We start from the raw sequence: 51,984 nt of genomic DNA, 5'->3' as shown, positions 1-51,984 counted from the left end.
GCCCCGGGCGCCGCGGACGCGCTCGGGGTGGGCGTCGCCGACCCGGCCGGCGCGGACCGGTCCGGCGCGGGCAGCGGCGTCTCGGGCGCAGCGGCCGACGGGGTCGAGGTCGCCTCGGTCGACGAGGTGGCCGCCTGGTCGGAGTCCGGCGTCGGCTCGAAGGCGACCCAGCCGGCGCCGTCGATGTACAGCTCGGGCCAGGAGTGCAGCTGCCGGTTCGAGACCGTGTACTCGCCGTCCGCCTGGGTCGCGCCCGCGCGGTAGCCGACGGCGATGCGGGACGGGATGCCGAGCGTGCGGGCCATCACCGCCATCGCCGAGGAGAAGTGCACGCAGTACCCCTCGCGCACCTGCAGGAACTTCGCGATGACGTCCATGCTGTCGCCGTCGTAGCCCTGCTCGACGGGTGCGGTCTCCGAGTAGGTGAACAGGTCGCTGCGGAACCACTGCTCGAGCGCACGGGCCTCCTGGTAGTCGGTGCCCGCGGTCCCGGCGACACGTTGCGCCGTCCTCGCGATGCTGTTCGGCAGGTTGTCGGGCAGCGCCAGGTCGGTGCGGATCTGGGCCGCCGAGGGGGTCGCGAAGCCACGGCCGTCCGCCCGCCCGAGCAACCCGGAGGCGGCGATCGCGTCGAGGTACTCACCCGACCAGGTCGACGCGCCGTACACCTCGTACGTGGCACCGCGCGGCGTCGCCGGGCCGGTGGAGCGGACCGTGCTCGAGTCGCCCATCCACCGCCACTGGGACAGGTCGAGGTTCGTCGACCGGGACTCGATCGAGACCGCTCCGGACGGGACCGGCAGGTAGTTGCTGGACAGGCCGGTGACGCGGATCGTGACGTCGCCCCGCGCGGACAGCCGCGGGTTGATGCCGACGGCCCACTGCTGCTGGTCGGCGGTCTGGGACTTGCTCGCGTCGGTCGTGGTCGGCACCCAGTCCCCCGTGCCGAACTCGTCGAGGTCGGCGAGCTTGAGGTACTCGGGCTGCCCGTCCGACGAGCGGTACCGGAACACCTCGAGTTCGTTCGGCTGCCGGAGGTCCTGCCCGAGGTTGAGCAGCGTGCCCGGACGTCCGGGCTGCACGGGCGACTGGATCGCCCCGGTGACCCCGGACAGCCAGCCGGCGTTGAGCGGCACGATCGCCGGCAGTCCCACGGCGACGACGAGTCCGATCGCGCCGACGACCGCGGCCGGCAGCGCACGCTGGACCGGCCTGACCGAGAGCCAGAGCAGCGCGAGGAACGCGACCGCCGTGGCGATGACGAGTCCGGGTGCCGCCGGGGAACCGGTGACGATGCCCGGGACGATGAGGATCACGAGGGCCGGGGCGGCGGCGAGCGCGGCGGTCGGGGCCACGGCCGCGAGGAACAGGGACACGCCCGCCACCCACCCGATCGCGACCGTGACGATGAGCCGGATCGCGTCGGACTGCGGCAACGGCGCGGGGTTCAGCCGGATCGCGGCGAGGGTCTCCCCGAGGGCGCCGTCCCGGTCGAGCCAGCCGAGCGGCTGGACGTCGTTCACGACCGCGGCCGCGCACGAGCAGACGACGAGCGCCGCCACGAGGGCGACGAAGCGGATGCCAGGGGCGCGGCGCCGGACGGCCAGCATCGTGCCGACGAGGAGGGCGGCGACGAGCACACCGGACACCCACCACGCGATGCCCTGCACGAGCGGGCGCATGGCGAGCGCGGCGATGAGGACGGGCACGGGGGCGACCGCCACCACCCAGGGGTTCGACGCATCCGGGCGGTCGACGGTCCGACCGGGGCCCCGGCGGGCCTCGGCACGTGACGGCGCCGCCGGTCGGGTCTGGACGCCGCTCACCGGATGCTCCCGGGCGCGTGGGCACCGGCGACCGGCACCACGAGGACGCGCCACCCGCCGCGGTCGAGGATCCCCCGCACCACCGGGTCCGGCGGGACGATGGTCGCCAGGATCCCGCGGCTCGAACCGGTCGTGGAGGAGACGAGCTCGGCGGCCTGCTCGGCGGTGCAGTTCCCGGTGACGACGGCGGTCATGCCGTGCACGTCCCGGCCGCGGACGTCCGGCAGGACCTCGGTGACCTCGCGGGCGTCGGAGCGCACCCGGACGTCCGCGAGTCCCACGAGCACGTCGGTCAGACCGCCGGCGTCCCCCGCGTGCCGGGTGCTGCCGGACGGGCCGTCGCTGACGAGCAGCACGCGGGACGTCCGCGCGGCCAGGGCGCGCGCCACGCTCGCGGCCACCACCACCGCGTGCTCGAAGGCCGCGTCGCCGCCGAGGTCGGACAGCTCGGCGAGGTCGTCGCGCCCGAGCCGCTGGTACGACTCACGACGGACGTCGAGCGCGATGACGGCCTCGGGCGGCTGCGCCTGCGTGGTCTGCCGGACGTGGAGTTCCCCGCGGCGGGCGCTCTGGGCCCAGTGCACGCGGCGGATCGGGTCGCCCGGGCGGTAGGGACGCAGCTCGCTGTCGTCCGCCGAACCGCCCTGCCCGACCCGGCCCTCGTCGGCGGAGACGGCACCGGCGAGTGCGCCGGTGTCGATCGCGGCGAGGGGTGTCGTCGCCGGGACGACCACGACCTCTTCCGCCGCGACCACCGGCCGGTCGACGCGGAGCAGGCCGAACGGGTCCTCGACGCGGATCGTGACCGGGCCGACGAGGCTCCGACCGCGGTGCACCGCCAGGGCCTCGACGTCGAGCACCGCCGGCGGGACGTTCGGGCCGACGGCGGCGTAGGTCTCGGCGTCGGACACGCTGACGAGGGCGTCGTCGAGCTGTTCACGGACGAGCAGCGTCGACCGTGGCCCGATCGGCAGACTCGTCCCGCCCAGCGTGATGCGCTCCCGGTAGACCTCGCCGACCTGGACGATCGCGCGTGCCGTACTACGGCTGCCGCGCAGCGGAGCGGCAACGACGAACGCCATCACGACGCCGAGCACGACGAGCACGAGCAGCAGGAGCCCGGCGGACACGGCGACGCTCGTCGTGCCGACCAGGCCCCCGCCGACCAGCCCGATGCCGACCGCGATGACCGTCCACCCCCGGATCGTCGGACGTGGGAAGGGTGTCCGGCGCAGGAGCGACAGTCCCCGGCGCCCGGAGCGGAGGACCCCGGAGCGCACGGAGCCGACGCGCAACGCGAACGACGACGGCGCCGAGGACCCGGACATCAGGAGCGGACGGGGGTGGCCGTGAAGGGCACGACGGTGTCGGACACGATGCGGACCACGATCTCGCGGACGGTGTCGTCGCCGGTCCCGCCGAGGCCGCGGGCGACCGGGACGAGTCGGTGGGCCAGGATCACCGGCGCGAGCGTCGCGACGTCGTCCGGGGTGACGAAGGGACGGCCGAGGAGCGCGGCGTGTGCGCGGGCTGCCTGGGCGAGGTGCAGCGTGGCGCGCGGGCTCGCACCGAGGACGATGTCCGGGTGGGTGCGGGTGGCCCGGACGATCGCGACGATGTACGCCTCGACGTCGGGCGCGACGTGCACCGTGCGGACCGACTGGATCAGGTCGCGCAGCGTGTTCACGTCGACGATCGCGCGGAGGTGCCCGAGCGGGTCTCCGCCGCCGCGGTTCGTGAGCATCTGCCGCTCGGCGTCGGCGCTCGGGTACCCCATCGTCAGACGTGCCATGAAGCGGTCGCGCTGGGCCTCGGGCAGCGGGTAGGTGCCCTCCATGTCGATCGGGTTCTGCGTGGCGACGATCATGAACGGGCTGTCCAGCTTCCGCGTCACGCCGTCGACCGTCACCTGCGCCTCGGCCATCGCCTCGAGCAGCGCCGACTGGGTCTTCGGGCTCGTGCGGTTGATCTCGTCGCCGATCACGACGTTCGCGAACACCGGCCCGGGCGAGAACCGGAAGGTGCCCGAGGACTGGTCGAAGATGTTCACACCGGTCACGTCCGACGGCAGCATGTCCGAGGTGAACTGGATGCGGTTCACCGAGCCGCCGACCGATGCGCCGAGCGCCTTCGCCAGGACCGTCTTGCCGACGCCGGGGACGTCCTCGACGAGCAGGTGCCCCTCGGCCAGCATCACCGTGAGCGCGGTGCGGATGGCCTCCGTCTTGCCGTCGATCACGGTCGAGACGGCAGCGATGACGTCGTCGCCGACGTCGCGGATGCGGTCGATCGGGAAGGCGGGGTCGGTCGGCTCCGGCACGCAGGCCTCCTCGGCTCGGGACAGGTGTCGTGCATGCTACAACGGCGCGGTGACAGGACCCGGAAGATGCGTCACCGACTGGGCCGGCGGACACACCGGAGGCGCGGTGCGGGTGAGCCGGTCGACCCACCCGCACCGCGCCTCCAGTCCGGCCCGCGTCCGACGGACGAGCCGCGCCGACGGTTCAGGCCCGTGCTGCCAGCGCTGCGTCCGCGGCGCGCAGGACCTCGGCGGCGACCGCGACGCCCTCGTCACGACCGAGCTCGGTGTCCTCGTGCTCGATGTTCACCCACATCTCCGGGTCGACCTCGTGCAGCGCCTCGAGGAACTGCGACCAGTACGCCTCGTCGTGGCCCTTGCCGAGCGCGACGAAGTCCCACGCGGACGGCTTCGGCCACTCGTTGGCCCACTCGTCGCCGCCGAGGTTCGTGCGCGGCTCGTCCGGCGAGAGGCGACGGAACGAGTTGTCGAGCACTCCGTTGATCGCCGCGTGCGGGTTGACCCGGACGTCCTTGGCGGCGGCGTGGAACACGAGCGGCCCGAGGTCCCGGACGACCGCCACCGGGTCCATCTGCTGCCAGAACAGGTGACTCGCGTCGAGCTCGACGCCGATGTTCGTCAGACCACCACGCTCCACAAGCTCACGGATCGTCGCCGGGTTGAAGACGACGTTCTGCGGGTGCAGCTCGAGCGCGACCTTGACGCCGTGCTCGCGGGCGAGGGCGTCGATCTCCTGCCAGAACGGCACGGCGACGCTCCACTGGTACTCCAGGACGTCGAGGGCGGCGGAGTTCCAGGCGTTCACGATCCAGTTCGGCCGGACACCGCCGGGCTCGCCGGCGGGGAGCCCGGACATCGTGACGACCCGGTCCTGCCCGAGCCGCGCGGCGAGCCGGATGCTGCGGCGGACGTCCTCCGCGTGCTCCGGCCCGATCTCCGGGTTCGGGTGCAGCGGGTTGCCGTTGCAGTTGAGGCCGGCGATCCGGACGCCCGTGCCCTCGAACTGCGCGAGGAACGCGTCGCGCGCACCGTCGTCGACGAGGATCTCGTCGACGTTCGGCACGTGCACCGGCGGCAGGAACCCACCGGTGTTGAGCTCGATGCCGGTGAGTCCGTTGCCGGCGATCGCCTCGATGGCCGAGGCCAGCGGTCGGTCGTGGAAGATGGCGTTGTACAGGCCGAGCTTCATGCGTTCGCTCCTTCGGTGGTTCGGACGTCGAGGGATGCTCCGCCGGACGCGGCGGACCGTGCCACCGCGTCGAGGACCTCCATGTTGTGCACACCGTCGTCGAACGTCGCGTTCGCCGGCAGCGGGTCGGTCGTGTTGCCCGTCACCTCGTCGAGGAAGGCCCGTGCCTGGTACTCGAACATCTGGTTCTGCCCCCAGCCGACACCGGGCGCGTCCATCGCCATACCCCCGGCGACGTAGGGGTGCTCCGGACCGAGCACGACCTGGCGGTACCCGCCGAGCCGGGAGCCGTCGGACCGGAGCGCGAGGCCGATCTCGGAGGGGCGTTCCTGGTCCCACCGCGCGGCGCCGTTCTCGCAGAACACCTCGATCACGAGCCCGTTCGGGTGCGCTGCGGCGACGCGCGAGACCTCGAGCGAGCCGACCGCCGTGCCGCCGCCGAACCGGGCGTTGAAGGTGGCGTAGTCGTCGTTATCGACCGTGGCGACCTCGCCGGTGAACTGCGCCTGCTGTCCGCGCAGCACGTGGCCGGCGGCGACCGGGCGTTCGGTGATCGTGGTGGTGAAGAGGCCGCCGTTGACGCTCCGGACCTCCCCGGCGAGGAACTCCGCGACGTACGTCAGGTGCGAGCCGACGTCGGCGAGGGCGCCCGTGCCGGGAGCCCCGGCGAAACGCCACGAGAAGGGCACCTCGGGCGACGAGCCGTAGTCGGTCCAGTACCGGCCCGACACGTGCAGGACACGGCCGAGCGTGCTGTCCTCGACGAACTGCTTGATCGCGGCGAGGCCGGGGGCGCGACGGTAGGTGAAGCCGACGCGCGCCGTCTGGCCCCGGGCGGCGGCCGCGTCGGCGGCGGAGGCCATCGCGCGGGCGTCCTCGAGCGAGTCGGCGAGCGGCTTCTCGCAGAGGACGTGCTTGCCGGCGGCCAGGAGCCCCTCGACGATCTCGCGGTGGAGCGTGTTCGCCACGACGACGCTCACCACGTCGATGTCGTCCGCGGCGGCGATCGCCCGCCAGTCGGTGTCGTGCCGGGCGTACCCGAAGCGTCGCGCGGCCTGGGCGGCGAGCGGTTCGTACACGTCGCCGATCGAGACGAGCCGCACCGGCGGGAGCGTCGATCCGAACAGGGACGGGGCGTTCCGCCAGGCGGCCATGTGGGCTTTGCCCGCCATGCCCGCGCCGATGACGGCGACGCCGATGCTGTCGCTCATGTTCTCTCCTTCGAGAAGGTGTGCTGCGTGTTCTGGAACGTTCCAGACGCTATCGCTAGACTGTAGCTCCGCCAGCCCATGTCCTGTCAAGGAGCCGCGTGTCCCGACCGCCGACGATCATCGACGTCGCGACCCGCGCCGGCGTCTCGAAGTCGCTCGTCTCGATGGTCATGCGGGACGATCCCGGCGTGTCCGAGGTCCGCCGCTCCGCCGTCCTCGCCGCAGCCGCGGAGCTCGGGTACCGCCCGAACCGCGCCGCCGCGATCCTCGCCGGCACACGGACCCGGACGATCGGCGTCGTCGTCGACGACTTCCGCAACCCCTGGTACGTCCCCATGCTCGACGGCGTGCGCGAGGCCCTCGCCCCGCACGGACTCCGGCTCACCCTGGCGGACACGCGCGCCAACGCGCACCTCGACTCCTCGCCGTTCGACGACCTCGTGTCGCTCCGGGTCGACGGCGTCATCCTCGCCGCCGAGGGGTTCCCCGATCTCGTCGTACCCGCCAGCACCCCCGTCGTCGTCGCCGGCGAACGCGACGACGTCCCGAGCGGACTCGACGTGGTCGCTTCCGACGAGGCCGCCGGCGCCCGGTTGGCAGCGGAACACCTCATCGACCTGGGCCACCGGCGGCTCGTCCACATCACCGGTTCGGGAGGCCCGGCTCGCGTCCGCCGCGAGGCCACCGTCGCCCGGATGGCCGCGTCCGGCATCGAGCCGCTGGTGTACGGCGCGGGCCCGACGTCGGACCAGACCGGGTACGAGGGCACCCGCCGCGCGCTCGCCGCCCACCCGGACCTGACCGCCGTGTTCGCCGCGAACGACGTCATGGCGATGGGTGCGATCGCCGCCGTTCAGGAGGCCGGCCTCCGAGTACCGGAGGACGTCTCGGTGATCGGCCACGACGAGACCCCGCTCGCCGCATCGCCCCTGCTCCGCCTGACGACCGTCGACCCGCACAACGACGAGGTCGGGCGACTCGCAGCGGCGCGGCTCGTCGAACGCATCGGCGCGGACGCTCCGGCCGAGCCGACGCGGACGCTCGTGCCGCCGTCCCTCGTGGTGCGTGCCACCACCGCTCCCCCGCGGGCCTGACCGCCGCACCGGCACGTGGTCCGGGAAGCGTCCACTCGACCCGGAACGACGAAACCCCGGTCCGACGGGACCGGGGTTTCGTGTGGTGCGGAGACGGAGGGATTTGAACCCTCGGTCCCCTCAAAGGGGACTCCACCTTAGCAGGGTGGTGCACTCGGCCGGACTATGCGACGTCTCCAGGCGCTCTCGCGAGCACTGCCACCACCATACAGGAGGTCGAGCGTGGTCTCGACCTCGGCCATCGCGGACCGCTCGGTCCGGTCCCCCGAAGTGGGGACAGCCGGGGGTTGTCCCGCCGTACCCCGGTCAATAGCATCGTCGAGACGCGGCCATCACATTCCGGGGTCCTGCCCCGTCGTCGCGACACAGCACCGACGTCGCTCCCTGCTGCCGAGCCCGTGGCGCCCGATCGTGCGGCGCTCGGCCGGGGAGCGACCTCGTGGCGCCGCTCATCACGCCCCCGGTTCTCGGTGCCCGCGGTCTCTCCGCAAGAGCGACACTCTGGCGGGACATGTCCCCGCACTGCCCCTCCGCCGAAGCGACACTCTCGCGGCACGAGTCCCGGACCGCTGCGCCGAAGCGACACTCTCGCGGCACGAGTCCCGGACCGTTGCGCCGAAGCGACAGATGCACGCGGTTGTACGGCGGCAATCTGTCGCTTTCGCGCGACGGGCCGGGGCCGGGCCGGGGCCGGGCCGCACGCCGGACGGGCGGCGTCAGGAACCGAAGGCCTTCGAGCAGGTCTGCTCGTCGGCGGACTGGCCCTGCAGGCCGTCGATCGTCTCGGACGGGGCCGTCGCGGCGGGGGTGTCCGCGGACGATGCCGGCGCCGACGCGGACCCGGACCCGGACGCCGCGGTGTCGCCGGCGGACCCGGTCGAACCGGTCGTTCCGGCAGCGCCGGACGCCGCAGTGCCGGACGCCGCAGCGCCGGAACCGGCAGCGCCGGACGCCGCCGCGGACGAACCCGTGGCGGTCGATGCCGCGCCCGACGAACCGGACCCGTCCGCCGCACCCTGCCCGGCCGACGCCGCACTCTCCGACCCGATCCCGGTGCTGTCCGCCCCGAGCGAGAACGACTGGTCGGCCTTGATCTTCGTGAACAACTGCGTCGCGAGCTCGGTCGACGGCTGCACCTTGCCCGAGTACACCCCCGTGCCGCCGGTCGTCCCCGGGTACTGCACGAAGTTGACCTGCGAGAGCGGGAGGTCCTGCAGCGCCCTGCCCATCTGCACCATCGTGCCGATGTCGTTGAGGCTCTGCGACAGCTGCATGTTCGACGCCGCGGCTCGGGCGAGCTTGTAGAGCGTGGTCGGCGAGGTCAGGGTGTCGTTCGACTTCACCGTGCGCAGGAGCGACGACAGGAACACCTGCTGGCTCGAGATCCGCCCGAGGTCGGAACCGTCGCCGACCCCGTGCCGGGAGCGCAGGAACGCGAGCGCCTGGTCACCCTGCAGCGTCGAGGTGCCCTGCGGCAGGTCGAGCCCCGTGTAGCGGTCGTGGATCGGCTGCGCGACGCACACCGGGACGCCGCCGATCGCGTTCGACATCTCGATGACACCCTTGAACGACACCGCCGCCGAGTACTGCACGTCGAGCCCGGTCAGCCCCTGCACGGTCTGCACGACGCAGTTGAGACCACCTTCGCCCCACGCGTCGTTGATCGGCTGCGCCGCCATCGCGGGCGTCGTCCCGGACCCGTCGGTCTTCTCACAGCCGGGGATGGGCGTCACGAGGTCGCGGGGGATGCTCACCGCGGTGGCGTTCGTGTGGTCGGCGGAGACGTGCAGCAGGATGTTGACGTCGTTCAGGGTGGCATCACGCTCGCCGTACGCGGTGCCCTGCTCCGGGTCGTTGTCCGTCCCGACCACGAGCATGTTGAAGCCACCCTTGTACGAGCTGAGCGCGGTGGAGCCCTTGACCTCGGGCGACGACTGCCCCTGGATCTGCACGCCGTCACCGAGGTCGTCCGTGACCTGCTTCGCGGCGATCGCGGCGACGGATGCCGAGCTGACGAGGGCGACCGCGGCGACGCCGGACAGCACCTTCACGACGGCACCGACGGGGTGGTGGTGGCGGAGGCGTCCGTGCCGTGCGATCCCGGTCGCTCGGTTGAGTCGGTGGGATCGGTCGCGGACGTCGTTCACGGGCACTCCTGTCGTGTGCGGACACGGTGCGGGCCCGACCGGTCGGGCACGCGGGCAGCGCCCACCCTGTCGGGCGCCGGGGCGTTCCGCGCGAGTCCGGTCCGTGCCGGGCCGCGGGGACGACAACCGGACCACCCTGCCATGGTCGGACCTGGCGATTCAGTGCGAGCACCCCCCGAATCCCCGCTGAGTCCTCATGCCGCGGACCGGAACCGTTCGGGCAGTGCGATCAGTGCGTCCGCGAGTTCGACCAGCGCCGCCGCGCACTCGTCGAGCGCGTCCCGCTCGGCGGCGACGGTCGCTCGTTCGGCGATCAGCCGCCGTTGCCGTCGAGCCACGACCGCGTCGATGCCGTTCGCGAGCGCCACGTCGTCCGTGAAGAACGCGTCGAGGACGGCCCGCTGCGACAGGAGCCAGTCGGCACTGACGGCTGCTCCGCTCCGACGGAGCCACCACGCCCCGAGCTCCACGAACGCCCCACCCTCGGTCGCGCACTCGCGGAGCCACGCGACGTCGAACCGGTCCGCGCACGAGGCCGAACCGGACGAGGGCTCGGTGATCATCGTCCGAGCGATCCGGACCCGCTCGATCATGTGATCGACGGTCCAGTGCGCGACGACCACGCCCACGTAGCGCTGCACGGTCACCAGGCGCAGTGTCTCGAGGGGGACGAGCGCCTCGCGCACCGGCGTCCGCGACACCCGCATGTCGGCCGCGATCGTGTCGAGTCGGATGCGCTGCCCACGGCGGTAGACGCCACGCAGGACGTTGTCGAGCAGCCGCGCGAAGACGGCGTCGCGCAACAGGCTCCGCCGGATGCCGTTCGGGTCGTCGTCGCTGCCACCCGGACGGTTCAGTGGTCGCTCCATGTCGCCAGGATCACGCACGGCCCACGCCGCCGCTTCCGGAGGTGGACGGACCGTGGACCGTGCGGGCTGCTGTCGCCCTGTGGAGGAGTGCCATGCGAGCACGATGACAGGCAGGAGACGGCCGCGCTAAACACTTCGTATACGGAATACTATTTCCGCGCCCGATCCGCTTCCTTGGTCAGGACGGAAAGCGGTTGGGTGACGTCCTCGAGCCCCTTGCGCGCGGCATCCACCCCGAAGATCAACGCCACGACGCCGCCGCCGATCATCACCGCCGACCCGAGCAGGTACCCCCAGAACAGCGGTTCCCGGGACGACCCGTCACCGATGAACGCGCCGTAGATCGCCGGAGCGATCGCCCCGAAGATCTGCGCGAGGGCGAAGAAGTACGAGATCGCCTGCGACCGCAGTTCGAGCGGGAAGATCTCGCTGACCGTGAGGTACGCACTGGAGGCGCCGGCAGAGGCGAAGAAGAAGGACACGCACCAGAACACGACCTGCACGCCGGCGCTGATCGCATCGGCGCGGAACAGGAACGCGGAGGTCGCGAGCACGATCCCGGAGACCAGGTACGTGGAGAAGATCATCTGCCGACGACCCCAGGTGTCGAAGAGGCGCCCGAGGATGAGGGGTCCGAGCAGGTTGCCGATCGCGAACGGGAAGAAGTAGATCGATGTCTGCGCGGTCTTCAGTCCGAAGAAGTTCGTGAGCACGAGTGCATAGGTGAAGAAGATCGCGTTGTAGAGGAACGCCTGCGTGATCATCATCGTCGCGCCGACGAGGGTACGGGTCGGGTACTGCCGGAACAGCACGCGCACGATGGTCAGGAAGCCGACGCGGTCGAGCGGCGTCACCGTCATCGCCTTGGAGTCATCGACGTCCGGCAGACGCGAGCCGGTCGACCTCTCCACCGCTTCCTCGATCGAGGAGACCGTGGCCTCGGCTTCCTCCTCGCGCCCGTGCGTCATCAGCCACCGCGGACTCTCCGGGATGTGCCGCCGCAGGAAGATGATCACGATGCCGAGCACCGGGCCCAGGAAGAACCCGATGCGCCATCCGATGTCCTCGGCGAAGTACGCCGTGTCGAGCAGGTAGATGTTGGCGAAGGCGCCGAGCGCCGCGCCGCCCCAGTAGGTGCCGTTGATCGCGATGTCGACGTGCCCGCGGTACTTCGACGGGATGAGCTCGTCGATCGCGGAGTTGATCGCCGCGTACTCACCGCCGATGCCGAGCCCCGCGACGAACCGGAAGGCCGCCAGGAACCAGAAGTCCTGGGCGAGGCCCGCGATGCCGGAGCCGATCAGGTAGATCGCCAGCGTGAGGATGAAGAGCTTCCGTCGGCCCAACCGGTCGGACATGCGCCCGAACACCAGCGCGCCGATGACCTGCCCGAACAGGTAGATCGTCCCGAGCGACGCCACCTGCTGCGTGGACAGGTCGAGGTCGGCCTGGAACCCGGCGTTCGAGACGATCTGGATCTCGAGCCCGTCGAGGACCCACGAGACCCCGAGGCCCACCACCACGCTCCAGTGGAACTTCGTCCACGGCAGTCTGTCCATCCTGGCGGGGACCAGGCTCTTGATCGCCCCGTTCGTCGCACTGCTCACGAAAGGGGACCGTACGCCGACGACCCCGCGACGGTTCCCGGCCGGAACGAGCGATCCGGGCGCGGAGCCGGATCCCCCTAGACCGATCCGGCTCCGACGCCGGGACCCCAATCATTGCAATTGCTATGAAAACCCACAAGCGGACTGGAGGCGCGGGTCGGGAGCGCGCCGCGCCTCCAGTCCGCCCCCTGGTCGCGTCCACAGCACGGGCGTACCCTCGAAGAGGTGACCCGACCTGCCATCAGAACGGTCGGCGAGCTCCGCGCCTCTGGTCACGTCCAGAAGTCGGTCCGCGCCGAGATCCGCGACAACCTCCTCCGCGCCCTCCGCGAGGGCCGCGACCCGTGGCCCGGCCTCCACGGCTTCGCCACCACCGTCGTCCCCCAGCTCGAACGCGCCCTCATCGCGGGCCACGACGTCGTCCTGCTCGGCGAACGCGGGCAGGGCAAGACCCGCCTGCTCCGCACCCTGCAGGGCCTGCTCGACGAGTGGACGCCGGTGATCGCCGGTTCCGAACTCGGCGAGCACCCGTACGAACCGATCACGACCGCGAGCATCCGACGTGCCGAGGACCTCGGTGACGCGATGCCGATCGACTGGCGGCACCGCGACGACCGCTACGTCGAGAAGCTCGCGACGCCGGACACGAGCGTCGCGGACCTCATCGGCGACGTCGACCCGATGAAGGTCGCCGAGGGTCGGAGCCTCGGCGACCCCGAGACCATCCACTTCGGACTCGTCCCGCGGGGCCACCGCGGCATCGTCGCCATCAACGAGCTGCCGGACCTCGCCGAACGCATCCAGGTCGCGATGCTCAACGTGATGGAGGAACGCGACGTCCAGATCCGCGGCTACGTGCTGCGCCTGCCGCTCGACGTCCTCGTGGTCGCCAGCGCGAACCCGGAGGACTACACGAACCGCGGCCGGATCATCACGCCGCTGAAGGACCGGTTCGGGGCCGAGATCCGCACCCACTACCCGATCGAGCTCGAGGACGAGATCGCCGTCATCCGCCAGGAGGCGCAGCTCGCCGCCGACGTGCCGGGTGCGCTCATCGAGATCCTCGCCAGGTTCACCAGGGCGCTGCGCGCATCGAGTGCCGTCGACCAGCGCAGCGGCGTCAGCGCCCGCTTCGCGATCGCCGGCGCCGAGACGGTCTCCGCCGCGGCCGTGCACCGTGCGGCTCGGCAGGGCGAGGAGCACGCGGTCGCGCGCCCGATCGACCTCGAGACGGCGGTCGACGTGCTCGGCGGCAAGATCGAGTTCGAGAACGGTGAGGAGGACCGCGCCGACGAGGTGCTCGAGCACCTGCTCCGGACGGCCACTGCCGAGACGGTGCGCTCCCGGTTCCGCGGGCTCGACTTCGCCGTCCTGGTCGAGGCGCTCGACGGCGGCACGATGGTGACCACCGGCGAGCAGGTCAGCGCCCGGGCCTTCCTCGAGGGACTGCCCTCGATCGGGGAGTCCGACCTCTACGACCAGGTCTGCGACCGGCTCGGGGCGACCGACGACGGCGAGCGTGCCGGCGCGATCGAGCTCGCACTCGAAGGGCTCTACCTGGCTCGGCGGATCAGCAAGGAGTCCGGCGGGGGCGAAGCCGTCTATGGCTAGGCAGAACCGGCGGCTCTCGCGCGACGCCCGGTACGGCAGGTACGAGGACGGCCCGGATCCCCTCGCTCCCCCGGTCGACCTGTCCGAGGCGCTCGACGCGATCGGCGAGGACGTCATGGGCGGGACCTCTCCCGAGCGGGCGATCCGGGAGTTCCTCCGCCGCGGAGGACGAGACCAGCGCGGCCTCGACGACCTCGCTCGCCGCGTGGCCGAACGTCGCCGGGAGCTCACGAGCCGCAACAACCTCGACGGCACCCTGCAGCAGGTCAAGCAGCTGCTCGACGAGGCCGTGCTCGCCGAACGCGGCCAGCTGGCCCGCGACACCGACCTCGACGACGGCGATCGCGCCCTCGCCGAGATGCAGCTCGACAGCCTGTCCCCCTCGCCGGCGTCCGCGGTGCAGGAGCTCAGCGGCTACGACTGGAAGAGCCCCACCGCCCGGCAGAAGTACGAGGAGATCAAGGACCTGCTCGGCCGGGAGATGCTCGACCAGCGCTTCGCGGGCATGAAGCAGGCGCTCGAGGGCGCCACCGACGCGGACCGTGCCGCCGTCGGCGAGATGATGCGCGACCTCAACGCCCTGCTCGAGGCGCATCGGGCCGGTTCGGACACGCAAGAGCAGTTCGATGCGTTCATGGCGAAGCACGGCGAGTACTTCCCGTCGAACCCGCAGAACGTCGAGGAACTGCTCGACGACCTCGCCGCGAGGGCGGCGGCGGCGCAGCGGATGCGGAACTCGATGACCGAGGAGCAGCGGGACGAGCTCGACGCCTTGGCCCAGCAGGCGTTCGGCTCCCCGGACCTGATGGGACAGCTGGCGCAGCTCGACGGCAACCTCCGATCGCTCCGGCCCGGCGAGGACTGGGGCGGCTCCGAGCGGATGGAGGGCGACCAGGGGCTCGGTCTCGGCGACGGGACCGGCGTCTTCCAGGACATCGCCGACCTCGACGCCCTCGCTGACCAGATCGCCCAGTCCGGCCCGGGCTCCGACCTCGACGACCTCGACCTGGACGCACTCGCCCGCCAGCTCGGCGCCGAGGCGGCGGTCGACGCGCGGACGCTGCAGCAGCTCGAGAAGGCGCTCCGGAACTCTGGGGCGATGCGTCGCGGAGCCGACGGACAGCTGCGGCTCACCCCGAAGGCGATGCGGCAGCTCGGCAAGAGCCTGCTCAAGGACGTCGCGCAGCGGATGTCCGGCCGGCAGGGCGCCCGGGACCTCCGACGGTCCGGCGCTGCCGGTGAGCCCTCCGGGTCGACGCGGCAGTGGCAGTACGGCGACACCGAGCCGTGGGACGTCACCCGGTCGATCACGAACGCCCTCACGCGCACCGCGGCGTCGGGACGGATGGGCCCGGGCGTGCGGCTCGAGATCGACGACGTCGAGGTCCAGGAGACCGAGGCGCGGACGCAGGCCTGCGTGGCGCTGCTCGTCGACACCTCGTTCTCGATGGCGATGGAGGACCGCTGGGTCCCGATGAAACGCACCGCCCTCGCGCTCCACACCCTCGTGTCGACCCGGTTCCGCGGCGACGACCTGCAGCTCATCGCCTTCGGCCGCGAGGCCGAGGTGATGGACATCGAGCAGCTCGTCGGCCTCGACGCCATGTGGGACAAGGGCACGAACCTGCACCACGCGCTGCTGCTCGCCAACCGGCACTTCCGGAAGCACCCGACCGCGCAGCCGGTGCTGCTCATCGTCACCGACGGCGAGCCCACGTCGCACCTCGAGCCGAACGGGCAGGTGTGGTTCGGCTACCCGCCGGACCCGGTGACGATCGCGCTGTCCGTCCGCGAGCTCGAGAACGCCGGCCGGCTCGGTGCGCAGACGACGTTCTTCCGGCTCGGCGACGACCCGGGGCTCGCACGGTTCGTGGACGCGATGGCGAAGCGGGTCGACGGAACCGTGGTCGCTCCGGAGAACGACGACCTCGGTGTCGCGGTCGTCGGCTCCTACCTCGGGTCGCGCCGCGGCACCACGCTGTTCCGGGACGACTGGTCCCTCTGACCGTCCCCGCAGGGCTGTACCGCTGCGAGAAACCGCCGAGGTTGCGTTTTGCGGGGGGCGGGCGGGAGGACGGGGCGGGCGGGGCGTCAGAACAGGGGCCAGGGGACCGCCGGGCCGTGGCCGGGTGGCGGTGGGAACACGCCGACCGCGCGGAGCGCCGCCACCCGCGCGCGCAGGGTGTCGAGCTCGGCGACGGTGAGGTGCTCGTCGAGCGCCTCCGCGAGGTCCCCGTGCAGCGCCTCCGCCACCCGGTCGAGGCCCTCGAGTTCGTCCGGGTCGAGCGGTTCGCCGATCCACCCCCACAGGACGGTGCGGAGCTTGTGCTCGACGTGGAAGGTCAGGCCGTGGTCGACGCCGAAACGGTGTCCGTCCGGCATCGCGAGCACGTGCCCGCCCTTGCGGTCGGCGTTGTTCACGACGACGTCGAAGACCGCCATCCGCCGGAGCGCCGCCGTGTCCTCGTGCACGAGCGTCACGGGCCGGTCCTGCTCGTCGATCGCCTCGAGCACGGGGAGCCAGGGCGACGGCCCCGTCCCGTCGACTGTGGACTCGGCGTCCTCGGTCGGGACGAGGTCCACCGCGTCCTGCTCGAGGTCGATCTCCTGCCACCGCTGGATCATCCCGCGACCGAACGGCCCCTCGCCCATCCACGTCGGCGGCACGACGTCCCAGCCGAACGCTTCGGACACCAGGTACGCCGAGACCTCGCGATCGGCGAGGGTGCCGTCCGGGAAGTCCCACAGCGGCCGCTCGCCCTCGATCGGCTTGTAGACGACGGCCTCACCGTCGAGGTCGGCCAGGAAGGTGGCGTTCGAGGCTTCACGGATGCGTGCCCGGATGGACAGCGATCCGTCGCTCATGCGGCTCCGGGCGGACGGCCGGCGGCCACGATCTCCCGTGTCCGCTCGACGAACGCGCGTGCCGTCCCGACGGGGATCTTCACCTGGAACAGCTCGGCGGGCTCGGGGATCTCGACGACGGCCTCGATCTCCTCGCCGTCGTCGCTCGTCTCCGCGACGATCTCGAGCTCGTCGTCGATCGGGTACGCCTCGATCACGACCTGCGCGGTCGCGGGGTCGAACCCGAGGCTCAGGGCGCCGGCGCGGAACTCGGCCTCGACCGGCTGGTCGAGGGGGGCACCGTCGCGGAGTTCGGCCGGGGCGGACGGCGGGACGCTGAAGCGGTTGTCCTCGACCGTGGCGACCTCGTCGAGGAGCTCGTCGAGCTTGTCCGCGAGGACGGCTGACTGCTCCTTCTCGAGTGCGACGCTCGTCACGCGGCGGCCGTCCCGCGCCTGGAGGTAGAAGGACCGCTCGCCCGGGCGACCGACGGTCCCGACGACGAGACGGTCGGGCCAGTCGAAGCCGTGCACGATGGTGGGCATACCCCGCATTGTAGGAGCGGCGGGCGACACTCGTTCAGGCTCCGGCAGTACCCGTCTCGGTCGCGTCGTCGTGGCCCGCACCGCCGCCGACCGCTGCGTCCCCGGACGGCGCGGGAACGGCGGCGAGCCAGGCCAGGTCGCCGGACTCGGTGTTCGACGCGACGACCTCGGGACGGTGCTCGCCGTAGCGCACGATGGACACCGACGCCGGTCCGACCGCGATGCGCTGGAACAGGTCGAGGTGCATGCCGAGGGCGTCGGCGAGGACGGACTTGATCACGTCGCCGTGGCTCACCGCCACCCAGACGGCGGCCGGACCGTGCGCGGCCTCGACCTCCGCGTCGAAGCGCCGGACGGCCGCGACCGCGCGGGACTGCATGCCCTGCATGGACTCGCCGCCGGGGAACACGACCGCGCTCGGGTTCGCCTGGACGGTGCGCCAGAGGGGCTCCTTCGCGAGGTCGGCGAGCGTGCGGCCCTGCCAGTCGCCGTAGTCGCACTCGGTGATCGCCCGCTCGATGCGGGTCTCCGGGGTGCCCGTCTGTCGGTCGAGCAGCGCTCGGGAGGTCTGCCGGCACCGCTCGAGGGGGCTCGACACGACGGCCGCCAGGGGGACGGCGGCGATGCGTTCGGCCGTGCGGGCGACCTGCCGACGGCCGACGGCGTCGAGCGCGACCCCTGCCGTCCGCCCGGCGAGCACGCCGGTCGCGTTCGCGGTGGTGCGCCCGTGCCGGACGAGGAGGACGGTCGCCATGTTCCCGATCCTAGGCCGCAGTGGCGGACCTCCCCGGGACGTGCGCGTCCGCGGTCGTCGCGGGAGCCGCCACGACCCGGCCGTCGACCACGGTCACCAGCTCGTCGAGGGCGTCGCGGTGCACCATGTCGTGCGTCACGAGCATCGTCGCCGTGCCGCGCTCGTGCGTCAGCCGCGCGATGAGGCCCATGATCGCCGCACCCCGCTCCTGGTCGAGCGCGCTCGTCGGCTCGTCGACGAGCAGCACGTCCGGTTCGTGCACGAGCGCCCGGGCGATCGCGACGCGCTGCCGCTGGCCGCCGGACAGCTGCGCCGGACGCTTGTCGGCGTGTGCGGACAGGCCGACGGCGTCGAGCAGTTCGTCGACGCGGTCGCGCACCGGTGCGGTCCTGCGCCGGGACCGGCCGCCGCCGAGGTGCGCCATGACGAGCACCTGCTCGCGGGCGGTGAGCGACGGCAGCAGGTTCGACTGCTGGAACACGATGCCGATCCGTTCCCGCCGGAGCGCGGTGGCGGCGTCCCGCGAGAGCGCGGCGGCGTCCACCATGTCGGCACCGGCACCCGCACCCGCGCGGCCGATCAGCACCCGTCCGGAATCGGGCCGGATGAGCGTCGCCGCGACCGCCAGGATCGAGGACTTGCCGGAGCCCGACGGCCCGGTGATGCCCGTGACCTCGCCGGCGTGGGCGGTCAGCGACACGTGGTCGACGGCGGTGGTGCGCCGGTCGCCGTCCGGGAAGGTGAGGGTGACGTCGTCGAGGGTGATCATCGGTTGCTCCCGAGTGCGGTGAGGGGGTCGGCTGCGGTGACGGCGCGGAGCGCGACGACGGCTCCGGCGAGTCCGAGGGCGGCCATCGCCACCGCGGGTACGAGGGTGGTGAGGGGGCTCATCAGGAACGGCAGCGCCCCGCCGGCGAGCGCTCCGAGTCCGACGACGGCCGCGGTGCCGACGCCGATCCCGACGACCAGCACGACCAGCGCCTGGCCGAGGGCGTCGCGGACGAGCGAGGCGGTGCTCGCGCCGAGGGCCTTGAGGACGGCGACGTCACCGGCGCGCTGCATCGTCCACACCGTGAAGAACGCGCCGACGACGAGGGCGGAGACGCCGAACAGCATCGCGATCATCAGGGCCAGGGACCCGACCTCGGACTTGAACGTCTCGAGCGCCGTGAGCGAACCGAGGTGGGATGCGGCGGACGTGCCGGTGGCGGCGGCGACGGCGTCCCAGTCCGGGGAACCGCTCACCGCCAGGACCGTCGGCGTCCCGTCACCACCGAGTCGGCGGTCGGCCTCCGACCAGGCGCCCGGCGTCATCGCGAGCACCGGCGTGTGGCTGTACCAGGCGTCCCCGCCGACCGAGGCGACCCGGTAGGTGCTGCCCGTGATCGTGACGCGGTCGCCGACGTCGACACCGAGGTCGGACGCGGCGGCGTGCGACAGGCCGACCTCGTCGTCGCGCGCCGGAGCGAGCGCCGCGACCGGGCCCGACCCCGAGCCGGACCCGGAACCCGAACTCGAACCCGAACCGGACGAACCGGCACCGGCACCGGCAGCAGGCAGCCCGAACAGCGCCACCCCGACGGCCGCCCCGTCGCCCGCTGCCGAGTCCGCGGCCGAGGCGGCGGCCGTCGCGCGTCCCTGCACGATGCCCACCGGGACCACCTCGTCGACGCCGGCCGCCGTCTGCCAGCCGACCCGCGCCTCCCGGCCGATGACCGACTCGCCGAACGACGGCTGCCCGCTCGACGGCTGCTGCAGGACCAGTCGGTCCCCCGGCAGGTCCAGCACGGCGGAGACGTTCTGGGCGGCGAGCCCGCCGGTGAGTCCCGCGAGGAACCCGACGAGCAGGGTGATGAGCGCCACGACGGAGCCGATGAGCACGAAGCGTCCGCGGGCGAACCGGAGATCGCGCCAGGCGACGAACACGGTGGTCCCTTCCCGGGTCACGGACCCTCCGCGACCACGACCACCAGCCTCGTCAGCCCCGCCCTGCGGGACATCGCCGACGGGGTTGGTCCTCCGATCGAACTTTCGGTTGATCCGCGGCCGTTCGGTGCTCCGTACGCTGGGAGGTCATGGCGCACAGCACGCTCACCCCGGTCTTCGTCGGTCTCCGGACCGGCCTGCACGTGCTGTTCGCCGCGCTCCTCGGCCTCGTCGTCGTCCGCATCGTCGTGGTCGGCGCGCCGGGCTCGTGGGTGCAGCTCGTGCTGGCGGTCGTCTTCGCGGGCGTGTACGTGCTCGGAGCGGTCGTCGCCCGGGCGGCCGAGTCCCGCCGCGCGCTCGCCGGGGCTGCGTGGGTCGTCGCGCTGACCCTCGTGTGGATCGCCCTGCTCGTGCTCGTGCCGGAAGCCGCTTACCTCGTCTTCCCGCTCTTCTTCCTGTACCTGCACGTCTTCCCCCGCTCGGTCGGTCCGGTCGCCGTGGTCGTCGCGACCCTCGTCGCGGTCGTCGCGCTCGGCCTGCACGGCGGCTTCACGGTGGGCGGCGTCGTCGGCCCGCTCGTCGGCGCGGGTGTCGCACTGCTCATCGGGCTCGGGTACCGGGCGCTGGCGCGCGAGGCCGTCGAGCGCGAGGCACTCGTCGCCGAGCTCCTCGCCACCCGCGACCGGCTCGCCGCCACCGAGCACGAGCAGGGCGTCCTCGCCGAACGGGCCCGGCTCGCCCGCGAGATCCACGACACCGTCGCGCAGGGACTGTCGAGCATCCAGATGCTCCTGCACGCCGCGGAGCGCGCCGACGGAGACCGCCCCGGCCTCGAGCACATCCGGCTCGCGCGGGAGACCGCGGCCGACGGTCTCGCCGACACCCGTCGCTTCATCCGCGAGCTCACGCCGCCGTCGCTCGACCAGGGTCTCGCCGCGGCACTCCGCCGGCTCGCCGAGCAGCAGTGGTCGCGCGACGGGCTGACCGTGACGGTCGACGTGCCCGAGGTCGCCCTGCCGATGGACGTCCAGACGGCGCTGCTGCGCATCGCCCAGGGCGCCGTCGCGAACGTGGTGCAGCACGCGCACGCCGCCGACGTCCGGCTGTCGCTCACCGTCGACGGCCGGGAGGCGCGACTGACGGTCGGGGACGACGGCGTCGGTTTCGACCCGGTCACCGCTCGGGAGCGGGCGGGGGCGTCCGACTCGTTCGGGTTGCGTGCCATCGAGGACCGCGTCGCCCAGTTCGGCGGACGGCTCGAGATCGACTCGGCCCCCGGCCGCGGCACCACCCTCGTCGCCGTTCTGGAGGTGTCGTGATCCGGATCCTCATCGCCGACGACCACCCGGTGGTCCGGGCCGGGCTCCGCGCGCTCCTCGACGGGAACGACGGCATCGCGGTCGTCGGTGAGGCATCGACCCCGGACGAGGCGGTCGCCCTCGCCGCGGAGCGCTCCCCGGAGGTCGTCCTGATGGACCTGCAGTTCGGGCCGGACGCCACCGGTGCCGACGCGACCCGGCGCATCCGGGCGCTCGACGCCCCGCCGTACGTGCTCGTGCTGACGAACTACGACTCCGACGGGGACATCCTCGGTGCCGTCGAGGCGGGCGCGAGCGGGTACCTGCTCAAGGACGCGCCGCCGCACGAGCTCCTCGCCGCCGCCCGTGCCGCGGCCTCGGGGCAGAGTGCCCTGGCTCCGGCGATCGCGGGGCGGCTGATGGCCCGGATGCGGTCTCCGCAGGTGAGTCTGTCCGCGCGGGAGATCGAGGTGCTGCGGCTCGTCGCCGAGGGGGCGTCGAACGGGGAGGTCGCGGCGCGCCTGCACATCAGCGACGCCACGGTGAAGTCGCACCTCGTCCACGTGTTCTCGAAGCTCGGGGTGTCCTCACGCACCGCAGCGGTGTCCGAGGCGCGGGCACTCGGGATGCTGCGCTGAGCCGGGCCTTGACGTCTCGTGGTTGCAACGTTCTGATGGACCCATGATCGGGCGCCACCGCGCGGCACTCTTCGCCACGTCGACGATGACCGGGTTCGGGATCGCGTCGTGGATCACCCGCACACCCGCGGTCCGTGACGAGCTCGGAGCCTCGATCGAGGGGATGGGCGTCGTCCTGCTCGGCCTGTCGATCGGTTCGATGATCGGCATCCTCGCGGCGGGCGTCCTCGTGCGGCGGCTCGGCACCCGGCCGCTCATCGTGCTCGGCGGTGCGCTCCCCGTCACCGGCATGCTCCTCGTCGCCCTGCTCGCCCCCGCGCAGCTCGCGGTCGGGGTCTGGGCGGGTCTGTTCCTCATCGGGTTCGGGTCCGGTGTCGCCGAGATCGGCCTCAACGTCGAGGCCGCGGCGGTCGAACGGCAGCTCTCCCGGCCGGTCGTGCCGGTGCTGCACGCCTGCTTCAGTCTCGGCACGGTCCTCGGTGGCGCGGCCGGCATCGCCCTCACCGCCGTCCGCACCCCGGTGCTCGTGCACCTGCTCGTCGCCACCGTCGTGATGGCTGCGCTCGCGGCGTTCGCCGCCGGGAACCTCCGGCCGGTCCCCCGCGCCGACCCCGCGCCGTCCGCAGCCACCGCGCCCGCGCCTCGGCTCGGTGCCGTGCTCACCGTGCAGGTGCTGCTCATCGCCGCGATCACCCTCGCGATGGCGTTCGCCGAGGGGGCGGCCAGTGACTGGCTGCCCCTCCTGATGACGAACGACCACGGCGCACCGGAGGCCGTCGGTTCCCTCGTCTTCACCGGGTTCGCGCTCGCGATGTTCATCGGGCGATCGGCCGGCACACCGCTCGTGGCACGGTTCGGACGCGCCCGGGTGATCCGGGTGTGCGCCGCCGTCGGGGCGGTCGGCGTCCTGCTCGTCGTCGTGTCGCCGGACCCCGTGCTCACCGCGGCCGCAGCCGGTGTGTGGGGTCTCGGGATCGCCCTCGGGTTCCCGCTCGCCGTCTCCGCCGCAGGCGACCACCCGACCGACGGCGACCGGCGGGTGTCCGTCGTGGCGACCGCGGGCTACGTCGCGTTCCTCGCCGGACCGCCGGCGCTCGGGTTCCTCGGCGAGCACCTCGGCCTGCAGCCGGCGATGCTCGTCCCCGCGGCGCTCCTCGTCATCGCTCTGCTCGCCGCTCCGGCCACCCGCACCCGCGCCCAGTCCGACGTGCCGGGCCGGACGCTCCCCACCGCGGCACCGGCACCGGACTGATCCGTCCGGCGCCGTACCTGCTCGATCACTCCCGCGCGAAGGCCAGGCTCTCCTCGACGATGCCGAGCACCACCGCGAGCTCCGCCTCGTCGCGCGGCCCGTAGACCATGAACTCCGTGCCGAAGTCCGCGTAGCCGTGCGGCTCGGCCCACCCGAGGTCCGTCAGTTCCCGCCCCCGAGCCTCGGGCAGGACGAGGTGCGTGCTGGTGTCCTGCACGCCGTGCAGGTGCACGGGTTCGAGCCGTCGGCCGGGCGCGAGGGAGCGCTCGGGCGCCGACTCGACCTCGCGGTCGGTCAGGAACACCGCGCGCGAACTCGCCGGCGACACCTGGCTGTGGCCCTCGACGACGTCCGGGAGCGCGAACACCTCCGCGATCATACGACCCCACAGTTCCGGCGGCGCGATCTGGTCGACCTGCCGGTGCGGACCGTCGGTCGAGGTCGTCGGCGCGGACCCGGTTCGTGCTGGTGTCTCCCCCATGAGGTCAGTCTGTCGCACCGAACTCCTCGTCCGCCACGGCGAGGAGGCGGGACCGGTGCCGCGGGTCGGCGATGCCCGAGAACAGCACGTGCCACATCGTGGCGAGCGCCGGGTACAGGTCGGCCCGGCCCGTTCGGACGTCCGACACGAGCTGCACCCAGGTGAAGTAGGGCACGACCGTCGCGCCGAGCTGCTCCGCGGACAGGTCGGTCCGGAGTTCGCCGCTGGCGATGGCGAGCCGGAACACGTCGACGATGCCGGCGATCCACTGCTCGTAGAAGCTCGCCGTGGCCGGCGCGAACTCACCGCGCTCCAGCGACAGTCGGATGCCCGCGCGGACGATCGGATCGGTCCGGAGCAGATCGGCGATGCGCTTGGACGCGCCGACGAGCGCCGACGCCGGCGAGGTGTCGGTGTGGCTCACGACGTCGAAGGTGCGGACGTTCTGCTCGTCGATGACGGCGAGCGCCATCGCGAGCTTGGTCGGGAAGTGGAAGTGCAGCGCGCCCTGCGAGACGCCGGCGGTGCGGGCGATGCCCGCGATCGTCGCGGCGGCGAAGCCGGCGCGGTCGAACTCCTCCGCCGCGGCCGCCAGGATCAGCTCACGTCGTTGCACCGGTCCAGTCTCCCGGACCGGAGGCGCGGTGCAGGCCGGCACCGCGCCTCCAGTCCGAGGGGTGGGAACGCGAGCCGACCCGGCTAGGTGAGCGCCAGCAGGTTGTTCACCTGCTGGTTGACGCCGGTCAGGGTCGTGATCGACTTGCCGTTGGCGTACACGTCGTCGAAGGCGGGCTGGAGCAGCGCCTGCACGTCGGCGGGGTTGCGTGTCACCGGGAACAGGAAGGTGGTCTTCTCCTCCACCTGCCGGGTGAACGCGGTGACGTCGAGGCCGCGCTTGCGGAACGACGCGACCGCGGCCTCGGTACCAGCGGGGCGCGCCGGGAAGACGATGCCGGCCTTCCCGACGATCCGCTGCGCGGTGTCGCTGCCGAGGAACGCCACCCACTTCGCGGCGGCCTCGGGGTCCTTCGCCTGCTTCGTGATCGAGTCGCCCAGGCCGTTGAACATCGACGCGCGGTGTCCGACGGGTCCGACCGGTGTCGGAGCGACGGCGATGTCGAGGTCCTCCATGCCGAGGTACGTGCCGATCATCCACGAGCCGTTGAACGACAGCGCGCACTTGCCGGCCCCGAGCTGCACGTCGGGCCCGGTCGTCGTGGAGAACACTCCGTACTTCGCCATGTAGCCCTTGTCGGCGAGCCGGTAGTACCAGGCGAGGGCGTCCTGCACCACCTTCTCGTCGTAGCGGAACTTGTCGCCCCAGGGGTTCTCGTTCGTGTAGAACCAGTCGATCGACCCGGTGAACGGCGACCACTGCGTCTGCCCGAAGCCGTCACCACCGGACCCGTTCGACGAGATCCCGTACACGGCGACGTCGTGCTTGTCGAACCCGGGCTCGTCCCCCCGGCGGCCCTTCGAGTCGACGGTGAGGTGCGCGAGCATGCGCTCGAAGGAGCCGCCGTCGTCGGGGTTCCACTCGAGGTCGGCGAGCTCGGCGTCCGACACCCCGGCCTTCGCCATCGCCTTGCGGTCGTAGAACATCGCGATCGTGTCCCAGTCCTTCGGCGACCCGTAGCGGTGACCGTCCTTGCCCTTCCAGAGCTCGGCGAGTCCGGACTGGTAGTCGTCGTCGCGGATGCCCTTCGTGGCGTCGAGTTCGTCCAGCTTGTAGAGCACGTCGAGGTCGGCGTACTGCGGGAACTTCGTCAGGTGGTCGGTGAAGACGTCGGGGGCGGTGCCGGCGATGAACCCGGCGGTGAGCTTCGTCCAGTAGTCGTTCCAGCCGAGCTGGGTGATCTTGACGGTGATGTCGGGGTTCTCCCGGTGGAACGCGTCGGCGACGGCCTGGTAGGCGGGCAGCTGGTTGGAGTCCCAGAGCCAGTAGCTGACCGTCCGGGTCCCGCTCTTCGAGGCGGTGCCACGCCCCGGCGACGAGCAGGCGGCGAGCGCACCGAGGGCGAGGGCGGATGCACCGCCGGCGAACAGCGCGCGGCGGGTGAGTTCGTTCGTCATGTCAGTCCTACTTGATGCCGGAGAAGCCGATGGAGTTGACGATGCGCTTGGCGAAGAGGCCGAACAGCACGATCATCGGGAGCGCCGCCACGAGGGTCGCGGCCATGAGCCCCGACCAGTCGGTGCCGGACTGCGGGCTCTGCGACTTGAAGACGCCGAGTGCGACGGTGAGCACCCGCGAGCTGTCGGTGTACGACACCATGAGCGGCCAGAAGTAGTCGTTCCAGCTCGTGATGTACGTCAGCACCGCGAGGGTGGCGATCGGCGCGGCGGCCATCGGCAGGACCAGGCGGAAGAAGACCCGCACCTTGCCGGCGCCGTCGATGAGGGCGGCCTCCTCGACCTCCTTCGAGATGCCGAGGAAGAACTGCCGGAGGAAGAACACCGCGAACGGGGTCATCAGCATCGTCGGCAGGGCGATGCCGAGCACGTTGTCGACGAGTCCGAGCTCCTTGATGAGGGCGAAGTTCGGCAGCAGCGTGAAGATCGCGGGGACCATTAGGCCGGCGAGGAACACCGCGAAGACCCTGTCACGGCCGGGCCAGCGCAGACGGGCGAAGGCGTAGGCGGCCGCCGCGGAGAAGAACACCTGCCCGACGGTGACGAGGGTGGAGACGATCACGGAGTTGAGCAGGTACCGCCAGAAGTCGATCGCGGCGCCGGAGCCGCCCTGCGCGAGGGCCTCCTTCGTGGACTGCAGCCCGAAGACCCGCTCGAACCCGCCGAGGCTCCAGCCCACCGGCAGCAGCGAGGTCGGATCGGAGTTGATCGCGCCGTTCGACGACAGGGCGGTCCGGAGGATCCAGTAGAACGGGAACAGCGTGACGACGATGACGGCGATCATCGCGATCCAGGCGAGGACGCGGCCGATCGAGGGACGACGTCGGTGGGCGGCGCCCGGGCGGGGCGGACGCTCGGTGGTGACGGAACGGGTGAGGGTCGTGGTCATGATCTGGACGCTCCGTTCAGTCCAGGTCCGACTCGCCCGAGCGGGTGAGGCGGTACTGGATGATCGTGATGATGCTGAGGACGATGAGGAGCGCGACCGACACGGCCGACGCGTAGCCGAACTGGAACCGGCCGAAGGCCAGGTTGTAGATGTAGTTCTGCACGACGTTCGTGGCGTTCGCGGGTCCGCCCTGCGTGGTCACGGCGACGGTGTCGAACACCTGGAACGACCCGATGACGGTGATAATCAGGACCAGGGACAGGATCGGTCGGAGCAGCGGCACCGTGATCCGCCAGAACATCTTCAACTCGCTCGCCCCGTCGATGCGCCCGGCCTCGTAGACCGTCTCGGGCAGGGACTGCAGTCCCGCGAAGATGAGCAGTGCCGTGTAGCCGACGTGGCGCCAGACGTTGATGAGCGCGATCGAGGGGATGCCCCACACGTCGCTCTGCAGGAACGGGATGCGATCGAGCCCGAGGGCGGCGAGCAGCTCGTTCCCGATGCCGAGCTGCGTGTCGAGGATCCACAGCCAGACCAGCGCCGCGACGACGTTCGAGACGAGGTACGGCGCGAGGACGATGCCGCGCACGAAGGTCGACTTCGTCAGGCGGTGCATCATCACGGCGATGAAGAGCGCCACGACGGTCTGGATGACGATGTTGATGAGGACGTACTCGACGGTGACGACCATCGAGTGCCAGAAGATCGAGTCCTGCGCGAGCCGCACGTAGTTCTGCAGCCCCGTGAACTCCGGTGGGGTGAGCAGGTTGTACGAGGTGAAGCTCAGGTAGATGCCCCGGACGGTCGGCCACGCCAGGAACACGGCGAAGCCGACCGCTGCCGGCGCGATGAAGACCAGTGCCAGCCACAGGTCGTTCCGGGGGCGACGCCTCGGGGAGGTCGTACGGGCACGGGCGAGGGTGGCTTCCCTGCTCCGTGGGCGGGTGGTCGTCAAGGGTGACGACACAGGGCTCTCGGTGGCCATCGCGACTCCTTCGTCTGCGGTGGACTGACGTGCAGCAGTCCGTGAGCCGGGAATCTACACGTGGGGACAACGCGTTGCAAGAGGCTTTTCAGCCGCGGTAATTCGAGGTTGTCACGAGTAGACAATCGTGTCAGGATGACCCTCGATCGCATCGGAGCGACCTGCTCGGCGACGCATCCCACACCTGGAAAGGTCACTGATGATCTCTGTCGGAATGGTCGGCGCCGGCCAGTTCGCCCCCCAGTTCGCCAAGCTGTTCAAGCTGCACCCCGACGTCGACCGCGTCTACGTCACGGACCTCGTCGACGACCGCGCTTCCGAGCTCGTCGAGGCGCAGCACCTGGACGGCACGTTCGCCGACTTCGACGCCGTGCTGGCCTCGGACGTCGACGCCGTCGCGATCTTCACGCAGCGATGGACGCACGGCCCCCTCGTCGTCAAGGCGCTCCGGGCCGGCAAGCACGTCTACTCGGCCGTGCCGATGGCGATCTCCGTCGAGGAGATCCAGGCCATCATCGAGGCCGTCCGCGAGACCGGGCTCACCTACATGATGGGCGAGACGAGCTACTACAACCCGGCGACGGTGTTCGCCCGGTCCAAGGTCGCGGAAGGCGCCTTCGGCCGCGTGTTCTACGCCGAGGGCGACTACGTCCACGACATGGACCTCGGCTTCTACGCCGCGTACCAGTTCAGCGGCGGCGAGCAGTGGAAGCAGACCGCGAGCTACCCGCCCATGCTCTACCCGACGCACTCGGTCGGCGGGGTCCTCGGCGCGATCCCCGGCCACGCCGTCAGCGTCAGCTGCATCGGCGTGAAGGACGACCGCGGCGACGGCGTGTTCGACAGGGACGTCAGCCAGTTCGACAACGACTTCTCGAACGCCAGCGCCCTGTTCGAGCTCGACAACGGCGGCGTCATGCGCATCAACGAGATGCGTCGTGTCGGCTACCCGTCGCACATCCGCGAGTCCCGCTTCCGGTACTTCGGCACCGAGGCGAGCTTCGAACAGCTCGCCCGGGTCAGCGTCTGGCAGGACAAGGAGGACGTGCACGACATCAGCGAGCAGATCAACACGCAGGCGACGATGTCGCTCGACGACCCGCGCCTCGCCGACGTCGACCCGTCCCTCCGCGACGCGTTCGTGTCCGGCTACGCCGCCGTGCACGACACCTCGCGCCTGCCCGCCGAGTACGCCGGGGTCCCGACCGGGCACGAGGGCAGCCACCAGTTCCTCGCCGACGACTTCGTGCGCGCCGTCGTCGACCGGACCCTGCCGCCGGTGAACGCCTGGACCGCCGCTCGGTTCACCCTGCCGGGGATCATCGCGCACCAGTCGGCGCTGCAGGACGGCGCTCGCCTGGACATCCCGGACTTCGGCGACGCCCCCGAGGCGGCCGCCACGGCCGCCTCGTCTAGGATCGCCAGCGAGTAGGAAGTGCCGTTCGGGTGTCGTCCCCGTGTCACGGGGGACGACACCCGAACCCGTCGAAGGTGGCAATCGTGAGCAACCCGTCCAGCCCCAGGGCGGTCACCCGCGCCGACGTCGCCCGGTACGCGGGCGTGAGCACCTCCGTCGTCAGCTACGTCGTGCACGACGGTCCCCGCCCGGTCGCGTCCGCCACCGCCGCTCGGGTCCGCGACGCCATCCGGGTCCTCGGCTACCGGCCGAACGCGAGCGCACAGGCGCTCCGCACGGGGTCGTCGAAGATGCTCGGGTTCGTCGTCCCCGAACTCGACAACCCGTTCTGGTCCGAGGTCGCGGACGCGGTCGGACACGCCGCCGGCGCACGCGGCTACGACGTCCTCATGTCGAGCAGCCACGGCGACGCCGCACTCGAGCGCGACCGGATGCGGAGCGTGTCCGCGCGCCAGGTGGACGGGCTCATCGTCGCCAGCGTCATGACCCGGCCCGACCTGTCCACCCTCGTCGACCCCGGTCTCCCGATGGTGCTGCTCAACACGTTCTTCGAGGTGCCGGAGTTCGCGAGCACCGGCGTGGACGCCCTCCGTGGAGCGCACGAGGGCACGACGCACCTCGTCTCACACGGCTACCGCTCGATCGGCCTCGTCATCGGTCACGCCGGCTCCGACATGGACCTCCGCGAGCAGGGGTGGCAGAACGCGCTCCGCGACGGCGGCGTGCAGGACGGTCCGATCGTGCGCACGGACTTCTCCCGCGCGGGCGGGTACGCCGCCGGACTGCGGATGTTCGGCGCTCCGAACCGTCCCCGAGCCGTCTTCGTCAGCTCCGACATGCAGGCCGTCGGCGTGCTCCGCGCGCTCTACGAACTCGGCCTCTCCGTGCCCTCCGACGTCGCCATCGTGTCGTTCGACGGCACCGCCGAGGCCGACTTCACGAACCCGCAGCTCAGCACGGTCCGGCAGCCGGTGGCCGCGATGGCCGCCGCGGCCGTCGACCGCGTCCTGAGCCAGGAGGCCGACGGCCAGTGGCACCGCGACCTCGTGCCCGCGGAGCTGGTGCTCGGTGCGAGTTGCGGATGCGACGTGCGTCGCTGACGTTCCCGCACTCGACCTGGAGGCGCGGGTCGGCCCCGCCACGATGCTGGCCGTGGGCGGTCGCGGACGCGGCGGCGTCGCCGGTCCGCACCGGACGGCACCGCTGCCCTCACTCGTTGTCCCCGCCGGTGGTCGCACTCGGCGAGAGCGCCGTGCCGACGTTCGCCGAGCGCACCGCGTCGGCCTCGTGCGCCGTGCCCGCGGCGTCCCGGCCGGTCCAGGTCCAGTCCGCGACCTCGGGGATGTCCTCGCCGTGCTCCCGGGTGTACGCCCGGGCGGTGACGCGCTTGTCCTGCATGCGCTGACGGAGGCCGGCGAACCGCGAGCCGAGCCCCGGGACCCGGTCGAGCACGTCGATGACCAGGTGGTACCGGTCCATGTCGTTGAGCATCACCATGTCGAACGGCGTCGTCGTGGTGCCCTCCTCGGTGTACCCGCGCACGTGCAGGTTCGGGTGGCCGTGCCTGCGGTACGCGAGCCGGTGGATCAGCCACGGGTACCCGTGGTACGCGAACACGATCGGCTTGTCGGTGGTGAACACCGCGTCGAACTCCGCATCGGACAGGCCGTGCGGGTGCTCCCCCTCGGACACGAGCCGCATGAGGTCGACCACGTTGACGACGCGCACCCGCAGCTCCGGGACCTCCTCGCGGAGGATCGACACCGCGGCGAGGGTCTCGAGCGTCGGGACGTCGCCCGCGCACGCCATGACGACGTCGGGCTCCTCTCCGGGCGCCTCGTTCCCCGCCCAGGCGAAGATGCCGAGGCCGCGGGTCATGTGGGCGATCGCCTCGTCCATCCCGAGCCAGTTGAAGGTCGGCTGCTTCCCCGCCACGACGACGTTGACGTAGTCCACCGAGCGGAGGCAGTGGTCGTAGGTGGACAGCAGGGTGTTCGCGTCGAACGGCAGGTACACGCGCACGACGTCGGGCTTCTTGTTGACGACGTGGTCGATGAAGCCGGGGTCCTGGTGGGACAGGCCGTTGTGGTCCTGTCGCCAGACGTGCGACGACAGCAGGTAGTTCAGGGAGGCGACGGGGCGGCGCCACGGGATCGTCTTGCTCACCTTCAGCCACTTCGCGTGCTGGTTGAGCATCGAGTCGACGATGTGGATGAACGCCTCGTAACTGGTGAAGACGCCGTGCCGGCCGGTGAGGAGGTACCCCTCGAGCCATCCCTGGCACTGGTGCTCGCTGAGCATCTCCATGACACGCCCGGCCCGCGCGAGGTGCTCGTCGGAGGGGACGATCTCGGCGTCCCACTGCTTGTCCGTGACGTCGAGGACCGCGCCGAGCCGGTTCGATGCGGTCTCGTCGGGACCGAAGATCCGGAAGTTCGTCGGGTTCCGCCGCACCACCTCGGCGAGCCATCCACCGAGCACGCGGGTGGATTCACTGACGGAGCCGCCGTTGGTGGGCACCTCGACCGCGTGGTCCCGGAAGTCCGGCAGGACCAGGTCCCGTTTCAGCAGGCCGCCGTTCGCCACCGGGTTCGCGCTCATCCGGCAGTCGCCCTCGGGTGCGAGCGCCGTGGCGAGCGGGACCGGGGCACCCCGGTCGTCGAAGAGCTCCTCGGGACGGTAGGAGCGGAGCCAGCCCTCGAGGACGTGCAGGTGCTCGTCGGTGTCGCGGGCGCTCGCGAGCGGCACCTGGTGCGCACGCCAGTTCCCCTCGGCCGGCTTGCCGTCGATCTCGCGCGGGCACGTCCAGCCCTTCGGGGTGCGCATGATGATCATCGGCCAGGCCGGGCGTTCCCGCAGGGTGCCGGCGGCCGCAGCCGCCTTGATGTCCGCGATCTGGTCGAGGACCGCGTCGAGGGTCTCTGCCATCCGTCGGTGCACGGCGCGTGGGTCCTCGCCGTCGAACCCGCCGGAGACGACGTACGGCGTGTGCCCGTAGCCGCGCATCAGGTCGAGCAGTTCCTCCTCGGGGATGCGGGCGAGCACGGTCGGGTTCGCGATCTTGTAGCCGTTGAGGTGCAGGATCGGCAGGACCACGCCGTCGTGCAGCGGGTCGATGAACTTGTTCGAGTGCCAGCTCGTGGCGAGCGGCCCGGTCTCCGCCTCGCCGTCACCGACGACCGCGGCGACCAGCAGGTCGGGGTTGTCGAACGCGGCACCGTAGGCGTGCGAGAGCGCGTAGCCGAGTTCGCCGCCCTCGTGGAAGGACCCCGGCGTCTCGGGCGCCGCGTGGCTCGGGATCCCACCGGGGAACGAGAACTGCCGGAAGAGCTTCCTGATGCCGTCCTCGTCCCGTGTGATGCCCGGGTACACCTCGCTGTACGTGCCGTCGAGGTACGCGTTCGCGACCATGCCCGGCCCGCCGTGGCCCGGACCCGTGACGAAGACCGTGTCGAGGTCGCGTTCGCCGATCGCCCGGTTGAGGTGGGCGTAGACGAAGTTCAGCCCGGGGGTCGTCCCCCAGTGCCCGAGCAGGCGCGGCTTCACGTCCTCGCGACGCAGCGGACGGCGCAGCAACGGGTTGTCGAGCAGGTAGATCTGCCCGACCGAGAGGTAGTTCGCCGTCCGCCACCAGGTGTCGAGCCGGTCGAGTGCGCGCTCGTCGACCTCCCGGCCGCTGCCCCGCCGGAAGGCGGTCTGACGCTCACTGGTCTCGGGGTCGCTGGTCGTCGTGTCGGTCATGCCGTCTCCTTCGCGGTTCGGGGTGGTGCGGGGTGGTCCTGGCCGCCGGTCCGCGTGACGAGGACCGGGGCGGTGAGGTTGATGAGGACGTCGTGGAGGACGGTGCTGAGGTGACCGGCCGACAGCCGCCGGGGGTGCGGAGCGCCGATGACGAGGAGGGCGTGGCCGAGTGCTGCGTCGAGCAGGGCCGGCGCGACCTCGCGGCTCGTCGACCGACACGAGACGCGGAGCGCGGGGTTCGCCTCCTGCAACCGCCTGGCGGCGTCGACGAGCACGTCCGAGCCGTCCTGGCGGCCGCCGCTCTCCCCGGCCCGGAGCAGCACGAGCTCGTCGCCGCGGACGTCCGCCTCGGCCGCCGCCGCCGCGCAGACGGCAGCCACGTGTGCGCCCGGGGCCACTCCGGCCACGACCCCGCGCCGGAAGCGCAGGTCGGTGTCCGGCACCACGACCACGGCGCACGTCGCGCCGGCGGCGAGGGACAGCCCGGTCGTGCCGAGGGCCCGGCCGTGCAGGTGGCCGGTCTTGTGGGTGCCGACGACCAGGACGTCCGTCGGGTCCACGATGCCGAGGAGCGCCGTGACGACGTCGCCGTCCAACGTGACGGAACCGATCGCAAGGTCCGGATGACGACTCCTGGCACCGGCGCCGGCACTGGTCGTGCGGTCGTCCGGGGCGTCGTCCGTCACGCCGGGTCCGGGAGCGACGCCCGGTCGGACGTGGGCGAGCAGCACGTGTCCGCCGTTCGCCGACGCCCGGCGGAGCGCCCACTCGAGCGCGCGTCGGCTCGGGCCCGAGTCGTCGTACCCGACGATGTACCGCTGTGTCATCCGTCGTCCTTCCCGTACCGATCGTCCGGCGCGACGACCGGGAGCAGAAGAGACCAAGGTCCCGCGCGGACGGGCGGACACCGCCGCACGGTGCGGGCCGCCGTACGCTGGGGGCAGGACGAGGAGGGAACCCGTGCCGCACGACCAGGAACGTCTCGACTTCCCCAATGCGCCGCGCACTGCTCTCGAGCGCTCGATCAGCGAACTCGTGGACCGCGCGCAGGAGGTGCTCGCCACCCAGGGACGGCTGCGCGGGTTGCTCCGGGCCAACCGGCTGGTGGTCGACGAACTCGACCTCCCCACCGTCCTGCGCCGGATCGTCGATGCCGGCGTCGAACTGGTCGGTGCCCGGTACGGCGCGATGGGGGTCCTCGCACCCGACGGCTCGCTCGAGCAGTTCGTCCACGTCGGGATGTCCGACGCCGAGGTCGCCGCGATCGGTGACCTGCCGCACGGCCGAGGCCTGCTCGGCGCGATCCTCACGACCGAACGCCCGGTCCGGGTCGCGGACATCGCCTCGGCTCCGGACTCGGTCGGGTTCCCGCCGCACCACCCGCCGATGGGCGCCTTCCTCGGGGTGCCGATCCGCGTCCGGGACGAACTCTTCGGGAACCTCTACCTGACGAGGGACGACGACCGCCCCTTCAGCGAGGAGGACGAAGAACTCGTCGTGTCGCTGGCCGCCACCGCCGGTGCCGCGATCGACCACGCCCGGCTCTACGACGAGTCCCGTCGTCGGCAGGAGTGGTCCGCGGCACTCGCCGACGTCACGACGGCGCTGCTCTCGTCCGACGCGCCCGACGGGCTCGGGATCGTCGTCGACCGGGTGGCGCCGCTGGCCGACGCCGACTTCGCGTGCATCCTCGTGCCGGACGGCGCATCGCTGCGGGTCGACGGGGCGAGGGGCCTCGGGGCGGACACCGCCACGACCACGATCGCGCACCCGTCCGGGTCGATCGCAGCCCGTTCGCTCGAGAGCGGCAACGTGACGACCGGTGACCTCGGCGAGGAGGACCCGACCTGGCCGGAGCACCTCCGCTGGGCCGCCGCCGTGCCGTTCTCGGCCACGGAGGGCCCGTTCGGCACGCTCCTGCTCGCCCGTCGCACCGGTCGCGCGCGGTTCGACGACGTCGAGCTCGACCTCGCCGCCGAGTTCGCCGCCCAGGCGAGCGTCGCCATCGCGCTGGCCCGCGGACGGCACGACCGGCAGGAGCTTCAGCGGATCGAGGACCGGAGCCGCATCGCCCGCGACCTGCACGACCACGTCATCCAGCGTCTGTTCGCCGCGGGCCTCACCCTGCAGGGTCTGGAACCGGCCGTGCCGACCGCGCTGCGCCAGGACCTCGCCGACCAGATCGAGGCCATCGACACCGCGATCGCCGAGATCAGGACGGCGGTGTTCGCGCTCAACAGCCGGCCGCGGGACACGAGGACGACGATCCGCCACCGCGTGCTCGACATCGTCTCCGAGGTGGCGCCGATGCTCCCGGCACCGCCGAGCGTCACCTTCGGCGGTGCCGTCGACGTGCTCGTGCCGGACGAGCTCGGTGACGACATCGTCGCGGTCGTGCGCGAGTCGCTGACGAACGTCGGACGACACGCAGCCGCCACGACCGCCGACGTCCGGCTCGTGATCGACGACGGACACGTCACCGTCCGCGTGGACGACGACGGTCGAGGGCTCCGGGACCGGGGGCGCCCGAGCGGCACGGCGAACCTGGCGGCACGGGCCGCGGCGCGAGGCGGTCACTACGCGCTCGACGGTCGTGACGGCGGCGGCACGAGCATGACCTGGCGCGTACCGCTCACGGCGGAGCAGGCGGCATGACGCTCCGGGTGTTCCTCGTCGACGACCACGAACTCGTCCGGCAGGGCGTCGCGCGCGTCCTGGACGCCCAACCCGACATCGAGGTGGTCGGTGAGGCCGAGTCCCTCGCCCGCGCCGTGCCCCGGATCACCGCGACCCGTCCGGACGTCGCCGTCCTCGACGTGCGGCTCCCCGACGGCAGCGGGATCGACCTCTGCCGGACGGTCCGGTCCGCCCGCCCCGAGCTCGCGTGCCTGATGCTGACCGCTTACGACGACGACGAGGCGATGCGGTCCGCGGTGCTCGCCGGGGCGATCGGGTACGTGCTCAAGGACATCCGCGGGAACAACCTGGTCGACGCGGTCCGACGAGCCGCCACCGGATCGTCGCTGTTCCCGGCCGAGGCCACGCGGCGGATCCGCTCCACCATCGCACCCGTCGACGATGCGGGACTGACGCTGCGCGAGACGCAGATCCTCGACCTCATCGTCGACGGACTCACGAACCGTCAGATCGGCGAACGGCTCCACATCGCGGAGAAGACCGTGAAGAACAACGTCACGGTCCTCCTCGGCAAACTGCACCTCGAGCGTCGCACCCAGGCTGCGGTGTACGGAGCGCGCCGGTCCTGACCCGGCGACGGATCCGGGACCAAGGGCCCTCCCTCCACCGCACGACCGCCGCCATCGTGGAGGCATGCCCGAGAGCGACGAGGTCAGACGAGTCCCCGAGGCCGAATGGGAGCGCCTCAAGCGCGACTCCCGTCGGCGTGCTCAGGAGCGCGAGGAAGCCGACCGCCACGCCGCACCACGGGATCGTGAACACCGGGAAGGAACCCAGGAATCGTGAACCGAACCGCACTCGACCGTCTCCTCTCCGCGAGCGGCGCGGTCATCGCCGTCGTGCTCCTCCTCGCGGGCGTGCTCATGACCTGGGCGCACGTGTACGTGCACGACCAGGTCCGGGAGCAGCTCGTCGCGCAGAAGATCTTCTTCCCCGCCAAGGGCAGCAAGGCCCTGGCCAGCAAGGAGATCGGCCCGTACCTGAACCGGTACGCGGGCCAGCAGCTCGAGACCGGAGCGCAGGCGAAGGCCTGGGCCGACCACTACATCGCCGTGCACCTCGAGGAGATGACCGGCGGCCAGACCTACGCCCAGCTGTCGACGAAGGCGCAGGCCGACCCCGACGACCAGAAGCTGCAGTCCGAGGTGGAGACGGTCTTCCGCGGCGAGACCCTGCGCGGACTGCTCCTCAACGCCTACGCCTTCGACACCGTCGCGACGTTCGCACTCATCGGCGCCGTCGTCGCGTACGTCGGGGCGGTCGTGATGGCGTTCCTCGCGGCCCTCGGCTTCCGCCACGCACGGCGGGCCGCCGCGGCGAACACCGCCGGGGCGCGGTGAGGTCGACCGTGTCCCCCGACGAACTCGACGGCGCCGAGTCCCCCGTGCTGCGCCTCACCCCGGACCAGTGCTGGACGCACCTGCACCGGTGCCGACTGGGACGGATCGCGATGATCCGGGACGGGGAGGTCGAGATCCTCCCGGTGAACTACGTCTCCGTGGACCGGAGCATCCACTTCGCCACGTCGAGCAGCGTCATCCTCGCCGCGGTCGAGGCCGGTGTCGACGTGGCGTTCGAGGTCGACGAGCACGACGGCTGGACCGCCTGGAGCGTCATCGCGCACGGGCTCCCCGAGCGCACGGACGAAGAACCCCCGGCGGGCTACGAGATCCGTTCCCTGCTCCCCGCGCCGAAGCTCGCGCACGTGCGGATCGTCCCGACGTCGATCACGGGGCGACTGTTCGACCAGCAGCGGTTCGACCCGGCCACCGGCACCGGCTCCTGAGACGGGCACTGGCGGAGGGTGTGGGATTCGAACCCACGAGACATCTCTGCCCACCTGTTTTCAAGACAGGCTCCATCGGCCGCTCGGACAACCCTCCCGACCCGGCCATGCACGCGGCGTGACGGATCGACGGCAGTCTAGCGGGCCTCCGGTCGTACCCGCGCGTCAGCGCGGCAGGGAGTCGAGGGCCGCGGCCAGCCCGTCGTCGGTGACCCCGCCGGTGAGCTCGTTCCCCGCGTCGACGACGTCGTCGGGCGCCTGCCCCATGACGACCCCGCGCCCCGAGGTGGAGGCCCACCGCAGCATGTCGATGTCGTTCCGGCCGTCACCCGCGGCGAAGACCCGTGAGCGCGGGATGTCGAGCCACTCGCGGACGCGCTCCATGGCGGTGGCCTTCGTCACGCCCTCGGGAGCGATGTCGAGCCACGAGGTCCAGCCCACCGAGTACGAGACCTTGTGCAGCCCCATCCGCTCGACGATCTGCAGGAAGTCCTCGGTGTCGTGGCCCGGGGAGATCACGACGACACGAGTCGCCTCGACCCCGAGCAGCTGCTCGAAGGACACGTGCTCACCGGAGACGGTCATGGCGTCGTCCGGGAAGTTGCCGGACAGCAGGAAGTGCCCGGTCTCGTCCTCCACGCCGAACTCGGCGTTCGTCAGGGCACCGTGGATGGTCTGCAGGACCTCGGAGGGGTCGAACGTCTCGACGTGCACGCGCTCGTAGGAGCCGTCGTCCCGCCGGGCGAGGGTCAGCGCCCCGTTCGCGCACACGAGGTACCTCGGTGTGATCCCGAGGGTGGACAGGAGTGGCACGGTCATGCCCTCGCTGCGCCCGGTGGCGAGCATGACCTCGTGACCGGCGGCCTCGGCGTCGCGGATCGCGGCGAGCACGGTGTCGGTGACGACTCCGTCCTCGCGCATGGTCGTGCCGTCGATGTCGAGCGCGACCAACCAGCGCTTCGTGCGGGTGATCGCACCCGACGCGGGCGCACCGGGACCCGCGCCCTGGGACGCACCGTCGACGAACCGCCCCTGCGTGCTCATCGGGGCTCGATCACCTCGACGCCACCGAGGTAGGGGCGCAGGACCTCCGGCACGACGACGGAGCCGTCGGCCTGCTGGTGCGTCTCGAGGATTGCGACGATCCACCGGGTGGTGGCGAGCGTGCCGTTGAGGGTCGCGACCGGCGCGGTCTTCCCCGTCGACGTGCGGTAGCGGATGTCGAGGCGACGGGCCTGGAACGTGGTGCAGTTCGACGTCGAGGTGAGCTCACGGAAGGTGCCCTGCGTCGGGACCCAGGCCTCGATGTCGAACTTGCGCGCGGCGCTCGTCCCGAGGTCCCCGCCGGCGACGTCGATCACGCGGTAGTGCAGCCCGAGGTCCTGCAGCATCTGCTCCTGGTACCCGACGAGCTTCTCGTGCTCGGCCTCGGCCTGGTCCGGGTGGACGTACGAGAACATCTCGAGCTTGTTGAACTGGTGCACCCGAAGGATGCCGCGGTTGTCCTTGCCCGCCGAACCGGCCTCGCGCCGGTAGCAGGTCGACCACCCGGCGTAGCGCAGCCCGTCGCCCGACTCGTCGAGGGACAGGATCTCGTCGGCGTGGAAGCCGGCGAGGGCGACCTCGCTCGTGCCGGTGAGGTACAGGTCGTCGGCCTCGAGCCGGTACACCTCGGCCGCGTGCTCGCCGAGGAAGCCGGTTCCGGCCATCGTCTCGGGCCGCACGAGCGTCGGCGTGATGAGCGGCTCGAACCCGGCGGCGACCGCGCGGTCGAGGCCGAGCGACATGAGCGCGATCTCGAGCCGCGCGCCGAGGCCGCGGAGGAAGTAGAACCGCGAGCCGGAGACCTTCACGCCACGGGGGATGTCGATGATGCCCAGGTGCTCGCCGAGGTCGGCGTGGTCCTTCGGCTCGAAGTCGAACTCCGGCTTGGTGCCGACGGTGCGGAGCGTGACGAAGTCGTCCTCGCCGCCCTTCGGCACGTCGGGCAGCACGACGTTCGGGATCGAGCGGACGACGGTGTTGAAGGTCTCCTCGGCGGCGGTGACCTCGGCCTGGGCTTCCTTCACCTGACCGGCGAGCGCCTGGGCCTGTTGCACGAGCGCGGCCTTCTCGTCCTTCGGGGCCTTCGCGACGGTCTTGCCGAACGCGTTCTGCTCGGCGCGGAGGGACTCGAACGAGGTGATCGCGCTCCGCCTGGCGGCGTCCGCGGCGACGGCCTCGTCGACGACGGCGACGGAGGCGCCGCGCGCCTCCTGCGAGGCCTTGATGACGTCCGGGTTGTCACGCAGCAGCTGGGGATCGATCACCGCACCATCCTAAAGGCGGCCGGGGTGCGAGACGGACTGGAGGCGCGGTGCGGGCCCGACCCGCGCCTCCAGGCGTCCCGCTGGTCGCGTCGGACGATCCCTCGCAGCATCCGATCGGTACCGTTGGTGCATGTCGACCCCTTCGGAGACCGCGCCCGGGGGCCAGGACGCCCTCCAGACCGAGCAGCGGACGGCCGCGGTGGTGTACAACCCGGTCAAGGTCCACCTGCCGACCCTCAAGCGCACCGTCGCCAAGCACGAGCAGGAGGCGGGCTGGGCCGAGACCCTGTGGTTCGAGACCACGGAGGAGGACCCGGGCGGCGGCATGGCCCGCGCAGCACTCGAGGCCGGTGCCGACGTCGTCGCTGCCGCCGGTGGGGACGGGACCGTCCGCGCCGTGGCCGAGGTCGTGCACGGGTCCGACGCGTCGCTGGCGCTGCTCCCGAGCGGCACGGGGAACCTGCTGGCCCGGAACATGAAGCTGCCGCTCGACGACCTCGGCGGGATGGCGAAGGCGATCTTCTCGGGGCACGACCGACCGATCGACTTCGGGCTGATCGGCGTCGAGCGGCCCGACGGCTCCCGCGAGGAGTTCGGCTTCCTCGTGATGGCCGGCCTCGGGCTCGACGCCCGCATGCTCGCGAACACCCGGCCCGAACTGAAGAAGCGTGTCGGATGGCTCGCCTACCTCGACTCGCTGTTCCGCTCCGTGCGGGACACGGACGGCTTCGAGTTCCGCTACCGGCTCGACGAGTCGGCCCGCAACGGCTCGGTCCGCGCGCATTCCGTGATCGTCGGGAACTGCGGGATGCTGCAGGCCAACGCGATGCTCCTGCCGGACGCCGAGATCGACGACGGGGTGTTCGACATCGTCGTGATGCGACCGCGCGGCTTCTTCGGCTGGGTCCGGATCGGCGCTCGCGTGTTCTGGGAGAACGCGATCCTGCGCTGGTTCCACCGGTCGTCGCTCGGCAACACGATCATCGGGCGTCGCATCACCACGGCGGCGAAGCAGGAGCGGCCGCTGCGCTACATGCGCGGCGAGGAGTTCGTGCTGCGCCTCGAGAAGCCGGACGAGTTCGAGATCGACGGGGACCCCGAGGGTGAGATCATCGCGTTCCGCGCGCGGCTCGACCCCGGATCGCTGGACGTGCGGATCCCCGCGGTCGAGCCGCACCAGGGTCGGGGCGTCCGCCGCCGCTGAGCTCCCCCTCCCTCCCTTCTCCCGCAAAACGCAACGTTGGCGGTTGCCCGCAGCGTCATACCTCTGCGAACAGCCGCCAACATTGCGTTTTGCGGAGGCGGCGGGGCCCCGTCAGCGGGGGTCGGGCTCGCCGGACACGATCGCGCGGAGCCAGTCGCGTGCCTCGACGAACGCGGCGTCCGAGTAGCGGGCGGGCACCTCGGGACGGACCCCGTCGGCGCGCGGGTACGACCCGAGGAACGTCACGCGCGGGCTGAACCGGCGCAGTCCGAGCAGGGCGTCCGCCACGCGCTCGTCCCGCACGTGCCCGTCGAGGTCGATGACGAACCGGTACCGGCCGAGCTCGTCACCGATCGGCCGCGAGGACAGCAGCCCCATGTTGATGCCCCGGGTCGCGAACTGCTCGAGCATGTCCACGAGGGCACCGGGGTGGTCGGCGGGCAGCTCGACGATGACGCTCGTCTTGTCGGCGCCGGTCGGCTCCGGGAGCGCGAGCGTCTTCGACACGAGGACGAACCGGGTGACGGCGGAGGCGTTGTCCCCGATCGAGGAGGCGAGCACCGAGAGGTCGTAGTGGTCGGTGATCCCCGGGGGTGCGACGGCGGCGTCCGCGGTGGGGTGCTCGTCGAGCAGGGCGGCAGCGGCGGCGACGTTCGAGGACGCCGGGATGTGGCCGTGCCCGCGGACGTTCACCTCGAGCCAGTTGTGGGTCTGGGCGTAGGCGACGGGGTGGGCGTTCACCGTGCGGACGTCGGCGAGGGCCGTGCCGTGCCGTGCGACGAGCACGAAGTCGACGGGGACGAGGTACTCCCCCACGATGCGCACGCCGGGGATCCGGGCGAGGGCGTCCTGCGTGGCGCTGACCCCGCCGTCGACGCTGTTCTCGATGGCGATCACGGCGCCGATCGACCGGCCGCTGACGACGTCGTCGAGGGCCTCTCCGACGTTGTTCACGCTCCGCCAGGGCTTGCCGGCGGCGGCGTCGACGAGCTTGAGCGCGGCCTCGGTGAAGGTACCGGCGGGTCCGAGGTAGGAGTACGTGTCGGACGGCGCGGCGGACTCACTCATGCGGCGAGCCTATTGCAGCGGCACCCGGTGACCGTGCCGGTCAGTCCGCGGCCGTGCCGGTCAGGCGTGCCTCGCAGATCGCCGTGTCGTCGCCGTCCCGCGGGTAGGTCAGGGCGGCGAACCGTCCCTCCGGGTCGAGCCGGGCGAGCAGCGCGGCGGCGATCCCGTCGAGCTGTCCGACCTGCTCGTCGCTGAGCGCGTCGATGACCACGCGTCGAGCCGTGCGCACGTGGTCGGGCGCCGCCTCGACGATGGTCGCGTACCCGGCGTCCGTGAGCCGCACGTCGGTCGCGCGGCGGTCGTCGGTCGACGGGCAGCGGGAGACGAGCCCGCGCTTCTCGAGTCGCGAGACCACGTGGGACAGCCGCGGGAGCGAGGCGTTCGTGGCCGAGGCCAGCGCCGACATCCGCAGCGTGCGGGAGTCCGTCTCCGAGAGCATGGCGATGACCATGTAGTCGAAGTGGGTCAGGTCGGCGTCGCGCTGGAGCTGCTGGTCGAGGGCCGCCGGCAGGAGCTCCATGACGGCGACGAGCTTCATCCAGGCACGCAGCTGGTCGCGCGTGAGCCACGGCGTCTCGTCGGTCATGGCGACATCCTACTGTTTGGTTGTCGGTTCAACCAGTCGCCGCGAGCGAACAGCCCCGACCACGAGGACGGCCACGACGACGAGCAGCAGGACGCCCTCGACGAGGAGCAGCCGGGCACCGTAGTCGAACGGCAGCACGGTCGGGTTCTTCTGCCCCTGGGCCTTCGCCGCGATCTCCGGCAGCACCACGAGCGCCAGGACGCTGCCGAGCACCACGACCGCCTGCACCACGACGAGCGCCCACGCCCGCAGCGCCCGCCCGGTCCGGCGCAGGAGCAGCCCCACCGCGACGACGAACGGCGACAGGATCGCGTCGTGGAGCACCACCGCGCCGAGCAGCCACGTCGCGAGCCCTCCGATCCGCACGGGGCGCACGGTCGTCACGAGGACGTACGCCCCGAACGCGATGACGAGCACCCCGACCACGACGAGCACGGTGCGCGCGGCCCTCATGCGATCACCTCGATCTTCTCGATCCACTTCGTCTGCAGCACGCCAGGGCGGCCGGGGGCGATGATGCGTGCCGGGAACCCGTGGTCGAGGTCGAGCGTCGCGCCGTTCAGTTCGAGCGCGATCAGGGTCGTCGGGTCCTCCGCGTACTCGGGACCCATGTCCATCACGCGGTAGCCGCCGTGGCGCTCGAGGCTCGTCACCCGGACGTGCGACCCCGGTGCTGCCTGCACGGCGCCGAGGAGGTCGCGCATCCGCACACCCCTCCAGGTCGCCATCTGGCTCCAGCCCTCGACGCAGGAGATGGGCAGCTCGGCCTCGGCCGTGCCGAGGGCGACGAGTTCGGCACGGGAGAACGCCCGGCTGACGTCCCGGCCGACGACCGTGAGGCTCCAGTCCGCCGCGGTGGCGGTCGCGAGGACACCGGCGGCGCGGGCGGTCCGGTTCACGGGGAGGTCGAGCGGACCGCGGTGGCGCTGTCGGGCGCCGAACACGTTGAACGGTTCGGCGAGCGTGCTCGACTGGCCCGCCGTGAGGGCGACGACGCCGACGGTCGCCGCGGTGACGCCGGCGAGGAACCCGCGTCGCGCGACCCGCTCACGTCGCCCCTCGGTCGCCTCCGGCGTGGTCCGGGAGGCGCGGCTCGGCTCCGTCGGTTCGTCCTGCGGGTCCGGGACGGGTGCGCCGTCGATCCAACGGAGCAGGCGGCCGGTGAGGCCACGGGGGTAGGAGGCGACCGCCTGCGCGGCCGCGGGTCCCGGGGCCGGCGACAGCAGCTCGCTGCCGGCGGCGCGGTCCACGACGAACCGGCCGTGCTCGTCGTACGAGTCGCGCTTCCGCCAGTAGCGCGCGATGAGCCGCAGCTTCACGCCGATGTGCACGATGAGCGACCCGATGATGACGTACGCGAGCGCGTTGTGCACCTGCTTGAACGGGAACGGCCACGGGTACCACTGGTACGTGTTGAGCAGGCCGGTGACGACCTGGACGATGGCGGACGCGACGAGCACCGCGATGGAGAGCCGCTCGAGCAGGTGCAGCACGCCGCGCACGGGCGGGACCTGCACGAGCGCCGGCATCACCGCGTTGAGCTTCGCGAGCAGCAGCGGGATGATCGCGATCCCGGCCGTGATGTGCACACCCTGCGTGAACTGGTACAGCTGCGCGGGCCGCGTCGGGAACCGCATGCCGGGCAGGGGCTGCTGGAGGAGGTAGCTGTAGACGCCGGTGCCGAAGCAGACGAGGAACGCGACCCCGAGCAGACGTCCGAGCACCACGGCGGAACGCGCGTTCCGGTTCGGCGATGCCATCGCGGATCGTGCATCCAGGAGCAGGCCCCTGACCATGGATAGCCTCGTCGCACCATGAGAGAACGACTTCGCCCCGGCCGACTCCTGCCGACCGTGCTGGCCGTGCTGGCCGTGGTCGGTGTGCTGGCCCTCGCGGGCGTCATCGCCTTCGGCGTCACGCATCTGGGGTTCCTCCGATCCGGTCATCGTTCCCCATTCGTCGCGTGGACCCTGATCGCTTGGACGGTGTTCGCCGGCGCGGTGCTGGCGCTGCGGTTCGTCCCGACGCGGTGGATGACGTGGCTCGTGGTCGGCGGTGCCGTGGTGATCGGGCTCGCGGCGATCCTCGGCCCCCCGAACACCAGCACCGACTCCGCCCGGTACGCCTGGGACGGCATCGTGCAGCACGCCGGGGTCTCCCCCTACGCACACACGCCGCAGTCGAACGCACTGTCCGGTCTGCGTCCCGACTGGCTCTTCCCCGACAAGGTCGACGGCACGTGCGAACAGCCGCGGTACCGGGGGCTGGGCGACGGTCCGCTCGGGCACTGCACCGCGATCAACCGGCCGGACGTCACCACGATCTACCCGCCCATGGCGCAGCTCTGGTTCGCGGCCGTCCGGGCGTTCGTGCCGGCCACCGCCCAGTACATGCCCTTCCAGGTGGCGGGGCTGCTCGTGTCGCTCGGCGTGACCGTCGGCCTCGTCGCGGTGCTCCGTCGCGTCGGCCGACCGACCTGGTGGGCGGCGCTCTGGGCGTGGTCGCCCCTCGTGGCCTCCGAGGCGGTCACGAACTCGCACGTGGACGCCGTCGGTGCGGCGCTGGCGACCGCGGGCGCCGTGCTCGTCGCGTTCGGCCGGCCGATCTGGGGCGGGATCGCGCTCGGGGCCGCGACGGCCACGAAGCTCATCCCGGCGATCGTCTACCCGCCCCTGCTCGGCCGGTGGCGGAACTGGTGGGCGATCCCGGTCGGCATCGCCGTGTTCGGGCTGCTCTACGTGCCGTACGTGCTGTCGACCGGGCTCGGCGTCCTCGGCTACCTGCCGGGGTACCTGTCGGAGGAGGGCTACGAGGACGGCTCCCGCTTCGCCCTCGTGTCGCTGGTCTTCCGGGGCGACGCGGCCACGATCGTCGTCGGGCTGCTGGTGCTCCTCGCCGCGTTCGTGGCCTGGCGGCTGACCGACCCGTCCCGACCGTGGTCCGGCGAGGTCCTCGTGATCGGCGTGACGTTCCTCGCGGTGAGTCCGCGCTACCCCTGGTACGCACTGCTGCTCATCCCCTTCGTGGTGCTCTCGGGGCGGTGGGAGTGGCTGTCGATCGGTCTCGCGATCGCGCTGCGCGGCGTGTGGCCGTCCGCGGACGCGTATCGGTGGTGGCTCGCGGGGGCGGTCCTCGTCATCGTCGTCGCCACCCTCGTCCGGACGCGCCGGTCGGACTGGGAGCGCTGGGGTTCACGGCTCACGTTCCGGGACGGCCCCGGTCGGCGAGCACTCGCGATGTCATCAGGCGGTCGCGGCGCGGACGACGTACGCTGACGCGCATGGCACCCGCGACCCTGCTCGGTTCGTCCGGCGACACCGGTGACTCCGGCGGCCTCGTCGACCGCTTCGGACGTCGCGCCGTCGACCTGCGGGTGTCGCTGACCGAGCGCTGCAACCTCCGCTGCACGTACTGCATGCCCGCCGCCGGACTGCCGTTCGCCCCGGACGACGCCCTCATGACCGCTGCGGAGATCGAGCGCCTCGTCCGCCTCGGCACCGCGCGGTTCGGCGTGCGGAAGGTGCGCTTCACGGGCGGTGAGCCGATGCTGCGGCACGACCTCGTCGACGTGATCGCCCGCTGCGCCGCGCTGCCGGACGCCCCGGAGCTGTCGCTGACCACGAACGCGATCGGCCTCGCACACCGCGCCGGGGCCCTTCGGGACGCCGGACTCCGACGGGTGAACGTGTCACTCGACACCATCGATCCCGGCGTCTTCGCGACCGTGACCCGCCGACCGTTCCTCGACAGGGTGATCGACGGGCTCGAGGCGGCGGCGACGGCCGGGCTCGCGATCAAGGTGAACGCGGTGCTGCTGCGCGGTGTGAACGACGCGCTCGCACCGGACCTGATGCGCTGGTGCCTCGATCACGGCTACGAGCTGCGGTTCATCGAGCAGATGCCGCTCGACTCCGACCACGCCTGGGACCGCACGTCGATGATCACCGCCGCCGAGACCCGCACCCTGATCGGGTCGTCGTTCGAGCTCCTGCCGGACGAGGCCCCGCGGGACGGTGCTCCGGCGGAGCGGTTCCGGGTGCTGTCGCGCGAGACCGGGGCGTTCCTCGGCACGATCGGCATCATCGCGAGCATCACCGAGTCGTTCTGCGCCGACTGCACGCGCACGCGCCTGACCGCCGACGGACACGTCCGGAGCTGCCTGTTCTCGGACGACGAGACCGACGTGCTGGGCCCGATGCGGAGCGGCGCGACCGACGACGAGGTCGCCGAGCTGTGGCGCCGAGCGATGTGGGCGAAGCCGCGGGACCACGGGGACGACAGCGACGACCTGGTGCACCCGACACGGGGCATGAGCGCGATCGGGGGATGACGGTGACGACGGTGCGGTTCTTCGCGGCGGCACGGGCCGCGGTCGGCGTGGACGAGGTCGCGCTGGACGCGGTCGTGCTCGACGAGGCGCTCCGCGCGGTCGACGCCGCGGACCCCGAGCGGTGGGTGGCGCTGCAGGAGCGGTGCTCCTACCTGGTCGACGGTGTGACGACGCGCGACCGGTCGACGTCGCTCGCCGGTGTGACCGTGGTCGACGTCATGCCGCCCTTCGCCGGCGGCTGACGACGGAGCCGCCTACGGCGAGACGGACAGGACGATGAACGCCGCGAAGACCACGAGGTGCACACCGCCCTGCAACCGCGTCGCCCGTCCCGGCAGCACCGTGAGCACCGCGGCGACGATCGTCAGCGCGAGCAGCACGATCTGACTCGGCCCGAGCCCGAGCAGCAGCGTCCCGGGCATGAACAGCGACGCCACGGCGATCGACGGGATCGTGAGGCCGATCGACGCCATTGCCGACCCCATCGCCAGGTTGAGGCTCGTCTGGATCCGGTTCCGGGCAGCGGCCTTCGACGCGGCGATGCCCTCCGGCAGCAGGATGAGCAGCGCGATCACGACGCCGACGAACGACGGCGGGAACCCGACCGCGGCGACGCCGGCCTCGATCGCGGGCGACTCGACCTTCGCCAGCCCGACCACCGCGACGAGCGCGACGAGCAGCAGCCCGAGCGACACGAGCGTGGCGCGACCGGACGGGATCGCGGCGTGCGCGTCCTCGGATTCCTCGAGCACGCCGCCGCTGCGGTTCACGGGCAGGAAGAAGTCCCGGTGCGCCACCGTCTGGGTCACGACGAACAGCGCGTAGAGCGCGAGGGACGCCAGCGCCACGAAGACGAGCTGGACGCCGGTGAACGACGAGTCCTCGGTGCCGGTGGTGAACGTCGGCAGCACGAGGGTGAGCACCGCGAGCGCGGCCACGGTCATCGTCGCCGCGGACGCGCCCTCCTGGTTGAAGCGCACGGTGTTGTGCCGGATCGTGCCGATGAGGATCGCGAGCCCGACCAGGCCGTTCATCGTGATCATCACCGCGGAGAACACGGTGTCCCGCGCGAGCGTCTCGGCCTTCGCACCGCCGGAGCTCGACAGCGCGATGATGAGCGCCACCTCGATGACCGTCACGGCTACGGCGAGCACGAGGGACCCGAACGGCTCCCCCACGCGGTGCGCGACGACCTCGGCGTGGTGCACCGCGGCGAGCACGGTGCCGGCGAGGACGACGGCCACGATCACGACGACGAACGTCCCGAGGTCGTGCCGTCCGAACGACAGCACGAGCACGATCGCCGCGACGACGGGGACCCCGACGGGCCAGGCCTTGGCGATCCAGTTCGTCACCGGGACATCCTCGCACCGGGACGCTGGTAGACCGTCACCTCGTCGGCCGGGACGGAGATGCGCACCGCGTCGCCGGGGACGAGGCCGAGAGCGGCGGCGACGGTCACGGTGACGTCCGCGACGAGGTCGCCGGCCCGCACCCGGACGAGTCCTTCCCGCGGCTCGAGCGCGGTCACCACGCGCTCCGGACCGGCACCGTCGCGTGTCACGACGGCGGCGGTCGGGTGGTAGACGGCGATCGCGGGACCGTCGGGAGGCGCGGTGCCGGTCGACGACGGCAGCACACCCCCGTCGTCGAGTGCGATCCCGTCCCCGGTGCCGGTCCCGCGGACGAGCGTCAGCCCGGAGAACGACGCCGCGAACGCGCTCGTCGGCCGACCGAACACGGCGGCGGTCGTGCCCTGCTCGGCGATCCGGCCGTGCTCGAGCACGACGACGCGGTCCGCGAGCGTGACGGCCTCGAGGGGGTCGTGCGTGACGAGGAGCGTCGGACGGCCGGTGCGGGCGGTGCGCAGGGCCGCTCGGACCTCGGCGCGGGCATCGACGTCGAGGGCCGAGGTGGGCTCGTCGAGGAGCAGGAGCGCCGGTGCCGTCGCCAGGGCCCGGGCGATCGCCACACGCTGGGCCTGCCCGCCCGAGAGCGTCCCCGGCACCCGGTCCGCCAGACCGGCCACGCCGACGGCGGCGAGGGCCGCCGCGGACCGGTGCCGCGCCTCCAGTCCGCCCAGACCGGAGGCGCGCGGACCGTAGGCGACGTTGCGGGCGACCGACAGGTGCGGGAACAGGTCGGCGCGCTGCGCGACCAGACCGACCCCGCGGCGGTGGGGCGGCACGCCCGTCAGGACGCGTCCACCGAGGACGATCTCGCCGGTGCGGACGCGCAGCAGGCCGGCGAGGGCCTCGACGACCGTGGACTTGCCGGCGCCGTTCGGACCGATGAGTGCGACGCACTCGTCGGGACCGATGTCGAGGCGGACGTCGACGTCCCTCGACGGGACGACCACGTGCGCGCGGAGTCCGACGCTCACGCGACGACCGCCCGGGAGCGGACCGCGGACGCGCCGATGACGACGAGCGCGACGACCACGAGCACCAGGGCGAGCGCGACGGCGGTGTCCGGGTCGATCTCGCGCTGCAGGTAGATCTCGAGCGGCAGCGTGCGGGTCACACCCTGCAGGCTGCCCGCGAAGGTGAGCGTGGCGCCGAACTCGCCGAGGGCGCGGGCGAAGCAGAGCACCAGTCCGGACAGGATGCCGGGCAGCACCCGCGGCGTCGTGACCGTCAGGAACGTGCGGGTCGGGCCGGCGCCGAGCGTCGCGGCGACCCGTTCGAACCGGTCACCACCGACGCGGAGCGCGCCCTCGATCGAGGACACCAGGAACGGCATCGCGACGAACGTCTGGGCGATGACCACAGCCGTCGTGGTGAAGGCGATGCGGAGGCCGTGGGCGTCGAGGAAGGCCCCGACGACCCCGAGCCGTCCGAACGCCGCGAGGAGCGCGAGGCCACCGACGACCGGTGGCAGGACGAGCGGCAGGAGGACGAGGGCGCGGGCGACGCCGACCCACCGCGACGTCGACCGGGCGAACAGGACGGCGAGCGGGTAGCCGAGCACGAGGGCGATGCCGGTCGCGGCCGCCGCGGTGCCGAGGCTCAGGCCCAGGGCGGTCAGGGACGCCGGCGAGGTGACGAGCGCGCCGAACGAGCCCCAGTCGACGCGGCCGACCATCGCGACGACGGGCACCACCACGAAGAGCCCGCCGAGGACCGCGGGGATCGGGAGCCACCACGGCACCGGTGTCCGGACGCTCGCGAGGGCCCGCTCGGCTCGGCCGGGCATGCGTCAGGGCGCCCCGAAGCCGGCGGCCGCGAGCACCTTCCGCCCGGCGTCCGAGCGGACGTACGCCGTGAACGCCTTCGCCAGGTCCGGGTTCGAGGCACCCTTGAGCACGCCGATCGGGTACGTGTTCACGGCCTTGCTCGACGCGTCGAACGGCACGCCGTCGACCTTGCCGTCGGCGCCCTGCACGTCGGTGACGTACACGAGTCCGGCGTCGGCCTGACCAGACTCGACCTTGCCAAGGACGTCGGTCACGGACTGCTCCTCGCTGACCGGCGACAGGTTGATGCCGGTCGCCTGCTCGACCTTCGCCGTCGCGGCGCCGCACGGCACCGGGGCCGCGCAGGTCACGAGCTGCACGTCGGACGAGGTCAGGTCGTCGAGGTCGGTGATCTTCTTCGGGTTGCCCGGGGCCACGGCGATCTCGAGCACGTTCGTCGCGAAGTCCTTCGGCGACCCGGCAGCGACGTCCGTCTTCACGATCTTGTCCATGTTGGCCTCGTCCGCCGAGGCGAACACGTCGGCGGGCGCGCCGTTCCGGATCTGCGTGACGAGGTCGCTCGAACCGGCGAACGAGAACGTGATCGTCGTGCCGGGGTGGGCGGCCTCGTACTGGTCGCCCAGCGTCGTGAAGGTCTGCTGGAGGGAGGCCGCGGCGAACACGGTGATCTTCCCGGTCGGGCCGTCCGTGGCGGTCCCGCTGGCCGACGCACTCGTGTCGGAGCCGCTCCCCGTGGAGGTCGAGCAGCCCGCCAGACCGAGGGCAGCGAGGGTGACCACGGTGATCAGGAGTGCGGCGTTCCGCACATGCGTCGTCATTCCCCGATCGTATCCGCATCTGCGGTCACTGGGTGGCCTTCGCGTTGCCAGGCGCGGATGCCGCCGTCGAGGACGACCGCGTCACGGCCGCCCGCTCGGGCGGTGCGGGCCCACGCGGTGGCGCGGACGCCGCTGGCGCAGACCACGACGATCGGGGTCGTGACGGCACCGGCAGCGAGGCGCTCGTCGTCCAGGTCCTGCGGTGTGACGCTGCCGGGGATGACACCGGTGGCGAGCTCGTCGGGGGTGCGGACGTCGACGAGGACGACGGGGCTCCCGGTGCCGGTGCCGGTGCCGGTGCGTGCGTCGCGGAGTCGCTCGGCGAGCGCTGCGGGAGCGATCCTCGGTGGGGCGTCGTCGACGACCGGGGCCGGCCGACGCGATCCCGGCCCGCGGCGGAGCGGGCTCTCGGTCCAGCGCCACCGCCGCGCATCGACGGTCAGCACCCGGCCGGTCAGCGGCTCGCCGATCCCGGCGACGAGCGCGGTCACCTGCGCGGCCATCACCGCGCCCACGGCACCGCACAGCGCGGGGAGCACGCCGTCGAGCGCGCACGACCCCTCGTCCGGCAGCGCCTCGGGGTGCAGGTCGTGGAAGTCGATCGGCTCCGACCCGGCGTCGTGGAACACCGACACCTGCCCGTCGAGTCCGAGCACGGTGCCCCAGACGAACGGGATGCCGACCGGGGAGCAGGCGTCCGAGATCGCCCGGGTGACCTCGACGCTGTCGGCGGCGTCGACCACGACGTCGTGCCCGGCGACGTGCTCGGGACGGAAGGACTCCTGCACCGCCACGACCTCGAGCTCGGGGTCGACGCCCCGGACCCGTTCGGCAGCGCAGACCGCCTTGGGCCGACCGACGTCCGCCGCGGCGAAGAGCGTCTGCCGGGCCAGGTTCGACGTGTCGACGACGTCGTGGTCCACGATCGTGACACGGCGGAGGCCCGAGCCCGCGAGGTAGGTGAGCACGGGTGCGCCGAGGCCCCCGGCTCCGACGACCAGGACGCTCGCTCCGGCGAGTGCGCGGACGGCACGGTCGCCCGCTCCTTCGAGGGCCGCGGTGCGGGACAGCAGCCTGCGTCGGTCGTCGGTCATGTGCCCGGTCATCCGTCCTGCTCCACGGCCGATCGGCTGTCCGTCGTCTCCGCGGGGACCTCGACCGAGACCATCGTCGCCTTCACCGACGCCACCGCGACCGTGCCGACCTCGAGTCC

The 51,984-nt window shown here is 72.0% G+C and carries 49 protein-coding genes and 2 tRNA genes (1 of these 51 only partly in view); 17 read left to right on the top strand and 34 right to left on the bottom strand.

Annotation, left to right across the window (positions count from 1 at the left end; genetic code table 11):
• The 5 genes from HP507_RS13380 to HP507_RS13360 all read right to left on the bottom strand — a co-directional run.
• Positions 1–1,826, bottom strand: a 1,826-nt coding sequence (locus HP507_RS13380) for a transglutaminaseTgpA domain-containing protein (protein ID WP_175352279.1), incomplete at its 3' end; no start/stop codon positions are given.
• Positions 1,823–3,154 carry a DUF58 domain-containing protein gene (locus HP507_RS13375; protein ID WP_175352278.1) on the bottom strand — a complete coding sequence of 444 codons (1,332 nt, stop codon included), beginning with the start codon at positions 3,152–3,154 and terminating at the stop codon, positions 1,823–1,825. The genes HP507_RS13375 and HP507_RS13380, both read right to left, overlap by 4 nt.
• Positions 3,154–4,146 (bottom strand): AAA family ATPase, encoded by a 993-nt coding sequence (locus HP507_RS13370; RefSeq protein WP_271207268.1) that lies wholly within the window; start codon positions 4,144–4,146, stop codon positions 3,154–3,156. Before HP507_RS13370 ends, HP507_RS13375 begins: the two co-directional genes overlap by 1 nt.
• 184 nt (positions 4,147–4,330) lie before the next feature.
• Positions 4,331–5,335, bottom strand: coding sequence for a sugar phosphate isomerase/epimerase family protein (locus tag HP507_RS13365; protein WP_175352277.1), 1,005 nt, complete (start codon positions 5,333–5,335; stop codon positions 4,331–4,333).
• The gene (locus HP507_RS13360) at positions 5,332–6,546 is read right to left on the bottom strand and encodes a Gfo/Idh/MocA family protein (protein ID WP_175352276.1); all 1,215 of its coding nucleotides are present in this window, start codon (positions 6,544–6,546) and stop codon (positions 5,332–5,334) included. Before HP507_RS13360 ends, HP507_RS13365 begins: the two co-directional genes overlap by 4 nt.
• A gap of 98 nt (positions 6,547–6,644) precedes the next feature.
• On the opposite strand from HP507_RS13360, the gene HP507_RS13355 reads away from it, so the two are divergent.
• Positions 6,645–7,640, top strand: coding sequence for a LacI family DNA-binding transcriptional regulator (locus HP507_RS13355; protein WP_175352275.1), 996 nt, complete (start codon positions 6,645–6,647; stop codon positions 7,638–7,640).
• 88 nt (positions 7,641–7,728) lie between these two features.
• Here the strand turns inward: HP507_RS13355 and HP507_RS13350 are convergent.
• From HP507_RS13350 to HP507_RS13335, 4 genes are all read right to left on the bottom strand, one after another.
• Positions 7,729–7,818: transfer RNA gene (locus tag HP507_RS13350), tRNA-Ser, on the bottom strand.
• Between the two features lie 538 nt (positions 7,819–8,356).
• Positions 8,357–9,787, bottom strand: a complete 1,431-nt coding sequence (locus HP507_RS13345; RefSeq protein WP_271207269.1) for an LCP family protein — start codon at positions 9,785–9,787, stop codon at positions 8,357–8,359.
• A 194-nt stretch (positions 9,788–9,981) separates the two neighbouring features.
• Positions 9,982–10,656 (bottom strand): GntR family transcriptional regulator, encoded by a 675-nt coding sequence (locus HP507_RS13340; RefSeq protein ID WP_175352274.1) that lies wholly within the window; start codon positions 10,654–10,656, stop codon positions 9,982–9,984.
• Positions 10,657–10,805: 149 nt separating this feature from the next.
• Positions 10,806–12,263, bottom strand: coding sequence for an MFS transporter (locus tag HP507_RS13335; protein WP_333781361.1), 1,458 nt, complete (start codon positions 12,261–12,263; stop codon positions 10,806–10,808).
• 225 nt (positions 12,264–12,488) lie between these two features.
• Between HP507_RS13335 and HP507_RS13330 the strand changes: the two genes are divergently transcribed.
• A complete protein-coding gene (locus tag HP507_RS13330) occupies positions 12,489–13,874 on the top strand; it encodes a MoxR family ATPase (protein WP_175352273.1) in 1,386 nt (461 codons plus the stop codon).
• Positions 13,867–15,879: a vWA domain-containing protein gene (locus tag HP507_RS13325; RefSeq protein ID WP_175352272.1), complete on the top strand. Its 2,013-nt coding sequence runs from the start codon at positions 13,867–13,869 to the stop codon at positions 15,877–15,879. Before HP507_RS13330 ends, HP507_RS13325 begins: the two co-directional genes overlap by 8 nt.
• 86 nt (positions 15,880–15,965) lie before the next feature.
• On the opposite strand, the gene HP507_RS13320 is transcribed toward HP507_RS13325, so the two are convergent.
• Genes HP507_RS13320 through HP507_RS13300 form a run of 5 tightly spaced genes read right to left on the bottom strand, consistent with a single transcriptional unit; the run spans position 15,966 to position 19,943 of the window.
• On the bottom strand, positions 15,966–16,739 hold the full coding sequence (locus HP507_RS13320) for an SCO1664 family protein (protein WP_175352271.1): 774 nt from the start codon (positions 16,737–16,739) through the stop codon (positions 15,966–15,968).
• Positions 16,736–17,263: a DUF3090 domain-containing protein gene (locus HP507_RS13315; RefSeq protein WP_175352270.1), complete on the bottom strand. Its 528-nt coding sequence runs from the start codon at positions 17,261–17,263 to the stop codon at positions 16,736–16,738. The genes HP507_RS13320 and HP507_RS13315 overlap by 4 nt, the downstream gene beginning before the upstream one ends.
• 34 nt (positions 17,264–17,297) lie before the next feature.
• The gene (locus tag HP507_RS13310; protein ID WP_175352269.1) at positions 17,298–18,017 is read right to left on the bottom strand and encodes an MSMEG_4193 family putative phosphomutase; all 720 of its coding nucleotides are present in this window, start codon (positions 18,015–18,017) and stop codon (positions 17,298–17,300) included.
• Between the two features lie 10 nt (positions 18,018–18,027).
• Positions 18,028–18,786, bottom strand: a complete 759-nt coding sequence (locus HP507_RS13305) for an ABC transporter ATP-binding protein (RefSeq protein ID WP_175352268.1) — start codon at positions 18,784–18,786, stop codon at positions 18,028–18,030.
• Positions 18,783–19,943 (bottom strand): FtsX-like permease family protein, encoded by a 1,161-nt coding sequence (locus HP507_RS13300; RefSeq protein ID WP_175352294.1) that lies wholly within the window; start codon positions 19,941–19,943, stop codon positions 18,783–18,785. Before HP507_RS13300 ends, HP507_RS13305 begins: the two co-directional genes overlap by 4 nt.
• Positions 19,944–20,092: 149 nt before the next feature.
• Between HP507_RS13300 and HP507_RS13295 the strand changes: the two genes are divergently transcribed.
• The 3 genes from HP507_RS13295 to HP507_RS13285 are packed head-to-tail and all read left to right on the top strand — an operon-like array spanning position 20,093 to position 23,131.
• Positions 20,093–21,262, top strand: a complete 1,170-nt coding sequence (locus HP507_RS13295) for a sensor histidine kinase (protein ID WP_175352267.1) — start codon at positions 20,093–20,095, stop codon at positions 21,260–21,262.
• Positions 21,259–21,879, top strand: a complete 621-nt coding sequence (locus tag HP507_RS13290) for a response regulator (protein ID WP_175352266.1) — start codon at positions 21,259–21,261, stop codon at positions 21,877–21,879. The genes HP507_RS13295 and HP507_RS13290 overlap by 4 nt, the downstream gene beginning before the upstream one ends.
• Positions 21,880–21,922: 43 nt before the next feature.
• The gene (locus HP507_RS13285) at positions 21,923–23,131 is read left to right on the top strand and encodes an MFS transporter (protein WP_175352265.1); all 1,209 of its coding nucleotides are present in this window, start codon (positions 21,923–21,925) and stop codon (positions 23,129–23,131) included.
• A gap of 25 nt (positions 23,132–23,156) precedes the next feature.
• Here HP507_RS13285 and HP507_RS13280 read toward each other — a convergent pair whose 3' ends face one another.
• From HP507_RS13280 to HP507_RS13260, 5 genes are all read right to left on the bottom strand, one after another.
• A complete protein-coding gene (locus HP507_RS13280) occupies positions 23,157–23,612 on the bottom strand; it encodes a luciferase domain-containing protein (RefSeq protein WP_254701105.1) in 456 nt (151 codons plus the stop codon).
• A 4-nt stretch (positions 23,613–23,616) separates the two neighbouring features.
• Positions 23,617–24,228, bottom strand: coding sequence for a ScbR family autoregulator-binding transcription factor (locus HP507_RS13275; protein ID WP_175352264.1), 612 nt, complete (start codon positions 24,226–24,228; stop codon positions 23,617–23,619).
• 83 nt (positions 24,229–24,311) lie between these two features.
• Positions 24,312–25,685, bottom strand: a complete 1,374-nt coding sequence (locus HP507_RS13270; RefSeq protein ID WP_175352263.1) for an ABC transporter substrate-binding protein — start codon at positions 25,683–25,685, stop codon at positions 24,312–24,314.
• A gap of 7 nt (positions 25,686–25,692) precedes the next feature.
• Entirely contained in the window at positions 25,693–26,634 is a 942-nt protein-coding gene (locus HP507_RS13265; RefSeq protein ID WP_175352262.1) for a carbohydrate ABC transporter permease, read from the bottom strand.
• Positions 26,635–26,650: 16 nt separating this feature from the next.
• Positions 26,651–27,619: a carbohydrate ABC transporter permease gene (locus HP507_RS13260; protein WP_246328472.1), complete on the bottom strand. Its 969-nt coding sequence runs from the start codon at positions 27,617–27,619 to the stop codon at positions 26,651–26,653.
• Positions 27,620–27,818: 199 nt separating this feature from the next.
• On the opposite strand from HP507_RS13260, the gene HP507_RS13255 reads away from it, so the two are divergent.
• Both HP507_RS13255 and HP507_RS13250 read left to right on the top strand, forming a co-directional pair.
• The gene (locus HP507_RS13255) at positions 27,819–29,051 is read left to right on the top strand and encodes a Gfo/Idh/MocA family protein (RefSeq protein WP_376985303.1); all 1,233 of its coding nucleotides are present in this window, start codon (positions 27,819–27,821) and stop codon (positions 29,049–29,051) included.
• A 68-nt stretch (positions 29,052–29,119) separates the two neighbouring features.
• Entirely contained in the window at positions 29,120–30,136 is a 1,017-nt protein-coding gene (locus HP507_RS13250; protein WP_175352261.1) for a LacI family DNA-binding transcriptional regulator, read from the top strand.
• Positions 30,137–30,245: 109 nt separating this feature from the next.
• On the opposite strand, the gene HP507_RS13245 is transcribed toward HP507_RS13250, so the two are convergent.
• Together HP507_RS13245 and HP507_RS13240 are read right to left on the bottom strand one after the other, a co-directional pair.
• Positions 30,246–32,777, bottom strand: a complete 2,532-nt coding sequence (locus tag HP507_RS13245) for a phosphoketolase family protein (protein WP_175352260.1) — start codon at positions 32,775–32,777, stop codon at positions 30,246–30,248.
• Positions 32,774–33,604 carry a universal stress protein gene (locus HP507_RS13240; protein WP_175352259.1) on the bottom strand — a complete coding sequence of 277 codons (831 nt, stop codon included), beginning with the start codon at positions 33,602–33,604 and terminating at the stop codon, positions 32,774–32,776. Before HP507_RS13240 ends, HP507_RS13245 begins: the two co-directional genes overlap by 4 nt.
• A 133-nt stretch (positions 33,605–33,737) precedes the next feature.
• Between HP507_RS13240 and HP507_RS13235 the strand changes: the two genes are divergently transcribed.
• The 5 genes from HP507_RS13235 to HP507_RS13215 all read left to right on the top strand — a co-directional run bounded on the left by HP507_RS13235 (position 33,738) and on the right by HP507_RS13215 (position 37,260).
• Positions 33,738–35,432, top strand: a complete 1,695-nt coding sequence (locus tag HP507_RS13235) for a sensor histidine kinase (RefSeq protein WP_175352258.1) — start codon at positions 33,738–33,740, stop codon at positions 35,430–35,432.
• On the top strand, positions 35,429–36,043 hold the full coding sequence (locus tag HP507_RS13230) for a response regulator (RefSeq protein ID WP_175352257.1): 615 nt from the start codon (positions 35,429–35,431) through the stop codon (positions 36,041–36,043). Before HP507_RS13235 ends, HP507_RS13230 begins: the two co-directional genes overlap by 4 nt.
• A 64-nt stretch (positions 36,044–36,107) precedes the next feature.
• Entirely contained in the window at positions 36,108–36,260 is a 153-nt protein-coding gene (locus HP507_RS13225; RefSeq protein WP_175352256.1) for a hypothetical protein, read from the top strand.
• Positions 36,257–36,814 carry a hypothetical protein gene (locus HP507_RS13220; protein ID WP_175352255.1) on the top strand — a complete coding sequence of 186 codons (558 nt, stop codon included), beginning with the start codon at positions 36,257–36,259 and terminating at the stop codon, positions 36,812–36,814. The genes HP507_RS13225 and HP507_RS13220 overlap by 4 nt, the downstream gene beginning before the upstream one ends.
• Before the next feature lie 8 nt (positions 36,815–36,822).
• Positions 36,823–37,260, top strand: coding sequence for a pyridoxamine 5'-phosphate oxidase family protein (locus HP507_RS13215; RefSeq protein WP_175352254.1), 438 nt, complete (start codon positions 36,823–36,825; stop codon positions 37,258–37,260).
• A 9-nt stretch (positions 37,261–37,269) separates the two neighbouring features.
• Here the strand turns inward: HP507_RS13215 and HP507_RS13210 are convergent.
• The 3 genes from HP507_RS13210 to serS all read right to left on the bottom strand — a co-directional run bounded on the left by HP507_RS13210 (position 37,270) and on the right by serS (position 39,569).
• Positions 37,270–37,357: transfer RNA gene (locus HP507_RS13210), tRNA-Ser, on the bottom strand.
• Between the two features lie 68 nt (positions 37,358–37,425).
• Positions 37,426–38,304 (bottom strand): HAD family hydrolase, encoded by an 879-nt coding sequence (locus HP507_RS13205; protein WP_175352253.1) that lies wholly within the window; start codon positions 38,302–38,304, stop codon positions 37,426–37,428.
• Positions 38,301–39,569 carry a serine--tRNA ligase gene (serS, locus tag HP507_RS13200; RefSeq protein ID WP_175352252.1) on the bottom strand — a complete coding sequence of 423 codons (1,269 nt, stop codon included), beginning with the start codon at positions 39,567–39,569 and terminating at the stop codon, positions 38,301–38,303. The genes HP507_RS13205 and serS overlap by 4 nt, the downstream gene beginning before the upstream one ends.
• Before the next feature lie 130 nt (positions 39,570–39,699).
• On the opposite strand from serS, the gene HP507_RS13195 reads away from it, so the two are divergent.
• Positions 39,700–40,773: a diacylglycerol/lipid kinase family protein gene (locus tag HP507_RS13195; protein ID WP_175352251.1), complete on the top strand. Its 1,074-nt coding sequence runs from the start codon at positions 39,700–39,702 to the stop codon at positions 40,771–40,773.
• A 111-nt stretch (positions 40,774–40,884) separates the two neighbouring features.
• Here HP507_RS13195 and pheA read toward each other — a convergent pair whose 3' ends face one another.
• Genes pheA through HP507_RS13175 form a run of 4 tightly spaced genes read right to left on the bottom strand, consistent with a single transcriptional unit; the run spans position 40,885 to position 44,187 of the window.
• Entirely contained in the window at positions 40,885–41,841 is a 957-nt protein-coding gene (pheA, locus tag HP507_RS13190; protein ID WP_175352250.1) for a prephenate dehydratase, read from the bottom strand.
• Between the two features lie 40 nt (positions 41,842–41,881).
• Positions 41,882–42,427 (bottom strand): MarR family winged helix-turn-helix transcriptional regulator, encoded by a 546-nt coding sequence (locus HP507_RS13185; protein WP_175352249.1) that lies wholly within the window; start codon positions 42,425–42,427, stop codon positions 41,882–41,884.
• Positions 42,428–42,436: 9 nt separating this feature from the next.
• The gene (locus HP507_RS13180; RefSeq protein ID WP_175352248.1) at positions 42,437–42,880 is read right to left on the bottom strand and encodes a hypothetical protein; all 444 of its coding nucleotides are present in this window, start codon (positions 42,878–42,880) and stop codon (positions 42,437–42,439) included.
• A complete protein-coding gene (locus tag HP507_RS13175; protein WP_254701103.1) occupies positions 42,877–44,187 on the bottom strand; it encodes a molybdopterin-dependent oxidoreductase in 1,311 nt (436 codons plus the stop codon). The genes HP507_RS13180 and HP507_RS13175 overlap by 4 nt, the downstream gene beginning before the upstream one ends.
• Positions 44,188–44,241: 54 nt before the next feature.
• Between HP507_RS13175 and HP507_RS13170 the strand changes: the two genes are divergently transcribed.
• Genes HP507_RS13170 through HP507_RS13160 form a run of 3 tightly spaced genes read left to right on the top strand, consistent with a single transcriptional unit; the run spans position 44,242 to position 46,999 of the window.
• Complete coding sequence (locus tag HP507_RS13170; RefSeq protein WP_175352246.1) at positions 44,242–45,702, top strand: glycosyltransferase family 87 protein; 1,461 nt, start codon at positions 44,242–44,244, stop codon at positions 45,700–45,702.
• 5 nt (positions 45,703–45,707) lie between these two features.
• The gene (gene moaA, locus HP507_RS13165; RefSeq protein ID WP_175352245.1) at positions 45,708–46,757 is read left to right on the top strand and encodes a GTP 3',8-cyclase MoaA; all 1,050 of its coding nucleotides are present in this window, start codon (positions 45,708–45,710) and stop codon (positions 46,755–46,757) included.
• Positions 46,754–46,999: a MoaD/ThiS family protein gene (locus HP507_RS13160; protein WP_175352244.1), complete on the top strand. Its 246-nt coding sequence runs from the start codon at positions 46,754–46,756 to the stop codon at positions 46,997–46,999. Before moaA ends, HP507_RS13160 begins: the two co-directional genes overlap by 4 nt.
• A gap of 12 nt (positions 47,000–47,011) precedes the next feature.
• Here HP507_RS13160 and HP507_RS13155 read toward each other — a convergent pair whose 3' ends face one another.
• The 6 genes in view from HP507_RS13155 to HP507_RS13130 are tightly spaced (at most 8 nt apart) and all read right to left on the bottom strand, a layout consistent with a single transcriptional unit that may run on beyond the window.
• A complete protein-coding gene (locus HP507_RS13155) occupies positions 47,012–48,112 on the bottom strand; it encodes a calcium:cation antiporter (protein ID WP_175352243.1) in 1,101 nt (366 codons plus the stop codon).
• Positions 48,109–49,140 (bottom strand): ABC transporter ATP-binding protein, encoded by a 1,032-nt coding sequence (locus HP507_RS13150; protein WP_175352242.1) that lies wholly within the window; start codon positions 49,138–49,140, stop codon positions 48,109–48,111. Before HP507_RS13150 ends, HP507_RS13155 begins: the two co-directional genes overlap by 4 nt.
• Positions 49,137–49,952 (bottom strand): ABC transporter permease, encoded by an 816-nt coding sequence (locus HP507_RS13145; protein WP_175352241.1) that lies wholly within the window; start codon positions 49,950–49,952, stop codon positions 49,137–49,139. Before HP507_RS13145 ends, HP507_RS13150 begins: the two co-directional genes overlap by 4 nt.
• A 3-nt stretch (positions 49,953–49,955) precedes the next feature.
• Positions 49,956–50,771, bottom strand: a complete 816-nt coding sequence (gene modA / locus HP507_RS13140) for a molybdate ABC transporter substrate-binding protein (protein WP_175352240.1) — start codon at positions 50,769–50,771, stop codon at positions 49,956–49,958.
• Complete coding sequence (locus tag HP507_RS13135; RefSeq protein ID WP_175352239.1) at positions 50,768–51,865, bottom strand: HesA/MoeB/ThiF family protein; 1,098 nt, start codon at positions 51,863–51,865, stop codon at positions 50,768–50,770. Before HP507_RS13135 ends, modA begins: the two co-directional genes overlap by 4 nt.
• 8 nt (positions 51,866–51,873) lie before the next feature.
• Positions 51,874–51,984, bottom strand: partial view of a TOBE domain-containing protein gene (locus tag HP507_RS13130; RefSeq protein WP_175352238.1) — the 3' portion only. The gene runs 324 nt beyond the window's last position; 111 of the gene's 435 nt are visible here — the last part of the coding sequence; its start codon lies off the right edge, out of view; its stop codon occupies positions 51,874–51,876.

It is taken from the genome of Curtobacterium pusillum, assembly GCF_013359865.1.
In the GTDB taxonomy this organism is placed as follows: domain Bacteria; phylum Actinomycetota; class Actinomycetes; order Actinomycetales; family Microbacteriaceae; genus Curtobacterium; species Curtobacterium pusillum.
This window is presented reverse-complemented; position numbering and strand designations above follow the sequence as displayed.

Coding starts and splice junctions, on each gene's coding strand:
- HP507_RS13360 (WP_175352276.1), bottom strand. CDS start 6,546: ATGAGCGACAGCATCGGCGTCGCCGTCATCGGCGCGGGCATGGCGGGC.
- HP507_RS13340 (WP_175352274.1), bottom strand. CDS start 10,656: ATGGAGCGACCACTGAACCGTCCGGGTGGCAGCGACGACGACCCGAAC.
- pheA (WP_175352250.1), bottom strand. CDS start 41,841: ATGAGTGAGTCCGCCGCGCCGTCCGACACGTACTCCTACCTCGGACCC.
- HP507_RS13245 (WP_175352260.1), bottom strand. CDS start 32,777: ATGACCGACACGACGACCAGCGACCCCGAGACCAGTGAGCGTCAGACC.
- HP507_RS13240 (WP_175352259.1), bottom strand. CDS start 33,604: ATGACACAGCGGTACATCGTCGGGTACGACGACTCGGGCCCGAGCCGA.
- HP507_RS13270 (WP_175352263.1), bottom strand. CDS start 25,685: ATGACGAACGAACTCACCCGCCGCGCGCTGTTCGCCGGCGGTGCATCC.
- moaA (WP_175352245.1), top strand. CDS start 45,708: ATGGCACCCGCGACCCTGCTCGGTTCGTCCGGCGACACCGGTGACTCC.
- HP507_RS13315 (WP_175352270.1), bottom strand. CDS start 17,263: ATGCCCACCATCGTGCACGGCTTCGACTGGCCCGACCGTCTCGTCGTC.
- HP507_RS13260 (WP_246328472.1), bottom strand. CDS start 27,619: ATGGCCACCGAGAGCCCTGTGTCGTCACCCTTGACGACCACCCGCCCA.
- HP507_RS13170 (WP_175352246.1), top strand. CDS start 44,242: ATGAGAGAACGACTTCGCCCCGGCCGACTCCTGCCGACCGTGCTGGCC.
- HP507_RS13195 (WP_175352251.1), top strand. CDS start 39,700: ATGTCGACCCCTTCGGAGACCGCGCCCGGGGGCCAGGACGCCCTCCAG.
- HP507_RS13265 (WP_175352262.1), bottom strand. CDS start 26,634: ATGACCACGACCCTCACCCGTTCCGTCACCACCGAGCGTCCGCCCCGC.
- HP507_RS13145 (WP_175352241.1), bottom strand. CDS start 49,952: ATGCCCGGCCGAGCCGAGCGGGCCCTCGCGAGCGTCCGGACACCGGTG.
- HP507_RS13230 (WP_175352257.1), top strand. CDS start 35,429: ATGACGCTCCGGGTGTTCCTCGTCGACGACCACGAACTCGTCCGGCAG.
- HP507_RS13280 (WP_254701105.1), bottom strand. CDS start 23,612: ATGGGGGAGACACCAGCACGAACCGGGTCCGCGCCGACGACCTCGACC.
- modA (WP_175352240.1), bottom strand. CDS start 50,771: ATGACGACGCATGTGCGGAACGCCGCACTCCTGATCACCGTGGTCACC.
- HP507_RS13320 (WP_175352271.1), bottom strand. CDS start 16,739: ATGAGCGACGGATCGCTGTCCATCCGGGCACGCATCCGTGAAGCCTCG.
- HP507_RS13160 (WP_175352244.1), top strand. CDS start 46,754: ATGACGGTGACGACGGTGCGGTTCTTCGCGGCGGCACGGGCCGCGGTC.
- HP507_RS13285 (WP_175352265.1), top strand. CDS start 21,923: ATGATCGGGCGCCACCGCGCGGCACTCTTCGCCACGTCGACGATGACC.
- HP507_RS13205 (WP_175352253.1), bottom strand. CDS start 38,304: ATGAGCACGCAGGGGCGGTTCGTCGACGGTGCGTCCCAGGGCGCGGGT.
- HP507_RS13375 (WP_175352278.1), bottom strand. CDS start 3,154: ATGTCCGGGTCCTCGGCGCCGTCGTCGTTCGCGTTGCGCGTCGGCTCC.
- HP507_RS13225 (WP_175352256.1), top strand. CDS start 36,108: ATGCCCGAGAGCGACGAGGTCAGACGAGTCCCCGAGGCCGAATGGGAG.
- HP507_RS13305 (WP_175352268.1), bottom strand. CDS start 18,786: ATGATCACCCTCGACGACGTCACCCTCACCTTCCCGGACGGCGACCGG.
- HP507_RS13310 (WP_175352269.1), bottom strand. CDS start 18,017: ATGGCGACCGTCCTCCTCGTCCGGCACGGGCGCACCACCGCGAACGCG.
- HP507_RS13135 (WP_175352239.1), bottom strand. CDS start 51,865: ATGACCGACGACCGACGCAGGCTGCTGTCCCGCACCGCGGCCCTCGAA.
- HP507_RS13325 (WP_175352272.1), top strand. CDS start 13,867: ATGGCTAGGCAGAACCGGCGGCTCTCGCGCGACGCCCGGTACGGCAGG.
- HP507_RS13295 (WP_175352267.1), top strand. CDS start 20,093: ATGGCGCACAGCACGCTCACCCCGGTCTTCGTCGGTCTCCGGACCGGC.
- HP507_RS13365 (WP_175352277.1), bottom strand. CDS start 5,335: ATGAAGCTCGGCCTGTACAACGCCATCTTCCACGACCGACCGCTGGCC.
- HP507_RS13255 (WP_376985303.1), top strand. CDS start 27,819: ATGATCTCTGTCGGAATGGTCGGCGCCGGCCAGTTCGCCCCCCAGTTC.
- HP507_RS13180 (WP_175352248.1), bottom strand. CDS start 42,880: ATGAGGGCCGCGCGCACCGTGCTCGTCGTGGTCGGGGTGCTCGTCATC.
- HP507_RS13175 (WP_254701103.1), bottom strand. CDS start 44,187: ATGGCATCGCCGAACCGGAACGCGCGTTCCGCCGTGGTGCTCGGACGT.
- HP507_RS13185 (WP_175352249.1), bottom strand. CDS start 42,427: ATGACCGACGAGACGCCGTGGCTCACGCGCGACCAGCTGCGTGCCTGG.